The sequence below is a fragment of the Duganella hordei genome (assembly GCF_040369125.1).
In the GTDB taxonomy this organism is placed as follows: Bacteria; Pseudomonadota; Gammaproteobacteria; order Burkholderiales; family Burkholderiaceae_D; genus Rugamonas; species Rugamonas hordei.
This window is the reverse complement of the sequence record NZ_BPWI01000007.1, coordinates 112,104-168,388: the sequence shown is the minus strand read 5'-3', so window position 1 is coordinate 168,388 and position 56,285 is coordinate 112,104. Positions and strand designations below refer to the sequence as shown.

Annotated in this window: 50 protein-coding genes and 5 tRNA genes (1 of these 55 only partly in view); 12 read left to right on the top strand and 43 right to left on the bottom strand. The window is 63.9% G+C overall.

The genetic code is table 11. The features are described 5' to 3' along the window. On the top strand, positions 1 to 1,039 hold the 3' portion of the coding sequence (locus ABWW33_RS18030) for an NADH:flavin oxidoreductase (protein ID WP_353403079.1). 77 nt of this gene lie to the left of the window's left edge; 1,039 of the gene's 1,116 nt are visible here — the last part of the coding sequence; its start codon lies beyond the left edge, outside the window; the stop codon is at positions 1,037 to 1,039. 181 nt (positions 1,040 to 1,220) lie between these two features. Here the strand turns inward: ABWW33_RS18030 and ABWW33_RS18025 are convergent, their stop codons facing one another. Continuing rightward, positions 1,221 to 2,093 carry an NmrA family NAD(P)-binding protein gene (locus tag ABWW33_RS18025; RefSeq protein WP_353403078.1) on the bottom strand — a complete coding sequence of 291 codons (873 nt, stop codon included), beginning with the start codon at positions 2,091 to 2,093 and terminating at the stop codon, positions 1,221 to 1,223. Between the two features lie 93 nt (positions 2,094 to 2,186). After that, the gene (locus ABWW33_RS18020; protein WP_353403077.1) at positions 2,187 to 2,609 is read right to left on the bottom strand and encodes a DoxX family protein; all 423 of its coding nucleotides are present in this window, start codon (positions 2,607 to 2,609) and stop codon (positions 2,187 to 2,189) included. Positions 2,610 to 2,733: 124 nt separating this feature from the next. On the opposite strand from ABWW33_RS18020, the gene ABWW33_RS18015 reads away from it, so the two are divergent. After that, a complete protein-coding gene (locus ABWW33_RS18015) occupies positions 2,734 to 3,639 on the top strand; it encodes a LysR family transcriptional regulator (RefSeq protein ID WP_353403076.1) in 906 nt (301 codons plus the stop codon). Between the two features lie 250 nt (positions 3,640 to 3,889). Here the strand turns inward: ABWW33_RS18015 and ABWW33_RS18010 are convergent. The 28 genes from ABWW33_RS18010 to ABWW33_RS17875 form a co-directional block, all read right to left on the bottom strand. Beyond that, positions 3,890 to 3,965, bottom strand: a tRNA-Gly gene (locus ABWW33_RS18010). Between the two features lie 17 nt (positions 3,966 to 3,982). Beyond that, a tRNA-Cys gene (locus ABWW33_RS18005) sits at positions 3,983 to 4,056 on the bottom strand. Between the two features lie 54 nt (positions 4,057 to 4,110). After that, positions 4,111 to 4,186, bottom strand: a tRNA-Gly gene (locus ABWW33_RS18000). A gap of 44 nt (positions 4,187 to 4,230) precedes the next feature. Next, positions 4,231 to 4,306: transfer RNA gene (locus tag ABWW33_RS17995), tRNA-Gly, on the bottom strand. A 65-nt stretch (positions 4,307 to 4,371) separates the two neighbouring features. Continuing rightward, positions 4,372 to 4,447: transfer RNA gene (locus ABWW33_RS17990), tRNA-Gly, on the bottom strand. 107 nt (positions 4,448 to 4,554) lie between these two features. Beyond that, positions 4,555 to 5,136, bottom strand: a complete 582-nt coding sequence (gene pgsA, locus ABWW33_RS17985; RefSeq protein ID WP_176651594.1) for a CDP-diacylglycerol--glycerol-3-phosphate 3-phosphatidyltransferase — start codon at positions 5,134 to 5,136, stop codon at positions 4,555 to 4,557. Between the two features lie 93 nt (positions 5,137 to 5,229). Continuing rightward, positions 5,230 to 7,092 (bottom strand): excinuclease ABC subunit UvrC, encoded by a 1,863-nt coding sequence (gene uvrC, locus ABWW33_RS17980; protein WP_176651595.1) that lies wholly within the window; start codon positions 7,090 to 7,092, stop codon positions 5,230 to 5,232. Positions 7,093 to 7,113: 21 nt separating this feature from the next. After that, complete coding sequence (acpS, locus tag ABWW33_RS17975; RefSeq protein ID WP_353403075.1) at positions 7,114 to 7,509, bottom strand: holo-ACP synthase; 396 nt, start codon at positions 7,507 to 7,509, stop codon at positions 7,114 to 7,116. Then, positions 7,506 to 8,267: a pyridoxine 5'-phosphate synthase gene (gene pdxJ, locus ABWW33_RS17970; RefSeq protein WP_353403074.1), complete on the bottom strand. Its 762-nt coding sequence runs from the start codon at positions 8,265 to 8,267 to the stop codon at positions 7,506 to 7,508. Before pdxJ ends, acpS begins: the two co-directional genes overlap by 4 nt. Before the next feature lie 45 nt (positions 8,268 to 8,312). Beyond that, on the bottom strand, positions 8,313 to 9,152 hold the full coding sequence (gene recO / locus ABWW33_RS17965; protein ID WP_353403073.1) for a DNA repair protein RecO: 840 nt from the start codon (positions 9,150 to 9,152) through the stop codon (positions 8,313 to 8,315). A gap of 9 nt (positions 9,153 to 9,161) precedes the next feature. Beyond that, a complete protein-coding gene (gene era / locus ABWW33_RS17960; protein ID WP_176651599.1) occupies positions 9,162 to 10,064 on the bottom strand; it encodes a GTPase Era in 903 nt (300 codons plus the stop codon). An 11-nt stretch (positions 10,065 to 10,075) separates the two neighbouring features. Continuing rightward, positions 10,076 to 10,873 carry a ribonuclease III gene (gene rnc, locus ABWW33_RS17955; protein WP_413448666.1) on the bottom strand — a complete coding sequence of 266 codons (798 nt, stop codon included), beginning with the start codon at positions 10,871 to 10,873 and terminating at the stop codon, positions 10,076 to 10,078. Positions 10,874 to 10,923: 50 nt separating this feature from the next. Then, positions 10,924 to 11,310: a DUF4845 domain-containing protein gene (locus ABWW33_RS17950; RefSeq protein WP_176652118.1), complete on the bottom strand. Its 387-nt coding sequence runs from the start codon at positions 11,308 to 11,310 to the stop codon at positions 10,924 to 10,926. A 24-nt stretch (positions 11,311 to 11,334) separates the two neighbouring features. Next, positions 11,335 to 12,252: a signal peptidase I gene (gene lepB, locus ABWW33_RS17945; protein WP_176651601.1), complete on the bottom strand. Its 918-nt coding sequence runs from the start codon at positions 12,250 to 12,252 to the stop codon at positions 11,335 to 11,337. Further along, entirely contained in the window at positions 12,249 to 14,042 is a 1,794-nt protein-coding gene (gene lepA, locus ABWW33_RS17940) for a translation elongation factor 4 (protein ID WP_176651602.1), read from the bottom strand. Before lepA ends, lepB begins: the two co-directional genes overlap by 4 nt. 200 nt (positions 14,043 to 14,242) lie before the next feature. Beyond that, positions 14,243 to 14,485 carry a glutaredoxin family protein gene (locus ABWW33_RS17935; protein ID WP_353403072.1) on the bottom strand — a complete coding sequence of 81 codons (243 nt, stop codon included), beginning with the start codon at positions 14,483 to 14,485 and terminating at the stop codon, positions 14,243 to 14,245. A 111-nt stretch (positions 14,486 to 14,596) separates the two neighbouring features. Then, the gene (locus tag ABWW33_RS17930) at positions 14,597 to 16,051 is read right to left on the bottom strand and encodes a Do family serine endopeptidase (protein ID WP_353403207.1); all 1,455 of its coding nucleotides are present in this window, start codon (positions 16,049 to 16,051) and stop codon (positions 14,597 to 14,599) included. Between the two features lie 212 nt (positions 16,052 to 16,263). Then, complete coding sequence (locus ABWW33_RS17925) at positions 16,264 to 16,599, bottom strand: sigma-E factor negative regulatory protein (RefSeq protein ID WP_353403071.1); 336 nt, start codon at positions 16,597 to 16,599, stop codon at positions 16,264 to 16,266. 87 nt (positions 16,600 to 16,686) lie between these two features. After that, positions 16,687 to 17,289 carry an RNA polymerase sigma factor RpoE gene (rpoE, locus tag ABWW33_RS17920; protein ID WP_176651605.1) on the bottom strand — a complete coding sequence of 201 codons (603 nt, stop codon included), beginning with the start codon at positions 17,287 to 17,289 and terminating at the stop codon, positions 16,687 to 16,689. Positions 17,290 to 17,366: 77 nt separating this feature from the next. Then, on the bottom strand, positions 17,367 to 17,801 hold the full coding sequence (locus tag ABWW33_RS17915) for a protein YgfX (RefSeq protein WP_176651606.1): 435 nt from the start codon (positions 17,799 to 17,801) through the stop codon (positions 17,367 to 17,369). Positions 17,802 to 17,977: 176 nt separating this feature from the next. Next, on the bottom strand, positions 17,978 to 19,225 hold the full coding sequence (gene fabF, locus ABWW33_RS17910; RefSeq protein WP_176651607.1) for a beta-ketoacyl-ACP synthase II: 1,248 nt from the start codon (positions 19,223 to 19,225) through the stop codon (positions 17,978 to 17,980). Between the two features lie 30 nt (positions 19,226 to 19,255). Continuing rightward, a complete protein-coding gene (gene acpP / locus ABWW33_RS17905) occupies positions 19,256 to 19,495 on the bottom strand; it encodes an acyl carrier protein (protein ID WP_008449912.1) in 240 nt (79 codons plus the stop codon). A 155-nt stretch (positions 19,496 to 19,650) separates the two neighbouring features. Next, positions 19,651 to 20,397, bottom strand: coding sequence for a 3-oxoacyl-ACP reductase FabG (gene fabG, locus ABWW33_RS17900; protein ID WP_176651608.1), 747 nt, complete (start codon positions 20,395 to 20,397; stop codon positions 19,651 to 19,653). Positions 20,398 to 20,442: 45 nt separating this feature from the next. Next, complete coding sequence (gene fabD, locus ABWW33_RS17895; protein ID WP_353403070.1) at positions 20,443 to 21,384, bottom strand: ACP S-malonyltransferase; 942 nt, start codon at positions 21,382 to 21,384, stop codon at positions 20,443 to 20,445. Positions 21,385 to 21,493: 109 nt separating this feature from the next. Then, on the bottom strand, positions 21,494 to 22,480 hold the full coding sequence (locus tag ABWW33_RS17890; RefSeq protein WP_353403069.1) for a beta-ketoacyl-ACP synthase III: 987 nt from the start codon (positions 22,478 to 22,480) through the stop codon (positions 21,494 to 21,496). A 16-nt stretch (positions 22,481 to 22,496) separates the two neighbouring features. Beyond that, a complete protein-coding gene (gene plsX, locus ABWW33_RS17885; RefSeq protein ID WP_353403068.1) occupies positions 22,497 to 23,558 on the bottom strand; it encodes a phosphate acyltransferase PlsX in 1,062 nt (353 codons plus the stop codon). A 193-nt stretch (positions 23,559 to 23,751) separates the two neighbouring features. Continuing rightward, entirely contained in the window at positions 23,752 to 23,934 is a 183-nt protein-coding gene (rpmF, locus tag ABWW33_RS17880) for a 50S ribosomal protein L32 (protein ID WP_008449924.1), read from the bottom strand. A gap of 183 nt (positions 23,935 to 24,117) precedes the next feature. Then, positions 24,118 to 24,615 carry a YceD family protein gene (locus tag ABWW33_RS17875; RefSeq protein ID WP_176651611.1) on the bottom strand — a complete coding sequence of 166 codons (498 nt, stop codon included), beginning with the start codon at positions 24,613 to 24,615 and terminating at the stop codon, positions 24,118 to 24,120. 128 nt (positions 24,616 to 24,743) lie between these two features. Between ABWW33_RS17875 and ABWW33_RS17870 the strand changes: the two genes are divergently transcribed. After that, a complete protein-coding gene (locus ABWW33_RS17870) occupies positions 24,744 to 25,334 on the top strand; it encodes a Maf-like protein (RefSeq protein WP_353403067.1) in 591 nt (196 codons plus the stop codon). 8 nt (positions 25,335 to 25,342) lie between these two features. After that, complete coding sequence (locus ABWW33_RS17865; protein WP_353403066.1) at positions 25,343 to 26,068, top strand: SAM-dependent methyltransferase; 726 nt, start codon at positions 25,343 to 25,345, stop codon at positions 26,066 to 26,068. 9 nt (positions 26,069 to 26,077) lie between these two features. On the opposite strand, the gene ABWW33_RS17860 is transcribed toward ABWW33_RS17865, so the two are convergent. Continuing rightward, positions 26,078 to 27,346: an EAL and HDOD domain-containing protein gene (locus ABWW33_RS17860; protein ID WP_353403065.1), complete on the bottom strand. Its 1,269-nt coding sequence runs from the start codon at positions 27,344 to 27,346 to the stop codon at positions 26,078 to 26,080. 105 nt (positions 27,347 to 27,451) lie between these two features. Continuing rightward, positions 27,452 to 28,381: a 23S rRNA (adenine(2030)-N(6))-methyltransferase RlmJ gene (locus tag ABWW33_RS17855; RefSeq protein WP_176651615.1), complete on the bottom strand. Its 930-nt coding sequence runs from the start codon at positions 28,379 to 28,381 to the stop codon at positions 27,452 to 27,454. Positions 28,382 to 28,556: 175 nt separating this feature from the next. Here ABWW33_RS17855 and ABWW33_RS17850 point away from each other — a divergent pair, with 175 nt between their 5' ends. Both ABWW33_RS17850 and ABWW33_RS17845 read left to right on the top strand, forming a co-directional pair. Then, the gene (locus tag ABWW33_RS17850) at positions 28,557 to 28,814 is read left to right on the top strand and encodes a hypothetical protein (protein WP_176651616.1); all 258 of its coding nucleotides are present in this window, start codon (positions 28,557 to 28,559) and stop codon (positions 28,812 to 28,814) included. 2 nt (positions 28,815 to 28,816) lie between these two features. Beyond that, positions 28,817 to 29,035, top strand: coding sequence for a hypothetical protein (locus ABWW33_RS17845; protein ID WP_353403064.1), 219 nt, complete (start codon positions 28,817 to 28,819; stop codon positions 29,033 to 29,035). Positions 29,036 to 29,084: 49 nt separating this feature from the next. Here the strand turns inward: ABWW33_RS17845 and aceA are convergent, their stop codons facing one another. From aceA to ABWW33_RS17825, 4 genes are all read right to left on the bottom strand, one after another. Continuing rightward, positions 29,085 to 30,380: an isocitrate lyase gene (aceA, locus tag ABWW33_RS17840; RefSeq protein WP_353403063.1), complete on the bottom strand. Its 1,296-nt coding sequence runs from the start codon at positions 30,378 to 30,380 to the stop codon at positions 29,085 to 29,087. 302 nt (positions 30,381 to 30,682) lie between these two features. Next, positions 30,683 to 31,177: a ribonuclease E activity regulator RraA gene (gene rraA / locus ABWW33_RS17835; protein ID WP_353403206.1), complete on the bottom strand. Its 495-nt coding sequence runs from the start codon at positions 31,175 to 31,177 to the stop codon at positions 30,683 to 30,685. A gap of 73 nt (positions 31,178 to 31,250) precedes the next feature. Then, a complete protein-coding gene (locus ABWW33_RS17830; protein WP_444551003.1) occupies positions 31,251 to 33,164 on the bottom strand; it encodes a methyl-accepting chemotaxis protein in 1,914 nt (637 codons plus the stop codon). A gap of 164 nt (positions 33,165 to 33,328) precedes the next feature. Further along, a complete protein-coding gene (locus tag ABWW33_RS17825) occupies positions 33,329 to 34,555 on the bottom strand; it encodes an MFS transporter (protein ID WP_353403061.1) in 1,227 nt (408 codons plus the stop codon). 91 nt (positions 34,556 to 34,646) lie between these two features. Here ABWW33_RS17825 and ABWW33_RS17820 point away from each other — a divergent pair, with 91 nt between their 5' ends. From ABWW33_RS17820 to ABWW33_RS17810, 3 genes are all read left to right on the top strand, one after another. Further along, positions 34,647 to 35,435 (top strand): AraC family transcriptional regulator, encoded by a 789-nt coding sequence (locus tag ABWW33_RS17820; protein WP_353403060.1) that lies wholly within the window; start codon positions 34,647 to 34,649, stop codon positions 35,433 to 35,435. A gap of 65 nt (positions 35,436 to 35,500) precedes the next feature. After that, positions 35,501 to 36,451 (top strand): GGDEF domain-containing protein, encoded by a 951-nt coding sequence (locus ABWW33_RS17815; RefSeq protein WP_353403059.1) that lies wholly within the window; start codon positions 35,501 to 35,503, stop codon positions 36,449 to 36,451. Positions 36,452 to 36,473: 22 nt separating this feature from the next. Continuing rightward, a complete protein-coding gene (locus ABWW33_RS17810; RefSeq protein WP_353403058.1) occupies positions 36,474 to 37,166 on the top strand; it encodes a phytanoyl-CoA dioxygenase family protein in 693 nt (230 codons plus the stop codon). On the opposite strand, the gene clpB is transcribed toward ABWW33_RS17810, so the two are convergent. The 7 genes from clpB to ABWW33_RS17775 form a co-directional block, all read right to left on the bottom strand. After that, a complete protein-coding gene (clpB, locus tag ABWW33_RS17805) occupies positions 37,159 to 39,747 on the bottom strand; it encodes an ATP-dependent chaperone ClpB (RefSeq protein ID WP_353403057.1) in 2,589 nt (862 codons plus the stop codon). The genes ABWW33_RS17810 and clpB overlap by 8 nt on opposite strands. Positions 39,748 to 39,848: 101 nt before the next feature. Continuing rightward, entirely contained in the window at positions 39,849 to 40,328 is a 480-nt protein-coding gene (locus ABWW33_RS17800; RefSeq protein WP_353403056.1) for a molybdenum cofactor biosynthesis protein MoaE, read from the bottom strand. Next, the gene (locus tag ABWW33_RS17795; protein ID WP_353403055.1) at positions 40,325 to 42,802 is read right to left on the bottom strand and encodes a DUF349 domain-containing protein; all 2,478 of its coding nucleotides are present in this window, start codon (positions 42,800 to 42,802) and stop codon (positions 40,325 to 40,327) included. Before ABWW33_RS17795 ends, ABWW33_RS17800 begins: the two co-directional genes overlap by 4 nt. A 66-nt stretch (positions 42,803 to 42,868) precedes the next feature. Beyond that, positions 42,869 to 43,468: a hypothetical protein gene (locus ABWW33_RS17790; RefSeq protein WP_353403054.1), complete on the bottom strand. Its 600-nt coding sequence runs from the start codon at positions 43,466 to 43,468 to the stop codon at positions 42,869 to 42,871. Between the two features lie 270 nt (positions 43,469 to 43,738). After that, positions 43,739 to 46,135, bottom strand: coding sequence for a bifunctional acetate--CoA ligase family protein/GNAT family N-acetyltransferase (locus tag ABWW33_RS17785; protein WP_353403053.1), 2,397 nt, complete (start codon positions 46,133 to 46,135; stop codon positions 43,739 to 43,741). 19 nt (positions 46,136 to 46,154) lie between these two features. Beyond that, a complete protein-coding gene (locus tag ABWW33_RS17780; protein ID WP_176651626.1) occupies positions 46,155 to 47,144 on the bottom strand; it encodes a DUF2804 domain-containing protein in 990 nt (329 codons plus the stop codon). Beyond that, a complete protein-coding gene (locus ABWW33_RS17775; protein ID WP_353403052.1) occupies positions 47,144 to 48,382 on the bottom strand; it encodes a winged helix-turn-helix domain-containing protein in 1,239 nt (412 codons plus the stop codon). The genes ABWW33_RS17780 and ABWW33_RS17775 overlap by 1 nt, the downstream gene beginning before the upstream one ends. A gap of 143 nt (positions 48,383 to 48,525) precedes the next feature. Between ABWW33_RS17775 and ABWW33_RS17770 the strand changes: the two genes are divergently transcribed. The 3 genes from ABWW33_RS17770 to ABWW33_RS17760 all read left to right on the top strand — a co-directional run bounded on the left by ABWW33_RS17770 (position 48,526) and on the right by ABWW33_RS17760 (position 56,276). Then, positions 48,526 to 51,180 carry a sensor domain-containing diguanylate cyclase gene (locus ABWW33_RS17770; RefSeq protein WP_353403051.1) on the top strand — a complete coding sequence of 885 codons (2,655 nt, stop codon included), beginning with the start codon at positions 48,526 to 48,528 and terminating at the stop codon, positions 51,178 to 51,180. Between the two features lie 87 nt (positions 51,181 to 51,267). Beyond that, positions 51,268 to 52,503 (top strand): exonuclease SbcCD subunit D C-terminal domain-containing protein, encoded by a 1,236-nt coding sequence (locus ABWW33_RS17765; RefSeq protein ID WP_353403050.1) that lies wholly within the window; start codon positions 51,268 to 51,270, stop codon positions 52,501 to 52,503. After that, positions 52,500 to 56,276 carry an AAA family ATPase gene (locus ABWW33_RS17760; protein ID WP_353403049.1) on the top strand — a complete coding sequence of 1,259 codons (3,777 nt, stop codon included), beginning with the start codon at positions 52,500 to 52,502 and terminating at the stop codon, positions 56,274 to 56,276. Before ABWW33_RS17765 ends, ABWW33_RS17760 begins: the two co-directional genes overlap by 4 nt. Positions 56,277 to 56,285: the final 9 nt, after the last annotated feature.

Here is a 56,285-nt window from a genome sequence, read left to right as displayed (position 1 = left end):
GGCCCCGATGACGCGCACGTTTTCGCCAGGCGGCGTGCCGACGCCCGCCAACGCCGCCTACTACCAGCGCCGCGCGGCCGGCCAGGTGGGCCTGATCCTGTCGGAAGGCACCGTCGTCGACCGGCCCGCCTCCCGCAACGATCCCAACATCCCCTTCTTCCACGGCGAGGCGGCGCTGGCCGGCTGGAAGGGCGTGATCGATGCCGTGCACGGCGCCGGCGGGCGCATGGGGCCGCAACTGTGGCACACCGGTGCCGCCCGGTACAGCGAATGGGAGCCCGAGGCGCCGGTCGAAAGTCCGTCCGGGCTCGACGCGCCCGGCGCAGCGCGCGGCGTCGCCATGAGCGACAGCGCCATCGCCGACACGATCGCCGCCTTCGCCAAGGCGGCCACCGACGCCAAGCGGCTGGGATTCGACACCGTGGAAATCCACGGCGCGCACGGTTACCTGATCGATCAATTCTTCTGGTCCGGCACCAACCTGCGCACCGACCAGTACGGCGGCGCGACCATCCGGCAGCGCTCGCGTTTCGCCAGGGAGATCGTGGCGGCGGTGCGCAAGGCGGTGGGCCCCGACTTCCCGATCATCCTGCGGGTCAGCCAGTGGAAGCAGCAAGACCTCAGCGTGCGGCTGGCCGAGACGCCGGCGGCCATGACGGACTGGCTGCTTCCGCTGGTCGAGGCCGGCGTGGACGTGCTGCATTGCTCGCAGCGCCGTTTCTGGGAACCGGAGTTTCCCGAGATCGACGGCGAGAACGGTCTCAATTGCGCCGGCTGGGCCAAGAAACTGACCGGCGCGACCACCATCAGCGTGGGATCGGTGGGGCTCGACGGCGATGTTCTGAACGCGTTTTCCGGCAAGGGCTCCGGCATCATGAGCCTGGACCGGCTGATCGAACGCATGGCTCGCGATGAGTTTGATCTGATCGCTGTGGGTCGAGCCTTGATCAGTGATCCCAACTGGACTGCGAAGATCCAGAGTAACAATTACGAAAGCCTGAAGGGATTTGACGCCGCCTCACTGGCCGAGCTCGTTTAAGTCTCCTCAAGGGCGGAGCCGGAATACCGCCTCCGCCCTCAGATGACCAGCCTGCCTGGGCGATGAGCGCGTCGGCTTCGAGGTACTGAAAAGACTGAGTTATCAACACAAGGTCGTCCCCGCTCCGAAAGGGAAAAGCCATTGCCTCGGTCTGACGGCGTCCCGCCTTCCACATCGTGGTTCAAGCCGTCTTGGCTTTCTGGGCCGCCGCGAAGACGTCACGTGCGGACGTTGTGCCCGCTACGTGCTCCGTACCCTCGACGCCGAGTTCCATCCATCCTGCATTGACGGCCTCGAACATTTCTTCAGCAGGTCCGGTGCGCCCCTTCGGAATGCCAAATTGCTCGAAAGCTTCCGCCCATCCCACACGCGGGACTGCAAAGGCTTTCACATCAAGATTCAGGACTTCCCCCAATTGCTCCGCCACTTCATCTGCGCTGACCATCGAACCGAGCTCGACGACGCGCTGCCCTGACCACACCGGCCCGGTCAAAAGGTTGGCGACCTCCGCGCCGATATCGTTCGTCGCAACCATGGTCGATTTTCGGTTTGTCGGATTGTAGTAGACCGGTAGCGTTCCGCCTTGGGCGACCTGCAAACCGTAGAGGAAATTCTCATAGAATCCACCGGCGCGCACAAATGCGATTGGTGAAGTCAGGTCGCGAAAACCTTGCTCCAGAAGCGCCAAGGCCGTGATCATCCCAAGTCCACTGATCCTGTTCGCACCCATCGACGAAAGCGCTACCACCCTTGGCGGCGTGGCCTTAGTGAGCGCCTCGACATAGCTCGCAATCACGCCCTTGGCCTCGTTGTAATCGGGCGAGGGAGCCCAGACCGCCGGCAACATGACAAACGCGCCTTCGACGCCTTTGAGCGCCTGCTCGGTGGCTGCCGAATCATTCCAATTACCCTCAACCAGTTCCACGCCCCGGCTCGCCCAGCCTGATGCTTTCTCGCGATCGCGGACCAGTGCGCGTACTTCTTTTCCTTGCGCCAACAGATGTTCCGCTGTTGCGCCGCCTACTTTTCCCGTGATTCCCATTACTAAAAACATGCGTTTCTCCTGATATTGAAGAGGCAGAGCACTGCCCCGGTTGCTAAAAAAAATGCGTTTTCTTCTGAAGGACAGAACATCGTCCCTGTTGATTCAACCTCGGAGCGGCAGAATGGCCCGGATACGGGGATCGCGCGCGTAGAGGCCACCCCATGCCATCGCGCCCAGAAGTAGGGAAATGATTTCCGGCGGTGACCCCAACTCACCAATGCGGACGTGGGCGCAGATAGCACCGCCCAAAAAGCCAGTCAATAGGATTGAGCCGAGGACGGCGGTGGCCGGGATGGCGTAAAGGATGGCGCAAGCAAGTATGATCGGACCCACGACGTGGGTTGAGTTCATCGCGAACCCGGTTTCCTGCAACATACTCGCGATCCGCGCCGGCGCGAAAAGCTGGATAGTGGCGTCTGCCAACAGAGCGATAACGACAACCGCGCTCATTATCCTGCCGGCCCAACGGGCGCGATGCAAAGTCAAGGTTTCAGGCGCCCGATGTAGGTTCATAGTTTCAGCCATTTGTCATTTCTCCGATGGGGAATCTCAATATTCGGAGCATACTGTGTCCCTCAGGCGTGATAAACGCCGATGAAATGAACTCACTGTTCTCTTTATACTGATCAATGCCCTACCGAGGTACGAAATGCAAAATCTCGAACCCATCCTCATTTTCATAACGGTAGCGGAAATGGGGAGCTTCACCCACGCAGCCGATAGTCTGGGCATTCAAAAGGGACGAGCCTCGACGGCGGTCCGAAAGCTGGAGGAAGATATCGGTGTCAGGCTTCTGCACCGGACGACGCGTAGCGTGCAGTTGACAGAAGACGGACGGGTATTTCATGCACGTGCACGCGATCTGCTTGCTGAAGTCGATGATCTGCACTCAATGTTCGCAAGCGATCGAGTTGCGCTTCGCGGGCGCTTACGCGTTGATCTGCCGAGTGAACTGGCGCGCACTACTATCGTGCCGGCCTTGCCGACCTTCATGGAGGCCTATCCCGAGTTGGAGCTGGAGGTATCGAGCACGGATCGCCAAGTTGATCTGGTTCAAGAGGGGTTTGACTGTGTATTGCGACTTGGTCCTATCGGGGACGAGACACTGATTGCCCGCCCGCTGGGCAAGTTACGCATGGTCAACGCCGCCAGTCCTGCCTACCTGGCGCGCCACGGCGTTCCTCGATCACTAGAAGATCTGCAGCTCCAGGAGCATCGGGCAATTCATTTCGCGAGGACGCTCGGCGCGAAACCTTATGGGTGGGAGTACCCGCACGGCGACGGCTATGCAAGGCTTCAGTTGCGGGGTACGCTGCACGTCAACAGCGTGCAGTCCTACGAAGCAGCCGGCATCGCCGGCCTTGGCCTGATTCAGGCACCACTGTTGGCGATCGGCCGGTACTTCGAGAGTGGATCATTGATAGAGCTTCTACCAGATTTTCAGCACAAGCCGCTCGACGTCTCCCTGGTCGTAGCGCATCGGCGCAACTTGTCGCGCCGAGTCCGCGCATTCATGAAATGGATCGAAAACGTGCTCGCACCCTATCTGGAATAGCGAAACGAACCGCTCGCCCTTGCGTCATCTGCGGCAAGGGACGTCCCGCCACCACCAAGCATACGAAAAGGCAGCAAGACTAGCCGCATCAACCAGTATGTCGTCACTTTGGCGTCCATGGCCAACGCATGCGGTTGCACGGACGTTTTCCCACAACCTCGGGCGCAAACGGTCCAAGAAGCCTCCGCTCGCCATCCACCGCCGCCGCAAACGCAAAAAGGGCAGCCACATCGGCTGCCCTTCTACATACTGGAGCGGGAGAAGAGTCTCGAACTCTCGACCTCAACCTTGGCAAGGTTGCGCTCTACCAACTGAGCTACTCCCGCGTGGAGTTCAAATTGTCTGGAGGCGAGGATCGGAGTCGAACCGACCTAGACGGCTTTGCAGGCCGCTGCATAACCGCTTTGCTACCTCGCCAGAGGAAACTGTTGACCAAGATAACAGCGGGTTATGCGCTGCCATCCGAAATTCTGGAGCGGGAGAAGAGTCTCGAACTCTCGACCTCAACCTTGGCAAGGTTGCGCTCTACCAACTGAGCTACTCCCGCATAGGAGTTACATTTTATACTACGCCAGCCGAGTTCCGGGGAACTGGAGCGGGAGAAGAGTCTCGAACTCTCGACCTCAACCTTGGCAAGGTTGCGCTCTACCAACTGAGCTACTCCCGCATTGGAGTCCGACATCATAGCAGCTAGCTGCTGTTATTGCCAGTACTACGTTGTTATCGATTACCTGGAGCGGGAGAAGAGTCTCGAACTCTCGACCTCAACCTTGGCAAGGTTGCGCTCTACCAACTGAGCTACTCCCGCGTCGCCGTCATCAACAACAGGCCAGCATTATAGAGGATCTGAGCAGGCTGTCAATGGCAAAAACTTTGTCGAATAAAAAATATTGTTTATTTAGTTTTGACCCGCGATTAGAGCTGGCCGGATTTTTCCTTGATCAGCGGCCACGCCAGGCGCAGGTAGTAGAACATCGACCAGACCGTCAGCACGGCCGCCACTTCCAGCAGGCGCGAGCCCCAGAACTGGGTGTCGATGGCGCCCCACAGCACGTCGTGGAACAACAGCAGCGGGATCGCCGTCATCTGCGCCGTGGTCTTGATCTTGCCCAGCGAGCTGACCGCCACCGACTTGGAGGCGCCGATCTGCGCCATCCATTCGCGCAGCGCCGAAATGGCGATCTCGCGGCCGATGATGATGAACGACAGCACGGCGTTGGCGCGGTCCAGCTGCACCAGCACCAGCAAGGCGCCGGCCACCATCAGCTTGTCGGCCACCGGGTCGAGGAAGGCGCCGAAGGCCGAGGTCTGGTTCCAGCGCCGGGCCAGGAAACCGTCGAACCAGTCGGTGATCGCGGCGACGATGAACACCAGCGTGGCCGCCAGGTTTTGATCCGCCACGGGCAGGACGGTGGTGGGCAGGTAGTAAACGCCTACCACCAGCGGAATCAGCGCAACGCGCAACCAGGTCAACAGTATCGGTATATTGAAAGGCATAAGCTCGGAAATTAGTGCAGCCGTGAAAATTTGTAATGCGCCGCTAGTCTACCTTGCCGCAGCACATTAAACCAGCGCACTGTTGCCGAACACTCAATGGAGCTGTTTGTAAATTTCCTCGGCCAAGGCGCTGGAGATGCCTTCGACCTGCTTCAAGTCCTCGATGCTGGCGTCGACCACGCCGCGCAGGCCGCCAAAACGCGCCAGCAGGCGCTGGCGGCGCTTGGCGCCTATGCCCTCGATCTCTTCCAGGCGCGAGGTCTGGCGCGTCTTGGCGCGCTTGGCGCGCATGCCGGTGATGGCGAAACGGTGCGCCTCGTCGCGGATCTGCGCCACCAGCATCAGCGCCGCCGATTCCTTGCCCAGTTCCTGCGAGGCCCGGCCGTCGACGAACATCAAGGTCTCCAGGCCCACGCGGCGCCCTTCCCCCTTGGCCACGCCGACGATCAGGCTGATGTCCAGCCCCAGCTCGGCGAACACCTGGCGCGCCATTTCGATCTGGCCCTTGCCGCCGTCGATCAGCACCACGTCCGGCATGACGCCGTCGCCGTTGGCCACCTTTTCGTAGCGGCGCATCAGCACCTGGCGCATCGCCGCGTAATCGTCGCCGGGCGTGATGTCGTTGATGTTGTAGCGGCGGTATTCGCCGTTCTGCATCTGGTGGTGATGGAACACCACGCACGAGGCCTGCGTGGCCTCGCCCTGCGTGTGCGAGATGTCGAAGCACTCCACGCGCAAGGCGTCGATGTCTTCCGGCTCCAGCTGCAGCGCCTCGACCAGCGCGCGCGTGCGCGACTGCTGCGAGCCCTGCTCCTGCAGCAGCCGCGCCAGCGAGATCTCGGCGCCCTTCTGCGCCAGTTCCAGCCATTTACGGCGCTGGTCCTGCGGCTGGAAGATCAGGTTGATGCGGTGGCCGCACTGCTCCTGCAAGGCCTGCATCAGCGCCGGGTGGTCGAATTCGATATTCAGGATCAGCGTGCCGGGGATGAATTTCTCGGTGTAGTGCTGGACCAGGAAGGCGGCCAGCACCTCGACCTCGATCGGTTCCTCGGCGATGGCGGCGGCGTCGCCGATGTGGTTGGGGAAGTAGGCGCGGTCGCCCAGGTGGCGGCCGCCGCGCACCATGGCCAGGTTGACGCAGGCGCGGCCCCCCTGCACCAGCACGGCGATGATGTCGACGTCGGCGTCGCCGGTGGTCTCCATGCTTTGCTGGTGCAGCACGCGCGACAGCGACTGGATCTGGTTGCGCACCGCGGCGGCCTGCTCGAATTTGAGCTCGGCGGCGTAGGCGTGCATTTTCCTTTCCAGGTCTTCCATCACTTCGCTCTGGCGTCCGCGCAGGAAGCGGGCGGCGTTTTCAACGTCGACCTTGTAGTCTTCCTTGCTGATCAAATCGACGCAGGGCCCGCTGCAGCGGCCGATCTGGTGCAGCAGGCAGGGGCGCGTGCGGTTCGAATAGACGCTGTCCTCGCAGGTGCGGATCAGGAACACCTTCTGCAGGATCTGCATCGATTCCTTGACCGCCCACGAGCTGGGGAACGGTCCGAAATACTGGTTCTTCTTGTCGACCGCGCCCCGGTAGTAGACCATGCGCGGCGCGTCGCCGCCGGTGATCTTCAGGTAGGGATACGATTTGTCGTCGCGGAACAGGATGTTGAAGCGCGGGCTGAGCGCCTTGATCAGGTTGTTCTCGAGGATCAGCGCTTCGGCTTCGCTGTGGGTGACGGTGGTTTCCAGCCTGGCGATGCGCTCGACCATCATGGCGATGCGCGGGCTGCTGAGGTTTTTCTGGAAGTAGCTGGACACGCGCTTCTTCAGGTCGCGCGCCTTGCCGACGTAGAGCACCTTGTCCTCGGCGTCGAAATAGCGGTACACGCCCGGCAGGTTGGGCAGCTTGGCCACGGTGGCCAGCACTTGTTCGCGCGGATCGGGCGCGCTTGTTTCCACTTCGCTCATTGCTTGTCTCAGTTGGCCTGCTTATTGTTGCTGTTCCACGATGACGAAAGCGACGGCGTATTCCTCCTCGTCGCTGACCGTCACCTGTGTCGTCAGCTTATTCTTTTCCATGAATTCCTTCAGCACCCCGCTGCAGACGATCATCGGCTTGCCGCTGGGGTGATTGAGCATCTGCGCGGCCGGCCAGGTCATCGGCATGCGGATGCCCAGGCCGATGGCCTTGGCAAACGCCTCCTTGGCGGCGAAGCGCGTGGCCACGAAGCGGATGCCGCGCACCGGGTTCTTGGCCTTGCGCGCCAAATACTTTTCCATCTCCTGCGGGCCCAGTATCTTTTTCGCGAAGCGGTCGCCGTGGCGCGCCAGCGCTTCCTCGATGCGGGGAATCTTGCAGATGTCGGTGCCTATGCCGTAGATCATTTCCGCGCGCCCAGGCGGGTCGACACCATGATGGCCTTCATCTCGCGCACGGCGTTCTCCCAGCCGACGAACACCGAGTGGGCGACGATGGCGTGGCCGATATTGAGCTCGGCGATCTCCGGGATCGCGGCGATCGCCTGCACGTTGGTGTAGTGCAGGCCGTGGCCGGCGTTGACCTTCAGACCCTTCGCCACGCCATACAGCACGCCGCGATGGATGCGTTCCAGTTCGGCGGCCTGCTCGGCGCCCTCGGTGTCGGCGTAGCGGCCGGTGTGCAGCTCGATCACCGGCGCGCCGATGGCGGCGGTGGCGTCCATCTGCTTTTCATCGGCGTCGATGAACAGGCTGACGCGGATGCCTTCGGCCTGCAGCTGCTTGACGGCGGCCTGCACGGCGTTGAAATGGGTGACCACATCGAGGCCGCCTTCGGTGGTGACTTCGGTGCGCTTCTCCGGGACCAGGCAGACGTCGGCCGGCCGGATCTTGCAGGCGAAGTCGATCATCTCCTGGGTGACGGCCGCTTCCAGGTTCATGCGCGTCAGCAGCCGCGGCGCCAGCGCGACGACGTCGGCGTCCTTGATGTGGCGGCGGTCTTCGCGCAGATGCAGCGTGATGCAGTCGGCGCCGGCCTGCTCGGCCAGCAGCGCGGCGCGGATCGGGTCGGGATAGCTGGTGCCGCGCGCGTTGCGCAGGGTGGCGACGTGGTCGATGTTCACGCCGAGGTCGATGATGGTGCCGCTTGGTTGCAGGAAGCTCATTGTTTTATACCGTTTATGTCGTTATAACTGTATTTAAAGCTGAATTCATAGTTGACTGAGATCGATCAGGATCTGCCGGGTGTTCAGCGGCGCGCCGCCCAGGTGGTGCGCCAGCAGGAAGCGCATCAGCTGCTTGCTTTGCGATTGTGTGGCGCTGTCCTGGTAGTCTTCGCGCTCCATATCGAGCAAGGTCTTGCCGGCCACGCGGGGCCAGGGATCGGACGCGCGCTCGGGGCGCGGGCCGCGTTCCGGGTCCACCACGTAGACCACGTCGGCCTGCACGGCGCGGCGGGTTTCGGTGCAGCGGGTCAGGTCGGCGGAGACGCCTGTCTCCTTAAGTAGGGCTCGTTCGAATTTTCTCAAGACGATGGGCGCCGGCTCGTTGTGCGCAAGCTGGTTCAGCGTGGCGACGTAGTGGTCGAACAGGGCCGGGTGCGCGTCGTCGCGGGCCAGCAGCTTGACCAGCAATTCGTTCAGGTAGAAGCCGCACAGCAGCGCGGTTTTCTCCAGCGGCAGCATGCCACCCACCCATTCGGCGTCGGTCAAGGTGCGCAGTTCGGATTTGCCGACCCAGCTGGAGGACAGCGGCTGGAAGGTTTGCAGCACGCCGCGCAGCTGCGAATGCGGGCGCTTGGCGCCCTTGGCGATCAAGGCCACGCGGCCGAAGTCGCGCGTGAACAGGTCGATGATGAGGCTGGTTTCTTTGTAGGGATAGCTGTGCAGCACGAAGGCGGGCTGGCCGGCCACCTTGGTGCCGAAGGTGCGCTCGCGCGGCGGCGCGCGCGGGCGCTTGGGGGCGGGAGCCGCCGCGGCGGGCACCACCTCACGCTCCGCGACTGGTGCGGGTGCCGCTGCGATGTCGGCGTCTAGCGTGGTGGTGGACATCGCCTCTCTTTATTCGTAGCCGTAGGCGCGCAGACCCGCTTCGTTGTCGGCCCAGCCGGATTTGACCTTGACCCAGATTTCCAGGTACACGGGGCCGCCGAACAGCTTTTCCATGTCCAGCCGCGCCTGCGTGGACACTTCCTTCAGGCGCGCGCCCTTGTTACCGATGATCATGGACTTGTGCGTGTCGCGCTCGACCAGGATGGCGGCGAACACGCGGCGCAGGTCGCCCTCCTGCTCGAACTGCTCGATCAGCACGGTGCTGGTGTAAGGCAGCTCGTCGCCGACAAAGCGGAACAGTTTTTCGCGCACGATCTCGGAGGCCAGGAATTTCTCGCTGCGGTCGGTGATGTCGTCCGGTCCGAAGATGGGCTGGTTCTCCGGCAGGAATTTCTTGATCTCTTTTTCCAGGCCGTCCAGCTGGAAGCGCAGCTTGGCCGACACCGGCACGATGGCGGCGAAGTTGAACTTGGCCGCGACCTGCTGGGCGAACGGCAGCAGCACCGCCTTGTCCTTGACCCGGTCGGCCTTGTTGATGACCAGCACCACCGGCACTTCGGTCGGCAGCAGGTCCAGCACCTGCTGGTCGGCCGGGCCGAAGGTGCCCGCCTCGATCACGTACAGGATCAGGTCCGACGAGATCAAGGTGTTGGTGACGGTCTTGTTCAGCGTCTTGTTCAGCGCATTCGCGTGGCGGGTCTGGAAGCCCGGCGTGTCGACGTAGATGAACTGGGCATCGTCATGGGTCTGGATGCCGGTGATGCGGTGGCGCGTGGTTTGCGCCTTGCGCGAGGTGATGCTGACCTTGGCGCCGATGAGCGTATTCATCAGGGTCGATTTGCCCACGTTCGGGCGGCCCACGATGGCGATATAGCCACAACGGAAGTTGGCGGAGGTCGTTTCGGTATTCATTTTATTTCTCTTTACTTGTTTGCTGCTTTGGCAGGCGGTGGCGACGGCTTGGGATCAACCGGCGCCTCGTTCGTCTGCACGGTGGCGATGCCGGCCAGCTTGAGCTGGGCGGCGCGCGGCTTGGTCTTGCGGCCGGCGGCCGGAGTCTTCAGCAACGCTTGTTCGGCCACTTCCAGCGCCAGCTTGGCGGCGGCCTGTTCGCCGGCGCGACGGCTGCCGCCGCGTCCGTAGACCTGGATGCCCAGCTTGGGCACCAGGCATTCGATTTCGAATTCCTGGCTGTGCGCGGCGCCGTGGGTGGCCACCACATTGTACAGCGGCAGCGAAATCTTCTTACTTTGCAGGAATTCCTGCAGCAGCGTCTTGGCGTCCTTGCCCAGCGTTTGCGGATCGACCGTGTCCAGGATGGGGATGTAGAAGGCGCGGATCACGTCGCGCGCGGGGTTGAAGCCGCCATCCAAAAAAATGGCGCCTAACAGCGCCTCAAGCGTGTCGGCCAGGATCGAGGGACGGCGGAAGCCGCCCGATTTCAACTCCCCTTCCCCGAGCCGCAGGAACTGCGACAGCTCCAGCTTCTGGGCGATTTCATACAGCGACTGCTGCTTGACCAGGTTGGCGCGCAGGCGCGACAGGTCGCCCTCGTCGATCGCCACGTAGCGCTCGTACAGGATCGAGGCCACCACGCAGTTCAGGATCGAATCGCCCAGGAATTCGAGTCGTTCGTTATGCAAACTGCTGTGGCTACGGTGCGTCAAGGCCTGCTGCAGCAGGCCAGCATCCTGGAACGTGTAGCCTAAACGGTTTTGCAATAACTGAAGATTCATTGTTCTGTTCGGTTCTGTTTTAGCTGACTAGTGTCTTATTGATCGGTCTTGGCGGGGGCGGCGGCGGTTTTCGACGTCGTGCCCTGGTACTCCAGCAGCAGGCTGGCCGGTCCGACCAGCGGGATTTTCTTTTCGTAGGCGAAGCTGATTTCCATCTCGCCGTTTTCCTTGCCGATGATCAGGTCGCGGCTGGTGATCGAGCTGATGTAACCGGTGGTGGCGCTGGCGTCGAACGATTTCTGGATCTCGATCACCGAGCCGCCGGTGGCCTTGGCGGTGACGATGGCGTTCTGGATCGCCCGGTACTCGGTGTAGGTCGGCACGATCTTCAGGGCCAGCACGCCGATGAAACCCAGCGCCGCCAGCACGATGATCAGTCCGACCAGGGAAATGCCGTTCTGCCGCTTCAAGCCTGCTTGCATCATCATATGCCCTTTCACCGCGGATTAATGGATGCTGCCGATGCGGCGCAGGTTACCCAGGTTCATCCACACGAAAAATGCTTTTCCAACAATATTTTTGTCCGGCACGAAGCCCCAGTAGCGGCTGTCCGCGCTGTTGTCGCGATTATCGCCCATCATGAAGTAGTTGCCTTGCGGAACTACGCAGGTAAAGCCTTCGTACTTGTAGGTGCAGTTTTCGCTGTGCGGGAACTTCTTCACGCCATCCAGGCTCAGCGTGGGCGCCGCCTCGTTGTTGAGGATGCGGTGGTTGACGCCGGTCAGGTTTTCCGTGAATTGCTTGTTATAAACAAGATGCTCGTCGTCCAGGTAATCGTCCAGTGGAGTGTACTTCACTTCCACGCCGTTGACCGTTAAGCGCTTGTTTTCATACGTGATTTTATCACCCGGCACGCCGATGACGCGCTTGATGTAATCCTGGGTCATATCCAGCGGATATTTGAACACCATCACGTCGCCGCGCTGCGGATCGTTGATCTGCACGATCTTCTGGTTGATCACCGGCAGGCGGATGCCGTAGGTGAACTTGTTCACCAGGATCAGGTCGCCCACCAGCAGGGTCGGCACCATCGACGACGACGGGATCTTGAACGGCTCGTACAGGAACGAGCGCAGGAAGAACACCAGCGCGATCACCGGGAAGAAGCTGCCCGAGTATTCGATCCAGGTCGGCTGGCGCAGCAGGTTGGCCTCGATCGCCGCGCGGTTGCCGGCGTTGTCGACCTTGATGCCGTCGGCGGTCAGCTTGGCGTTGCGGGCGTCGTAGTCGGCCAGCGCGCGGTCGGCGGCGGCACGGCGCTGCTTGGCCAGGTAGAACACATCGAGGAACCAGATCACCCCGGTGATCACCATCAGTACGAACAGAATTAAAGCAAAATTACCCAAGATCACTTGCAGGTTCATTTGTCGTCCACTTGTAAGATTGCCAGGAATGCTTCTTGTGGAATCTCCACCGAGCCCACTTGCTTCATGCGTTTTTTACCGGCCTTCTGCTTCTCCAGCAGTTTCTTCTTGCGGCTGATGTCGCCGCCGTAGCACTTGGCCAGCACGTTCTTGCGCAGCGCCTTGACGTTTTCACGCGAGATCACGTTGACGCCGATGGCGGCCTGGATCGCCACGTCGAACATCTGGCGCGGGATCAGCTCGCGCATCTTGGCCGCCACCTGGCGGCCGCGATACGCGCTGTTGGAGCGGTGCACGATGATGGCCAGCGCATCGACCTTCTCGCCGTTGATCAGCATGTCCACCTTGACCACGTCGGAGGCGCGGTATTCCTTGAACTCGTAGTCCATCGAGGCGTAGCCGCGCGAAGTCGACTTGAGCTTGTCGAAGAAGTCCAGCACGATCTCGCCCATCGGCATTTCGTACACCAGCTTGACCTGGCGGCCGTGGTAGGCCATGTCCATCTGCACGCCGCGCTTGCCGATGCACAGCGTGATCACCGAGCCGACGTACTCTTGCGGCATGTACAGGTTGACGGTGACGATGGGCTCGCGGATCTCGTTGATCTTGGTCGGCTCCGGCATCTTCGACGGATTGTCGACCTTGACGATGCTGTTGTCGCGCATGACCACTTCGTACACCACGGTCGGCGCCGTGGTGATCAGGTCCATGTCGAATTCGCGCTCCAGGCGCTCCTGGACGATTTCCATGTGCAGCAGGCCGAGGAAGCCGCAGCGGAAGCCGAAGCCCAGCGCCTGCGACACTTCCGGCTCGTACATCAGCGCGGCGTCGTTCAGCTTGAGTTTTTCCAGCGAGTCGCGCAGCGCGTCGTACTGGTTGGCCTCGACCGGGAACAGGCCGGCGAACACCTGCGGCTGCACTTCCTTGAAGCCCGGCAGCGGCGCCGCCGCCGGACGGTTGGCCAGGGTGACGGTGTCGCCCACCTTGGCGGCCTTCAATTCCTTGATGCCGGCGATGATGAAGCCCACCTGGCCGGCCGACAGCTGCGGCAGCGAGACCGAGCGCGGCGCGAAGATGCCGACGTCTTCCACCAGCTGCAGCGAGTCGGTGGCCATCAGCTTGATCTTGTCCTTCGGCTTCAGCGTGCCGTTCATCACGCGCACCAGCATGACCACGCCGACGTAGGCGTCGTACCACGAGTCGACGATCAGCGCCTGCAGCGGCGCGTCCGGGTCGCCCTTAGGCGGCGGCACCTTGGCGATGATCGATTCCAGCACGTCTTCGACGCCCAGGCCGGTCTTGGCCGAGCAGTGCACGGCGTCGCCCGCTTCGATGCCGATCACGTCTTCGATCTCGGCAATGGCGGTCGGCGGGTCGGCGTTCGGCAGGTCGATCTTGTTCAGCACCGGCACCACTTCCACGCCCAGGTCGAGCGCGGTGTAGCAGTTGGCCACGGTCTGGGCTTCCACGCCTTGCGAGGCGTCGACCACCAGCAGCGCGCCTTCGCAGGCCGACAGCGAGCGCGACACTTCATACGAGAAGTCGACGTGGCCGGGCGTGTCGATCAGATTCAGGTTGTACATCTGGCCGTCGCGGGCCTTGTATTGCAGGGCGGCCGTTTGCGCCTTGATCGTGATGCCGCGTTCGCGCTCCAGATCCATCGAATCGAGCACTTGCGACTCCATCTCGCGTTCGGACAAACCGCCGCACAATTGAATAATGCGGTCCGCCAGGGTCGATTTGCCGTGGTCGATGTGGGCGATGATGGAAAAATTGCGTATGTTGTTCATTAACAAATATTCAAAAACGGGTTTGAAACGACAGGGCGCGACCGGTACACGATACCTTGCGCAATACAAAAAAAGCGCTCCGTGCGGGGCGGTAATGCCCTGGCGAGCGCCTTGATGACAGCTAACCCCGCATTTTACCGGATTTCAGAGGGGAAAGGCCGACTTATGCAACGTGAAATGCATTTTCGCCCTCGGGGCGCTTATTTGTTGAGCACTTCCAGGACTTTGGCCTCGTCCAGGAAGTAGTGGCACAGTTCCGGAGCGGCCAGGTCGGCGTACAGCACGGGCACCAGCTCGTCGAAACGGGCCACCAGCGCGTCGTCCCCATCGACGTCGATGACATCGACGGTGATCGGGCGTTCCGGGCTCTGCAGGCGCATCAGCGCGTCCAGCATGTCCTGGCACAGGTGGCAGTAGCTGCGGGAATAGAGGGTGAAATGCATGATTAACCAGCGCCACCTCCACCGTCACTCCCGCGCAGGCGGGAGTCCATGCTGAATATGCTCAGCATGGATCCCCGCCTGCGCGGGGATGACGGCGCGAGGCCGGCGACCTTACTTAACGCTCGGGCGAACCGAGATGTACTGCGTCACCTCGCCGCGGCGCACCAGCAGCACCGAGGCCTTCTTCGGATCGAGCTTGGCCACGGCCGCGTTGAACTGCTTGGCGTCCTTGATCTCGATGTTGTTCACCTGCAGCAGCACGTCGCCCTCGGCCACGCCGGCGCGGCCGGCCACGCCCTCGGCCGAGTCCACCATCACGCCGCCGTCGACGCCCAGCTCCTTCTTCTGCTCGGCCGTCAGGTCGCTGACCTTCAAGCCCAGCGCATTGGCCTTGACCGTTGCCTCCGGCTCGGCCTTGCCACCCTTGCCCTTGCCCGCCTTGGCGGTCTTTTCCGCCTCCAGCTCGGCCACGGTCACCGGCAGGTCCAGCTGCTGACCCTTGCGCCACACCGTCACGATGGCCTTGCTGGCCAGCGCGGTGCCGCCCACCAGGCGCGGCAGGTCGGACGAGCGGTTCACCGGCACGCCGTTGAACTTCAGGATGATGTCGCCCGCCTTGATGCCGGCCTTGTCGGCGGGACCGCCCGGCTCCACCAGCGACACTTCCGCGCCCTGCGCGCTCTTCAAGCCCAGCGATTCCGCCACTTCCTTGCTGACTTCGCCGATCTGCACGCCGATGCGGCCGCGCGTGACCTTGCCGCTCTTCTTCAGCTGCTCCGATACGCGGATCGCCTCGTCGATCGGCACCGCGAAGGAAATGCCGTTGTAGCCGCCGGACAGCGTGGCGATCTGCGAGTTGATGCCGATGACTTCGCCGCGCATATTGATCAGCGGGCCGCCCGAGTTGCCCGGGTTGACCGCGACGTCGCTCTGGATCAGCGCCAGGTAGTCGCCGGTGTCGCGCTGCTTGGCCGAGATGATGCCGGCGGTGACCGTGTTTTCCAGGTTGAACGGCGAGCCGATCGCGATCACCCATTCGCCGACGCGGATCTTGTCCGAATCGCCCATGACCAGGAACGGCAGCTTGTCGCCCTCGATCTTCAGCACGGCGACGTCGGTGCGCGCATCGGCGCCCAGCACCTTGGCCTTGAATTCGCGCTTGTCGGTCAGCGTGACGAACACCTCGTCGGCGCCGTCGACCACGTGGGCATTGGTCATCACATAGCCGTCGGCCGACAGGATGAAGCCGGAACCGACGCCGCGCTGCACCGGCTCGTCGGACGGCGCCTGGCGGCGGCCGCGCGGCGCGCCCTTGCCGCCCGGGACGCCCGGTTGCGGCAGCGCGCCGCCAAAGAAGCGGCGCAGGAATTCCTGCATTTCCTCGTCGCCCGGCTGGCCCTCGGCGCCGTTGCGGCCGCCCAGCTTCAGACGTTCGGTGGTGCGGATATTGACCACGGCCGGACCGACGCGGTCGACCAGGTCGGCAAAGTCGGGCAGGCCGATGACGGCGCCGGTCACCGGCGCGGCGGCCGTGGCGGCAGCCAGGCCGAGCACGGCGGGCGACATCCATACGCTTGCGCCGACCAGCAGCGCCAACAGGGTTTTACTACAAGGAGTTTTACCACCAACGGAGATATTATTTTTCATGGAAAGTATCAATCTTTGTAAAGTTCCGGAACGCAAAGGCCCCTCGGCGGGGTCGCACGACGCGAGGCTAGCGTATGGTAAGCGAAAAGTCGCCGTAAAGCGCGCTCAAAGATTTTATAAGAGTATGCGGTTCAGGGCAAAATGACGTCCGCCCGAGACTTGGACTGGCCCGCCGGCGGCGCGGCGGAGTCGGCGGAGGAGTCGGCAGCGGCGCGCCCGGCGGGCGCAGGCGATGGCGTCAGGGGGGCTTCAGCCGCGAGGCGGGTCGCCAGGCTGGCGCTGAAGCCGTTGCTGAGCGCGCCGCTGGCCTGGTCGCGCAGCACGTCTCCGATCAGATGGTAAGCATTCCACGCGGCCTGCCCTTCCGCAGTGCCGAGCGCGGCCATCGCCAGTTCGCGCTCGCCGTCCGGCAGCTCACCATCGGCCAGCGCCGAGATGTTTTCGTGCAGTCTTTTCTGGGTATCCATCGCGTTTCCCGCCATGTCAAAACAAATCCGCTGCGCCGTTTGCACGCGCATTGCCAAAAACCAATGACAATTGCCATCATTCCATCCTTACCAGCGCTTGTCAATCGGCATATCCAGCAAGGGTTTCAGTTTTTCAGCGATGACTTCGCGGGCGCGAAAAATGCGGCTGCGCACGGTGCCGATGGGACAGGCCATGATGTCGGAAATTTCCTCATAGCTCAGCCCCTCGATCTCGCGCAAGGCGATCGCGGTACGCAAATCCACGGGCAAGGCATCCATCGCCGCATTGACGGTTTGGGCGATCTGCTTGCTCGCCAGCATGGATTCCGGCGTGTTGATGTCGCGCAAATGCTCGCCATCGGTAAATGCTTCAGCATGTTCGGCGTCGGCTTCGGTCGACGTAGGCGTACGCCTCCCCTGCGTCGCCAGAAAATTCTTGGCGGTATTGATGCCGATACGATACAGCCAGGTATAAAAGGCGGAGTCGCCGCGGAAATGCCGCAACGCGCGATACGCCTTGATAAAAGTCTCCTGCACCACATCCTCGGCTTCGACCGGATCGTGCACTATACGCGACAGCAGACGCATCAGGCGGCGTTGGTATTTCGCCACCAGCATGTCGAACGCCTGCTTGTCACCGGCACGGACCCGGTCGACCAGTACCTGGTCACACTCACGTTCTGTCGTCACTCCTGCATTCCTCGATGGCCTGCAGCGTAGCCGATACTTATAGCCATATGCTATAGAGTTAGCTCGCTGCAAGAAGTTCACAGTGTTTGCGGTTTTATTTCAGCCCGTGCGGCAATCGCCCGGCACGCCAGCGACAGGACGCGCCAATCGGCTCGCGTCACACTATCGGGCAGCACCAGCAGCAGCCGCACATCGCCGTCATCCCCGCCCAGCCGCAATAGCAGCAGGCCCGGCCATAAGGTCGAACCCTCCAGCAGGCGCAATGGCGCCCCGTTCTCTTGGTATACCGTCAGCCGCAACTGCCCGACACCGGATATATCAAGCCGGCGCACAATACGCCGCGAGCGGCCCGCCAGCAGGCCGGCCAACCCGGCCAACCCGCACAGCAATGGCGCAGCCCAGCCCGCGTCCAGGCAGAGGACGGACGAGGCCATCACGCAACAGCACAAGCCGGCATGCAGCGCGCGCAGGCCGGACGAGGGGCGAACGATGACAGAGACCGCAATCGACATGGCAGACGAGGCCTGGCAAACAACAGTCAATCAAACAGGGGGATTACATTCGGAAGCGCCGGCCGCGAAGGCCGGGCAATTCTGGCGCCGGCGAATGCCGGCGCCGAATCCACGCTCACCCTGTTTAGACAGGGATTGCGGGGATTAGTTCAACGCGGGGTCGAACTTTTTGAAGCTTAGATCTTGCCGAACACCAGGCTGCCGTTGGTGCCGCCGAAGCCGAACGAGTTCTTGACTGCATACTCGATCTTCATCGGACGGGCCACGTTGGCGCAGAAGTCCAGGTCGCACGCCGGGTCCTGGTTGAACAGGTTGATGGTCGGAGGCGACACCTGATGGTGGATCGCCAGCACCGTAAACACTGCTTCCAGGCCGCCGGCGCCGCCCAGCAGGTGGCCGGTCATCGACTTGGTCGAATTGACCACCAGCTTCTTGGCGTGGTCGCCGAAGGTGCGCTTGATGCCCTGCACTTCAGCCACGTCGCCCTGCGGCGTCGAGGTGCCGTGCGCGTTCACGTACTGCACCTGGTCCGGGTTGATGCCGGCGTTGGCCAGCGCGGCTTGCGCCGACTTGCTGCCGCCGCTGCCATCTTCCAAAGGCGAGGTCATGTGGTAAGCATCGGCGCTCATGCCGAAGCCGACCAGTTCCGCATAGATCTTGGCGCCGCGTGCCTTGGCGCGTTCGTACTCTTCGAGCACCATCACGCCGGCGCCTTCGCCCAGCACGAAGCCGTCGCGGTCCGTATCCCATGGACGGGATGCGGTCGCCGGATCGTCGTTGCGGGACGACAGCGCCTTGGCCGAGGCGAAACCGCCCAGGCCCAGCGGCGACACGGTCGATTCCGCACCGCCGGCCACCATGACGTCGGCATCGCCGTACTCGATCATGCGGGCGGCCGCGCCGATGCAGTGCAGGCCGGTGGTGCAAGCCGTCACGATCGACAGGTTAGGACCACGCATGCCGTACTTGATCGACAGGTTGCCCGAGATCATGTTGATGATCGAGGCAGGCACGAAGAACGGCGAGATACGGCGCGGACCGCGCTTGTCGTAGTCTTCCTTCTGTTCTTCGATCATCGGCAGGCCGCCGATACCGGAACCGATGATGACGCCGATGCGATCGGCATTCTCTTCGGTGACGACCACGCCGGAGTCCTGCACAGCCTGGATGCCGGCCGCCATGCCGTAATGGATGAAGGTATCCATGTGGCGGGCTTCCTTGGCCGAGATATAGTCCTCGATGTTGAAGCCTTTGACTTCGCCGGCAAAGCGGGTGCTGAAAGCTGTTGCGTCAAACTTGGTGATGGTGGCGATACCGGACTTGCCCTCGACAGCCGCGGCCCAGGTCTCAGCAATGTTATTGCCGATCGGGGTCACGGCGCCCAGGCCGGTAACGACAACACGACGGTTTTTAGAACCTCTCAAGCGATTCTCCTAAAGTCGATCGGGCAGAAATTACGCCTTGACGTGAGCGGTAGCGTAGTCGATCGCTTGCTGCACGGTGGTGATTTTTTCTGCTTGTTCGTCAGGGATTTCCATTTCGAATTCATCTTCCAGGGCCATCACCAGTTCCACGGTGTCCAGGGAGTCTGCGCCGAGGTCGTCGACGAACGAGGATTCGATCTTGATGTCTGCTTCGGCGACGCCCAGTTGCTCAGCGACGATTTTCTTAACGCGTTGTTCGATATCCGACATGTTATGGCTCCATTTTGTTTGTTACGGAAAGCGCGCATTTTATCAGGTTTGCGCACTGAAAAACTAATTTCGGTGAGTGCTGCGATTTTGTCGACAACTATTCCGAAATCACTGCTAAAAGACAAGAATCGGCTTCAATCCGAAGCCGCAACCCGTCAATTCATGTACATACCGCCGTTCACGTGAAGGGTGGTACCGGTAATATAGGCCGCTTGCGGCGACGCCAGGAAGGCGACGGCCGCAGCGATATCCTCAGGCTTGCCCAGGCGCGCCAGAGGAATTTGCGTCAGCAGGGCGGCATGCTGCTCTTCGCCCAGCGCTTTGGTCATGTCGGTGTCGATGAAGCCCGGCGCCACGCTGTTGACGGTGATGTTGCGGCTGCCGATTTCGCGCGCCAGCGCGCGGCCCATGCCTTCCACGCCGGCCTTGGCGGCGGCGTAATTCATCTGGCCAGGATTGCCGGAGGACGCCACCACCGAAGTGATGTTAATGATACGCCCAGTCTTAGCTTTCATCATGCCGCGCAAGACGGCGCGCGACAGGCGGCCGACCGAGCTCAGGTTGGTGGCGATGACGTTGTCCCACTCCTCGTCCTTCATGCGCATGGCCAGCTGGTCCTGCGTAATGCCGGCGTTGTTGACCAGGATGCCGACGGCGCCGAAGGTCTTGCCGATCTCGTCGATGACGGCGGCGCAGCGCTCGGCGTCGGTGACGTTCAAGACCATGCCCTTGCCCGCTTCGGCGCCGATCTCGGCCAGGTAGGCGCTGATCGCTTCCGCGCCCGCTTCGGTGGTGGCGGTGCCGATCACCTTGGCGCCCTGGCGCGCCAGTTCCTGGGCAATGGCCTTGCCGATGCCGCGCGATGCGCCGGTGACCAGCGCTACTTGATTTGCTAAATTCATGGATGTCCTTCTGTGTTGATGGAGTCTGCCTGAAGTCGCCGCTGCTTACTTGAGCAAGCTCAAGACGCGCTCCAACGAGGCTTGATCGGTAATCGCGTCGCCCACCAGCGTGGCATCGATGCGCTTGGTCAAGCCCATCAGCACTTTGCCCGGGCCGCATTCGACCACTTGCGTGATGCCTTCGGCGGCGACTTTCTGCATGGTTTCGACCCAGCGCACCGGCGAGGCGGCCTGGCGCACCAGCGCGTCCTTGATCGAGGCCGGATCGCTCAGCACGGCGACGTCGACGTTGTTGATCAGCGTGATTTGCGGCGCCGAGAAGGTCAGGCCGGCCATGTAGTCGCGCAGGCGGTCCGAGGCCGGCTTCAGCAGCGACGAGTGGAACGGCGCCGACACCGGCAGCTTCATGGCGCGCTTGGCGCCCTTGGCCTTGGCGATTTCGCAGGCGCGCTCGACGGCGGCGGTGTCGCCGGCGATGACCACTTGCGCGGGCGCGTTGAAGTTGACGGCCTCGACCACGGAACCCGCGGCGGCGGCAGCCGCTTCGGCGCAGGCGGCGCGGACGTCTTCGTCCGACAGGCCCAGCACCACGGCCATCGTGCCCTGCCCGACCGGCACGGCTTCCTGCATCGCCTGCGCGCGGAAGCGCACCAGCGGCACGGCATCCTTGAAGGCAATCACGCCGGCCGCCACCAGCGCCGAATATTCACCCAGACTGTGGCCGGCAACGACGGACGGCAGCGGACCGCCGGCGGCGATCCACGCGCGATAGACGGCCACGGCGGCGGTCAGCATGACCGGCTGCGTGTTGGTGGTCAGGTCCAGCTCTTCCTTCGGCCCTTCGGCCATCAGCTTGCCCAGGTCGAACTGCAGCGCGTCGGACGCTTCGGCGATGGTTTGCGCCACCACCGGATTGCCGGCGAAGCCGTCCATCATCGCAATCGCTTGCGAACCCTGGCCCGGGAATACAAAAGCAAATTTAGTCATACTTGGTCCGTCTGATAATAATTGTGAGCACGCTAGCATGCCATCGTGACAGCATTACTACCGCCGAGCTCGTTAGAACTCTAATTCTAATCCAGGCTTAAAAAGGGGCTCAGAAACGCGCCAGGACAGCGCCCCAGGTGAAGCCGCCACCAACACCTTCCATCATGATGTTCTGGCCCTTCTGGATGCGGCCGTCGCGCACGGCGACGTCCAGCGCCAGCGGGATCGACGCGGCCGAGGTATTGCCATGCTGGTCCACGGTGACCACCATTTTTTCAGCCGGCAGGCCCAGCTTCTTGGCCGTGCTGTTCATGATGCGCAGATTGGCCTGGTGCGGGATCAGCCAGTCGATCTGGTCGGCCGTCATATTGGCCTTGTCCAGCGCCTCGTGGGCGACCTTCTCCAGCACCGACACGGCCAGCTTGAACACCGCCGGGCCGTCCATGTACAGGAAGGCGCTGCCGGCAACGGCGCCGCCGTCGACCGAGCCTGGAATGCTGAGGATGTCCGAATGGCGACCGTCCGCGTGCAGCTTGGTGGCCAGGATGCCCGGCTCTTCCGACGCGCTCAGCACGATGGCGCCGGCGCCGTCGCCGAACAGCACGCAGGTGGTGCGGTCGTCGAAATTGAGGATGCGCGAAAACACTTCGGAGCCGATGACCAGCACGTTCTTGTGCACGCCGGCGCGGATGAAGGCGTCCGCGGTGGAGACGGCGTAGACGAAGCCGCTGCACACGGCTTGCACGTCGACCGCCGCGCTGTTGTTGGTCATGCCCAGTTTTTTCTGCACGATGCAGGCGGTGCTGGGGAAGCTGCCGAAGAAGTCCGGCGTCGAGCTGGCCAGCACGATCAGGTCGATGTCGTTCGGCTGCAGGCCGGCCATCTCCAGCGCCTTCTTGGCGGCGTTGACCGCCAGGTCCGACGATTTCTGTTCCGGCTCGGCGAAGTGACGCGCCGATATGCCGCTGCGGCTGACGATCCATTCGTCAGAGGTCTCGATGCCTTTGGCGGCGAGTTGATCAGCCAGTTCCTGGTTGGTCACGCGCTTCTCCGGCAGATAGCTGCCGGTGCCGATAATTTTGCTGTACAAAGTCATGCCGTTCTACCGTCCACTAAATAGTTGAGCTAGGTACTTCCGGAGTTTCGGTGTTACGCGGCATGAGCTCGGCGATCAACGTCGAAATATGCGGCAACACATCATTTTTTGCAGCATCATACGCCCGCTTGATCGCCCATTCAAAGGAATATGCGTCGGCGCCGCCATGGCTCTTGAACACCAGGCCGCGCAAACCCAGCAGGCTGGCACCGTTATAACGCGACGGCGACAGGCGCTTCTTGATCGAATTCAAGGCGCCGCGGCCGATCAGGGCGCTCAGCATCGTCAGCGGATTGCGGGTGAATTCGGACTTGACCGTGTCGGCAAAGAAGCGGGCCACGCCCTCGACCGCCTTCAGCGTGACATTGCCGACGAAACCGTCGCAGACGACGATGTCGGTGGTACCCTTGAAGATGTCGTTGCCCTCGACGTTGCCATAGAAGTTCAGCGCGCCTCGCTCATGGTCGGTCTGCAGCAGCTTGCTGGTGGCCTTGACCACGTCGTTGCCCTTGATGTCCTCGGTGCCCACGTTCAGCAGGCCCAGGGTCGGGCGAGGAATGTTTTCCATCGCCGACACCAGCACCGAACCCATGATGGCGAACTGGTGCAGGTGATGCGGTTCGCAGTCGACGTTGGCGCCCAGGTCCAGCATGTAGGTCGGGCCGCCCTTCTGGTTCGGCATGATGCTGCAGATGGCCGGACGGTCGACGCCGGTCATGGTCTTGAGCACGTAGCGGGCCACGGCCATCAGCGCGCCGGTGTTGCCGGCCGAGACCGACGCCTGCGCCTTGCCGTCCTTGACCTGCTCGATGGCCACGCGCATCGACGAATCCTTCTTGCGGCGCAGGGCCACTTCGAGCGGATCGTCCATGGTGACCTGCTCGGAGGCGTGCACCACGCTCAGGCGCGGATGGGCGTCGGCGTGATGCTTCTTCAATTCGGCGCGGATGACGTCTTCCAAACCGACTAGTATCAGTTCAGCATCTGGTTCGCGTTTGACGAAGGAAATAGCTGCGGGGATAGTGACCGACGGGCCGTGATCTCCGCCCATGCAGTCGATAGAAATTTTGATTGTCATTTGTTTTGATTCAGTACCACGCTCCAGCCCTTGCGGGGCAAGCTGCGGCAAGCTGCGGACCTACACTGTCCAGGTCTACGCGTTTCAAAATGACGGTGTGCAAAAGAGGATTGCAGCCGAAGAAAAAGAAAAAGCGATGCATGCGAGTCAACCACGCAGCACCGCCTATTTCCGAGTCCAGCAAAAGCGTCGATTACTCGTCGTTTTTGGTTTTCAGGACTTTACGACCACGGTAGAAGCCGTTAGGGCTGATGTGGTGACGCAGGTGGGTTTCACCGGTGGTTGGCTCGATGCCCAGTTGTGGAGCAACCAGGAAATCGTGCGAACGGTGCATACCGCGCTTCGATGGGGACTTCTTGTTCTGTTGAACTGCCATGTTAATGACTCCTAATACATAAGTTCTAAAATTTTAACACATTCGACCAGCAAATACATGCGAATCGAGTATCCTGCCGGCAAAACTGAACCGGCATAGTTAAACTGAGATTTACTACATTTCACTGCTGACTTGCCATACTCGATTTACTACACGCGTTTGACACGTTCTTTACAACACTACTTATTCGGATTTGAGGCCCTTGAGGGCGTCGAACGGCGACAACTTCTCGCTTTTTGCCTTGTCCAGCAGGGCGGAATCGGGGCAGACATCGTGTTTCGGCGTATGCGGCAGGGCCAGCAGCGCTTCGTCTTCCACCAGATCCATCAGCTCCATACTGCGGCTGCCGACGATGACATCGATCGTCTCGTCGTCGATCATTTCTTCAATTTCATCCGCCTGCTCATCATCCTTACCAAGCATCAACAGCGTCGAGGCGTCGATGGTGTGAGCATAAGGCGTCAGGCAGCGCTGGCAGACCAGTTGCACGGTGCCGGATACCGACAGCGTCATCTGCGGGAAGCCCATCTTGCTGGTGCCCCCTACTACCTTCCAGGAAATCGTGCCGGAAGTATCGGCGCAATCCTTGGTCAAACGGGTCATTTCGGCAACGGGCGTCACGCCCTCTCTGCTGCCGTTGCTCCGACAAAAATCAAAGGCGTCGATCACAATAGCATTCATTACAGAAAATTTCCCCGGAAAACCTGCGATAATAGCAGGGTTTTCGTCATCAAGTCAAAGCCTTAGCGTTTTTTTTCGTTCTTTTTGCCGCTGGCGTTACCGGCGACAGAGCATATAACATTCCCCTCATGACATCAAGTTTACTCGTACTCGCCTCCAGTTCGGCCTATCGCAAGGAATTGTTATCACGGCTGCAACTGCCGTTCGAGGTCGCGGTGCCGGACATCGACGAAACGCCGCTGGCCGGGGAATCGCCCAGCGCCACCGCGCTGCGGCTGGCGCGCGAGAAGGCCGCCGCCGTGGCCGCCAAGATGCCGGGCTACATCGTCATCGGCTCCGACCAGGTCGCCACTTTGGACGGCGAGCAGATCGGCAAGCCCGGCAACCACGCCAACGCGCTGGCCCAGCTGCGGAAGATGCGCGGCCGCGAAGTGATCTTCCACACCGCGCTGTGCGTGTTTGACGGGCGGAACGGCCAGGCGCAGGTCGAGGATATCCGGACCGCCGTCACCTTCCGCGACCTGCCGGACGCCGAGCTGGACGCCTACCTGCGCATCGAACAGCCGTACGACTGCGCCGGCAGCGCCAAGAACGAGGCGCTGGGCATCGCCATCCTCGAGCGCATCGACAGCGGCGACCCGACCGCCCTCACCGGCTTGCCTTTGATCGCGCTGACAGGCATGCTGCGCAGGATTGGCGTCTCCTTTTTCAATACCTAAAGATTTTTATGCCCGGCACCCTCTTCTTAATACCGAACACCCTGGGCGAGACCGAAGCGCTCGCCAACGTGCTGCCCGAACAGGTGCAGCGCATCACCTCGCAGCTCGACTACTTCGTCGCCGAAAACGCCAAGACGGCGCGCGCGTTTTTAAAACTGGTGAACGCCCGGCATCCGCTGGCCAAGCCGCTGCAAGAGATCAAGATTTCCGAACTCAACGTCAACACCCCGGCCGCCGCGCTGGCGGGCCTGCTGGCGCCGCTGCTGGCGGGACAGGATGGCGGCCTGGTGTCGGAAGCCGGCGTGCCGGCGGTGGCCGACCCCGGCGCCGACCTGGTGCGGCTGGCGCACCAGCACAACATCCCGGTGCGGCCGCTGGTCGGGCCGTCGTCGCTGCTGCTGGCGGTGATGGCAAGCGGCCTGAACGGACAGAGCTTCGCCTTCAACGGCTACCTGCCGACCGACGCCGCGCAGCGCGCCGTCCGCATCAAGGAGTTGGAGCAGCGCTCGCGCAAGGAAAAGCAGACGCAGCTGTTCATCGAAACGCCGTACCGCAACGCCGCCATGCTGGAAGCGCTGGTGACGGCCTGCGCGCCGGGCACGCTGGTCTGCGTGGCGACCGACCTCAGCCTGCCGTCGGAAACCATCCGCACGATGACCGCGGCCCAATGGAAAACCGCCAAGGCGCCCGACTTCCACAAGAAGCCCACAGTCTTCCTGCTGCTGGGCCAATAAAATCCGGGGTCAGATGTGGCGGGCGTACTCGGTCACCCATTCGATGGCGGCCAGCTGGATCGCGTACAGCTCGGACGGCTTCAGCGCCAGCTGGTGCAGCAGTGGCGCCAGCGTCTTGCCGTCGCCGGCTTTTTCTATGTGCTCGATCAGGTTCAGCATGCTGCCATAGTCGCCGCTGCGATGCAGTAGCGCGGCGCGCACCTCGTCCAGCACGTTGACGCTGTCGAGCACGTCGCGCATGTGGATAGAGAACAGCGTGTCCATCAGCGACATCACCCCCACCGTGAAGCCGATGTCGGCGCTGACGCGCTGCCCCGGCCGCAGGTGCTCGACCATCAGCTCCATCGTCTTGCCGCGCGTGGTGGCCAGTTGCAGCAGCGGCGACGTGAATTCCTGCGTGCCGCCGTTCTTCACGTACAGCAGGATCTGCAGCCAGCGCTGCAGCTGGCGCCGGCCCAGCACCATCAGCGCATGGCCGACCGAGTTGATGCGGTAGCGGGCGCCTACCGCCGGCGTGTTCACCAGCCGCAGCAGGTTCAGCGTGATGAGCGCATCGTGCTTGACGCTGCGCTCGATCTCCTGGCTGGTGGCGTCCGTGTTGAGCAAATCCAGCAGGTGCAACACGCTGCGCTGCGACGGCGAGATCTTCTTGCCGCTCAGGATCACCGGCCGCGCGAAATAATAGCCCTGGAAATATTCGAAGCCCAGCTCCATGCATTGCTGGAACTCCTCGATGGTCTCGACTTTCTCGGCCAGCAGCTTTTGCTTGGGGTTCTTCAGCACCCGCGCCAGCGCCTGCAAGGTGCCCGGCTGCATGTCCTTGATGTCGACCTTGATCACGTCGCACAAGGGCTGCAGCTTTTGCACGTCCTCGGAATGGCCGATCACGTCGTCCAGCGCGAACTTGAAGCCGGCCTGCTTGAGCTCGCGCACGCGGTCCATCACTTCCGGCGTGGCCTTCACCGTTTCAAGGATTTCAAGGATGACTTTGTCGTTCGGCAGGAAGCGGATGAAGTCGCTCATCAGCCCGACGGCGTCGACGTTGACGAAGGCCATCTGGTCGCCGACCACCTGCCCCATGCCCAGCTCGGAGGCATGCGCGATGACGGTGGCGGTCGCTTCCGCATCGTCGGTGACGTCGGCTTCGTTGCGCTGCCGCGCGTCGCGGAACAGCAATTCGTAGGCCACCAGCCGCTGTCCCCGATTGAGGATGGGCTGGCGCGCCAAAAAGAAATTGTCAGCAAAGTGGGACGGTACCGGCGTAGTCGTCATCATCATGGGAAGCTCCCAATCTGCAATCTGCTTGATTACCGGGCGGCTGTCTCCTGCAGCGGCCCGCTATCCACCAGACTAACCGTACTATACCGTCCTGACAACATTTTTCTATCGTGTAACGGGGCGGCGCACGGCGTTGTTGCGCGTAGCCGTCGGTGTGCCGCTCTCGAGCGTGAAGCGCGCGCCGGAGTCCTTGCCCAGCACCTTGACCAGGTAGGGCATGGCTTCCTTCAGCATCGGCTCCAGCGTGTACGGCGGATTGAGGATGAACATGCCGCTGCTGTGCAGGCCGAAGCCGTCCGGCATCGGCGTGTTGGTGGTCAGCACGACGTTGAGCCAGCTCGACGCCTGCAGCTGCTTGAGCTTGTCGGCGAACTGGCGCGACTCCATGCGCTGCAGCAGCGGGTACCAGACGGCATAGGTGCCGGTCGGGAAACGCACCAGCGCGTCGGCCAGCGTGTCCTTGACCTTCTTATAGTCCATCTTGTCTTCATACGGCGGATCGATCAGCACCAGCGCGCGGCGCGACGGCGGCGGCAGCAGCGCCTTCAGCGCCTGGAAGCCGTCGCCACGGGTGATCAGCACGCGCTTGCCGCGCGTGGTCGGACGGATGCCCTGCTGCGCGGCGTGCTCTTCGAGCTTGCGGAAGTTATCGGCCAGCAGTTTCGAATCGGCCGGATGCAACTCGAACAGGCGCAGGCGGTCCTGCTCGCGCGCGACCTGGTCGGCGATGTACGGCGAACCGGGGTAGTAGCGCATCTTGCCGCTCGGGTTCATGGCGCGCACCAGGTCGACATATTCCTTGACCGCCGCAGGCATGTCGGTGCGCTCCCACAGCGGGCCGATGCCGGTATCGTACTCCGCGTTCTTGGAGGCGAACGTGCCGTCGAGCGCGTACACGCCGGCGCCGGAGTGGGTGTCGATGTAGCTGTATGCGGTATCTTTTTGATTCAGATACTGCAGCAACTGGATGGTCACGAAATGCTTCAACACATCGGCGTGATTACCCGCGTGAAAGGCGTGGCGGTAACTCAACATAAGCTTGGTATTTCCTAAATGGGTGGTGCGGAACAATCCCGCATTATCCACTAGAAAGGCGATCCAGCCAAAAAAGCGCACACATCGTTTGCATCAAAGCGTGCGCCAGTGTGGGGGCTAGCATGGAACTGCCGCGCTGCATTTGCATGCGCGGAGACTTTTCAAGGAGGAGATCATGTCTTTCAATAACGTAGGTCCGCTGACCTTCCTGGCGCCCGGCCAAACGGCGTTCTGGAGCTACAGCTACGGCAGCGATCACGGCACGCAGTTTGCCTCGGCCGATGTCAAGGCGCCCAACCAGGGCGCCGTGCACATGGCGGACCAGCAAAGCAAGCGCAAGGAAAACGACGGCAACGCCACCTATTTCGTGCAGATCCACAACCAGGGCGTGGGTGGCGCCTTCCACAACCTGCAAGGCGGAGGCATGTCATGAAGATGACCATCGTAACGGATGCGCACGGCAACGTGCTGGGCGCCGTCCAGGGACATTCCCTGTCGGAGAAAAAGGGCGATGTGGAAGCCAGCGTGTCGTTCGCTCCCGGCCACAGCACCCACATGATCGATGTGGACGACGACCTGGCCACGGTTGACGATATCGACGAGTTCCAGCGGCGCCTACGTCACCACTTGCAGCAGCATCAACAGCAACCTTGAAGTAAAACAGCCGCAGCGCCGGCAAGTCCCTCTACGCTGCGGCCTTCCCTCAGGCCACCTTCTTGTCGAAGAATTGCTCGTCTTCAGTCGAACCGTGCAACGCGGTGGTCGACGACTGGCCGTTCTGGATGGTCTGGGTCACCGCATCGAAGTAGCCGGTGCCGACTTCGCGCTGGTGCTTGACCGCGGTGAAGCCCTTCTCGGCGGCGGCGAACTCGGCTTCCTGCAGCTCCACGAAGGCCGACATCTGGCGGCGCGCGTAACCGTGCGCCAGGTTGAACATGCCGTAGTTCAGCGCGTGGAAACCGGCCAGCGTGATGAACTGGAACTTGTAGCCCATGGCGCCCAGTTCTTTCTGGAACTTGGCGATGGTGGCGTCGTCCAGGTTTTTCTTCCAGTTGAACGACGGCGAGCAGTTGTAGGCAAGCATCTTGCCCGGGAATTTGGCGTGCACGGCATCGGCGAACTGCTTGGCGAAGGCCAGGTCGGGCTTGCCGGTTTCGCACCAGACCAGATCGGCGTACGGCGCGTAAGCCAGCGCGCGGGAAATCGCCTGGTCGATGCCCGGCCTGACTTTGTAGAAGCCCTCGACGGTGCGCTCGCCGGTGCAGAACGGGCGGTCGTTGTCGTCCACGTCCGAGGTCAGCAGGTCGGCCGCCTCGGCGTCGGTACGGGCGATCACCAGCGTCGAGGTGCCCATGACGTCGGCCGCCAGCCGGGCCGCCGTCAGTTTTTCCACGGCTTCGCGCGACGGCACCAGCACCTTGCCGCCCATGTGGCCGCATTTCTTGACCGAAGCGAGCTGGTCTTCGAAGTGCACGCCGGCGGCGCCGGCGTCGATCATCGACTTCATCAACTCGTAGGCGTTCAGCACGCCGCCGAAGCCGGCTTCCGCATCGGCCACGATGGGCGCGAAGAAGTCGATGTCATCCTTGCCTTCGGACCATTGGATCTGGTCGGCGCGCTGGAAGGTGTTGTTGATGCGCTTGACGACCATCGGCACCGAATTGGCCGGATACAGCGACTGGTCCGGGTACATCTCGCCGGCCAGGTTGGCGTCGCCCGCAACCTGCCAGCCGGACAGGTAGATCGCCTTCAGGCCGGCCTTGACTTGCTGCATGGCCTGGTTGCCGGTCAGCGCGCCCAGCGCGTTGACGAAGGGCTCGTTGTTGACCAGGTCCCACAGCTTTTCCGCACCGCGCTTGGCCAGCGTGTGCTCGATCTGCAGGGAACCGCGCAGGCGTACCACATCCTCGGCCGTGTAGGCGCGGGTGACGCCCTTCCAGCGCGGGTTGCTATCCCAGTCTTTCTGCAGGGCTGCGATTTGCTGTTCACGAGTTGCCATGGTGTTCTCCTTAGTTAAATGCGACATCTGTTAAACAAATGGTAGACCTTTTTGTGCTAGGCACCAATAGTCTTATATAAGACATATAACTAAATTAAAACCCATACAAATCAACTAGTTAATTATTATTTTCCACGATACGGAAAGAAATTTCTCTCCATGGAAGAAAATCATGCTGCGCTCACACATCAAATTTCGCGATGTGGAACGGCATTTTCGTCAGATGAAAAACCGGGAGGGATTGATGGTAGCGCCCAACAGATCGCTCGAATTTGTTGGGCGGCAAGAAAAGAGGCAGGGAGTCAGAACAGTTTTTGCTGCGCCACCAGGATGCCGTCGGCGTCGGCGTAGATCCAGTCGCCCGGGTTGACCGGCACGCCGGCGATGTGCACCCGCAGGTTGCGCTCGCCGGCGCCCTTCTTGCTGCTCTTTTGCGGATGGGCGCCCAGCGCGCGCACGCCGATTTCGCAGGCGTTGAGTTCGTCGGTGTCGCGGATGCAGCCGTCGACCACGATGCCGGACCAGCCGTTGTCCTGGGCCAGCAGGCCGAGCTGGCCGCCGACCAGCGCGCGGCGCATGCTGCCGCCGCCGTCGATCACCAGCACGTTGCCGTCCCCCGGCGTTTCCAGCATCGCGCGCACGATCGCATTGTCCTCATGCACCTTCAGCGTGGTGACGCGGCCGAAGAACTGCACGTACTTGCCGAAGTGGCGGAAGACCGGCGGCAGCACGGCCAGCCGGCCGTCGTCCAGCAGCTTGCTGTTGTCGTCGCATAAATCGGTGGTGGCGAAATTCATCATGGTCCTCGGCGTTATAAAGATGGCACCGATTCTATGCTGAAAGACCGCGACTGTTCAACCCGCACAAAAGTTAATACCGCACGAAGTCCGCTTCGTCCGGCTCCAGCATGCTTTGGCCGCTGGCCAGCGTGCGCAGGCTCGACGCCTGCCGCGGCCGCATCAGCCTGACGCTGCCGCCGCGCTGCGGCGCCGGCGTCCGCGCGCCGCCGCCGATCGAGAAGAAGCCCATGGTCTGCTGCAATTCCTCGGCCTGGCTGCTCATTTGTTCGGCCGTCGAGGCCAGCTCTTCCGATCCGGACGCGTTCTGCTGGGTGGTCTGGCTCAGCTGGCTGATGGCCGAGTTGATTTGGGTGAGGCCGGCGGACTGTTCTTCCGAGGCGGCCGTGATTTCCTGCACCAGGTCCGAGGTCTTCTTAATGTTGGGCACCATCGCGCCCAACATCTGCCCGGCCCGCTCGGCCAGCTCGACGCTGCCGCTGGCCACCTGGCCGATTTCCTGCGCCGCCACCTGGCTGCGCTCGGCCAGCTTGCGCACCTCGGCCGCCACCACGGCAAAGCCCTTGCCGTGCTCGCCGGCGCGGGCCGCCTCGATCGCGGCGTTCAGCGCCAGCAGATTGGTCTGATAGGCGATGTCGTCGATGATCAAGACCTTGGCCGCGATCTGCTTCATCGCCGCCACGGTCGAACGCACCGCCTCGCCGCCCTCGCTCGCTTCGCCGGAGGCCTTGCTGGCCATGGCGTCGGTGACCTTGGCGTTCTCGGTGTTCTGCGCCACCGAGGCCGTCATCTGCTCCACCGAGGCCGACGTTTCCTCGACGTTGGCGGCCTGCTCGGAGGCCGCCTGCGCCAGCGCCTGCGCGGTGGCGCTGACTTGCTCGGACGCCGCCGCCAGCGCTTCGGCGTTGTTGTTGACTTCGCTAACCACCTGAGCCAGCTTGGCGACCGTGTTGTTGGCGTATTCCTTCAGCTCGGCGAACGCGCCTTCATAAGGCTTGTCGATGGTCTTGGTCAGGTCGCCTTCGGACATGGCGCCCATCACCCGCACCACGTCGGCGATGCTGGCGCCGGTGGTGGTGGCCAGCTGGTTCAAGCCTTCGCCCATTTCGCGCTGGAAGCCTTGCAAGCCGTTGAGGTCGACCCGTGCCTCGAAATTGCCGCGGTTGGCGGCCGTCACCACGCTGCGCTGGCCGTCCACCACCTGGCGCAGCTTGCCCATCATTTCCTTGACGGCATACAGCATGCTGCCGCTGTCACCCGGCCGCGTCACCACCTCGGCATTCAGATCGCCTTGCGAGATGCGCGCCATCAGGTCCGCCGCATAGCCCGGCTCGCCCCCCAGGCGCCGCACCAGGTCGCGCGTGATCAGCCAGGCGATCGCCACCGCCGCCAGCACAGCGGCCGCCGACAGCAGTATCACCAGCTGGCGCGTGGCGGCGTAGACCTCATCGGCCCCCTGCGTCTCCTTATCCATCTGTTCGCTTTCGTACTTGGCGATGGTTTCCAACGCGCCCCAATAGGCGTTGTTGGCTTCGACAAAGTCGCCCTTCATGTATTCCACCGCGCGCTTCGGGTCGGACTTGGCCAGCGCATACAACTGGTCGTATTTGGGGGTCAGCAGATTGCCCTTGTCGACGATGTCGCGATACATCTGGCGGCCTTTTTCGGTGGTGATCAGCTTGTCCAACTTGGACAGCTCGTCGGCAATCTTGCCCCGGTTGGCGGCCACGATACCCTTGAATTTTTCACGCTCCTCATCGCTGTTGGCCAGCAGCATGCTGCGCAGCTGGCGGCCGTTGTCGATGGTTTGCTTGATCATTTCATTCGAAAGTATGACCTTGGGATAGCGGTCCTCGGTAATGCGGCGAACGCCGTCGTTGAGCACCGCCAGGCGCATCAGGCTGACGACCGACAGCACCAGCAGCAGGATGATGACGACGCCAAAGCCAAGCCCGAGCCGGGTTGCGACCTTCATGTTTGCAAGCATCATGTCTCTCCAAAAAAAACCGCACATCGCCGCGTGTGTCGCTTCTATTTTGCAAGACAATCCGATGTGCCTGTGCAAAAAAATCGATAGACAATCATGGCACGCTGGCTTGAATATTGATACGTTTTTCCGAGAACTGTGAACCCTGCGCGACGCTGTCGAAACTATATCGCCTCGGGAATCCCGGCCATGCGGCGCCTGCCGCCGACGCCTATCGTGGTCAATATCACCAGCGCCTGGAACACGCCGATGCCGATGAACACGCCAGCCGGATGGTTGGCGTCCATCAGCGCGCCGAACAGCAGCGGGCCGAGCGCCAGGCCGCTGTCGAGCCCGGAATAGACAACGCCGAACACGCGACCGGTGGCGTTGGCCGGCGCCGCGCCGCGTATCATCAAATCACGCGACGGACCGGAGATGCCGGTCACCAAACCGATCAGCGCCATCAGCATGACGGCCGCCCAGGCGGGCACCACGGCGGCGGCCAGTATCAATGCCAGCACGGCGGCAGTGCCGAAGGCGGCGATAATGATGCGGTCGTGATGGCGGCTGCCGGCGCCGAGGAAACCACCGTACAGCATGCCGAACGCCGAGGCCACCATGTACGAGGTATAGGCTGCGGTGGCCCAGGCCAGCGACATGCCGTACAGGCTCACCAGGCTGGTGGCGGCAAAGGTCTGGATGCCGGCCAGCGCCACGGCGGAGATCAGGAAGAAGGCAAAGCACATCCATACGACACGCAGCCGCAGGAAACCCAGCGTGCCGGACGTTTTACCGGATGCTGCACGTGATGCGGCAACTTCGGCGGCAGCTTCGGGACGCAGCGCATGGCGATTCCATACCAGCAGCGCCAGCACGCTCAGCGGCAGCAACGCCGCGCACAGCAGCGCGGTGCGCCAGTCTGTGCGGGCGGCAACGTAGGTCAGGAACAGCGGCGACACAGCCCAGCCTATATTGCCGCTGATGCCGTGCACCGAGAAACCATGCGCCAGCCGCGCCCTGGACACGCGCTGGTTCAGCAGCGTGTAGTCGGCCGGATGGAACACGCTGTTGCCGCAGCCGGCCAGCAAGGCGCCCAGCATCAGCTGCGCATAGCTGTGTGCGCTCGACAGCAGCACCGCCGACAAGCCCAGCAGCGAGATGCCGCCGAACAGCACGGCCCGGGCGCTGAAGCGGTCCACCACAAATCCCGCCAGCGCCTGGCCGATGCCCGAGACCACGAAAAACACGGTCATCAGCAAGCCCAGCTCGGAATAACTCAGGTGGAATTCCGGTTTCAGCCAGGGAATCAGCGCCGCCATGATCACGTGATAAAAGTGCGACGTGCCATGCGCCAGCCCGACCAGGCCGATGACCCTGGCGTCCTGCCGCAGCAACGATTTGTCGTCCATACCGCTCCCCTGCTGAAAAAGAAAACACAGTGTAAGCATTTCCGCCCCGGCTGATTTAAGATAGAGAGTCAACATTTATCGAATTTCCGCCATGCCCATCCCTGTCGTCACGCACACGCAGTTCAACTGGGATTGCGACTATCCCACCCCGGCCCGGCCGCTGACCATGTCCGGCCGCGACCTGCCGGCCGACGCCGTGCTGCTGCCGCACCATCACCCATGGGGCCAGTTCACCTATGCGCTGCAAGGCGTGATGCGGGTGACCGCCAACAACAGCAGCTGGATCGTGCCGCCGCAGCGCGCCGTCTGGATCGCGCCGGACGTGGTGCACGCGGTCACCGTGCTGGAGCCGACCCGCCTGCGGCCGCTGTGCGTGCACGCCAGCCGCTCGCCCTTTGCCGACGACTGCAAGGTGGTCGAAGTGTCCGGCCTGCTGCGTGAACTGATGGCCGCGTTCGAACAGCACGACCAGCACGAGCAATCGAGCCGCGAACAGCTGTTGGCCGACATGATCCTCGACGAACTGCCGCGCTGCGCCGAGCGCCCGCTGCGCGTGCCGCTGCCGCAGGACAAGCGCCTGAAAACCCTGTGCAACGCGCTGATCGACGAGCCCGGCGCCGAGCTGACGCTGGAAGCGTGGTCGGCCCGCGTCGGCGCCTCCGAGCGCACGCTGACGCGCCTGTTCGAGCGCGAACTGGGCATGAGCTTCAGCCAGTGGCGCCAGCAGGTCCGGCTGGCGCACGCCGCCCCGCTGATCACGCGCGGCGTGCCGCTGTCGCAGGTGGCCGCGCAACTGGGCTACGCCAGCCAGTCGGCGTTCTCGGCGATGTTCAAGAAGACCTTCGGCAGCACGCCGACCGCTTTTTTCGGACAAAAATAGATATTTGGTCAAGTTTTGCAGAAATGTACCGTTAACGTTGTCTTGGACGAAAGTACGGTATATAAGTGAAAACTCAACAACTGGAACAGCGGGACCGCATGACGGATTTGTCGCAACTCTCGACCGGGCAGATCGCCGCGCTGCTGGCCGCGCTGCCGGATCCGGCATTCATCATCACGCGCAGCGGCCGCTACGCGGCGCTGTTTGGCGGCACCGACGCCCGCTACTATCACGACGGCAGCAGCCTGGTCGGCAAAAGCATCCCGGAGGTGCTGAACCGCGACAAGGCCGGCTGGTTCATCGAGCAGATCGCCCATGCCCTGGACAGCCCCGGTTTGCACGCGGTCGAGTATCAACTCGCCCGCGCCGACGTCAAGGGCCTGGACAGCGACGGCCCGGAAGACACGGTATGGTTCGAGGGGCGCGTGCAGGCGCTGGGTCACCTGGTGCAGGGAGAAGAAGCGGTGCTGTGGGTCGCCAGCAATATCACCGCCAGCAAGAAGCTGGAGGCGCTGCTGCGCATGCAGAGCGAAACCGATTCGCTGACGGGACTGTCGAACCGGCGCAAGCTGATGGCCGCGCTGACCGAGCACTACGAGCTGTACGCCCGCTACGAGACGCCGACTTCGGTGCTGATCTTCGACATCGACCAATTCAAAGGCATCAACGACGAATACGGCCACCTGAGCGGCGACAAGGCGATCGTCACCACGGCCGAGGTGTGCCGGCATGAACTGCGCAGCACCGACTTCGCCGCGCGGCTGGGCGGCGACGAATTTGTGATCGTGATGCCGCACACTCGCTGGCAGCAGGCGATGCCGATCGCCGAGCGGCTGCGGCTAAAAGTGGCGGAGTCCCTGCGCGAACTGGGCACGCTGGGGCGCGGCGCCACCATCAGCGGCGGCTTGAGCGAACTGCTGCCCGGCGACAGTTCCTACGAAGATGTGCTGAAACGGGCGGACGACGCGCTGTACCGCGCCAAACGCGACGGCCGCAACCGCATCGTCCACCACTAGCAATTCGCCAGGCAGATCAGCCATGCAAGCAGACATATTTCGCCAATCGGGATACCTGACTTTCCCTGCGATGTTCGATTCGAGTCACTTGCATATCATCGACGCGGCCTTGAACGGCATGGAGAACGGTGTTGCGGGCGCTCGCCAGATGCTGCGGTTCGACTGGTGCGCGCAACTGGCGAACGAGATTCGGGATACGCTGATCTCGGCCCGTCTGGTCCAGCCCGATTTTGTATGCTTTCAATGCACGTATTTTGAGAAGTCGGTAGCGCACAACTGGCTCGTGGCGCTGCATCAGGACCTCAGCATTCCAGTCAGGAACCGTATCGACAACGCGGCGCTGAGCGGCTGGTCGGAAAAGGACGGCGCCATATTTGTGCAGCCGCCATCGACAGTTCTTGAAAATCTGGTGGCACTGCGGTTTCATATCGATGAGTGTGGTGCGGAAGACGGAGCCCTGAAACTCGTCCCAGGTTCGCACCGCCTGGGACGCATCAGCGATGCCGACAAGGCACGGTTGCGCGATAAACTTGGCGAGGTGGTCTGCACCGTGGAAAAAGGCGGTGGAATGGCAATGAGTCCGCTGTTGCTGCACGCATCGTCAAAGGCGACCGGCGGCAGCCGCCGCCGGGTGCTGCATTTCCTGTTTGGTCCGCCGGCATTGCCATACGGGCTGGAATGGCCCGTGGCGCCGCCGGCGGCCGCTCTCAGGTAAAGGCCAGCTCGCCGCTGACCGGATCGGCGTCGATGTGGATGGTGTCCTTCGGACCGAAGCGGCCCTGCAGGATCATCTTCGACAGCGGATTTTCGATCTGCTGCTGGATCGCCCGCTTCAGCGGCCGCGCGCCGTACACCGGATCGTAGCCCGCTTCCGCGATCTTGTGCAGCCCCGCCTCGGTGATCGTCAAGGTCATCTCCATCTTGGCCAGGCGCTGCTCCAGGATCGCCAGCTGGATCTTGGCGATGGCGCCGATGTTCTTCTCATCGAGGCCGTGGAACACGACGATTTCATCGATACGGTTGATGAACTCTGGGCGGAAATGCGAGCGCACCTCGGCCATCACCGCCAGCTTCACCACGCCCGGGTCGGATTCCTCCATCGCCTGGATCTTGTGCGAGCCCAGGTTGGACGTCATGATGATGACGGTGTTCTTGAAGTCCACCGTGCGCCCCTGGCCGTCGGTCATGCGGCCGTCGTCCAGCGCCTGCAGCAGCACGTTGAACACGTCCGGATGCGCCTTCTCCACCTCGTCGAGCAGGATCACGCTGTACGGCTTGCGGCGTACGGCCTCGGTCAGGTAGCCGCCCTCGTCGTAGCCCACATAGCCCGGCGGCGCGCCGATCAGGCGGGCCACCGAGTGCTTCTCCATGAATTCGCTCATGTCGATGCGTATCATCGATTCCTCGGTGTCGAACAGGAAGCCGGCCAGCGCCTTCGACAGCTCGGTCTTGCCGACGCCCGTCGGCCCCAGGAACATGAAGGAACCATACGGACGGTTCGGATCGGACAACCCGGCGCGCGAACGGCGGATCGCGTCGGACACGGCGTCGATCGCCTCGTCCTGCCCCACCACGCGCTCGTGCAGCTTCTCTTCGATGTGCAGCAGCTTGTCGCGCTCGCCCTGCATCATGCGCGACACCGGAATGCCGGTCGCGCGCGACACCACCTCGGCGATCTCCTCGGCGCCGACTTCGGTGCGCAGCAGTTTCGGCTTGGCCGCCTCGCCTTCCTTCGCGCTCACGCTCTCGGCTTGCTTGAGCTGCGCTTCCAGCTCCGGCAGGCGGCCGTACTGCAGTTCCGACACGCGCTGCCAGTTGCTCTCGCGCGTGGCCTGCTCCATCTGCAGCTTGATGCGGTCGATCTCTTCCTTGATGTGGGTGCTGCCCTGCACCACCGCCTTCTCGGCCTTGAGGATTTCCTCGTAGTCGTTCAGTTCGCGCCCCAGCTTGACGATCTCCTCGTCGATCAGGTCCTGGCGGCGGCGCGAGGCCTCGTCCTTTTCCTTCTTGACGGCTTCCTTCTCGATCTTCAGCTGGATCAGGCGGCGTTCCAGCTTGTCCATCACCTCCGGCTTGGAATCGATCTCGATCTTGATCTTGGACGCGGCCTCGTCGATCAGGTCGATCGCCTTGTCGGGCAGGAAGCGGTCGGTGATGTAGCGGTGCGACAGTTCCGCCGCCGCGATGATGGCGGCGTCCGAAATGGCGACCTTGTGGTGCAGCTCATACTTGTCCTGCAAGCCGCGCAGGATGGCGATGGTGGCTTCCACCGACGGCTCGTCGACCAGGATCTTCTGGAAGCGGCGCTCCAGCGCGGCATCCTTCTCGATGTATTTGCGGTACTCGTCCAGGGTGGTCGCGCCGACGCAGTGCAGCTCGCCGCGCGCCAGCGCAGGCTTGAGCATATTGCCCGCGTCCATGGCGCCGTCGGCCTTGCCGGCGCCGACCATCGTGTGCATCTCGTCGATGAAGACGATGGTCTGGCCCTCGTCCATCGCCAGTTCCTTCAGCACGGCCTTCAATCGTTCCTCGAACTCGCCGCGATACTTGGCGCCGGCCACCAGCGCCGCCATGTCCAGCGACAGCACGCGCTTGCCCTTGAGCGAATCGGGCACCTCGTTGTTGACGATGCGCTGCGCCAGTCCTTCTACGATGGCGGTCTTGCCGACGCCGGGTTCGCCGATCAGCACGGGATTGTTCTTGGTCCGGCGCTGCAGCACCTGGATCGCGCGGCGGATCTCGTCGTCGCGGCCGATCACCGGATCGAGCTTGCCGGCGCGGGCGCGCTCGGTCAGGTCCAGCGTGTATTTTTTCAGCGCCTCGCGCTGGCCTTCGGCCTCCTGCGTATCGACCTTGGCGCCGCCGCGCACGGTGTCGATGGCCGCTTCCAGCGACTTGCGGGTCAGGCCGTTTTCGCGCGCCAGCGTGCCGGCGTCCGATTTGTCGTCGGTCAGCGCCAGCAGCACCATCTCGCTGGAGATGAACTGGTCGACGCGCTTCTGCGCTTCCCTGTCCGCCAGGTTCAGCACCGAGACCAGCTCGCGGCTGGCCTGGACGTCGCCGCCGGTGCCGGACACCTTGGGCAGGCGCTCGAGCGAGGAGCCCAGCGCCTTGGTCAGGCCGCCAACGTTGACGCCGGCGCGCTGCAGCAGCGAACGCGCGCTGCCGTCGCTCTGGTTCAGCAGCGCCGTCAGCAGGTGGACCGGTTCGATATATTGATTGTCGTTGCCCACGGCCAGACTCTGCGAGTCCGACAGGGCTTCCTGGAGTTTGGTGGTGAGTTTGTCTTGCCGCATGGAATTGCTCCGATATATTTAACTTATCGCATACATAGGGATGTGCGATCAGTTTTCAAGGAGACACCTATTTATTCAACAAATCCATGACTTACATCAAATCAGCTCGGTGCGCTCCATTTTTCCAGCGCCGCGTCATCGCTGACACGGGCGTCGACCCAGCGCGCGCCGTCCGGCGTCTGCTCTTTTTTCCAGAACGGCGCTTCGGTCTTCAGGTAGTCGATGATGAATTCGCAGGCGGCGAAGGCCTCGCCGCGATGCGCCGACGTCACCGCCACCAGCACGATCTGCTCCATCGGCTTGAGCGGCCCGACCCGATGTATCACCAGCGCGCCGAACAGCGGCCAGCGCCGGGAGGCCTGCTCGATGATGGCCTGGATGGACTGCTCGGTCATGCCGGCATAGTGTTCCAGCTCCATCTCCGCCACGCTGGCGCCGTCGTTCAGGTCGCGCACGGTGCCGACAAACGTCACGATAGCGCCAATCTTGGGGTTGGCGGCGCGCAGTTGCGCCAACTCGGTGGAGAGGTCGAAATCCTCGGTCTGGATGCGTACCTGGACCTGGTTACCGGTCGCGGTCATGCACGCTCCGAGGCGCCGATGCGGCGGAACAGCTGCTCGATGCGGCTGGCGGTGCGATCGTCGGCCAGCGCCGGCATGGCGCACAGCTGCAGGTAAGCGGCGCCCGCGCTCTGCGGTTTCTGTCCGGATTTCAGCGACGATTGCAGCACCTCGACCTGCATCTTCAGGCGTTCGCGCGCGAATTCGGCGCCGCTGTCGACGCCGGCCACGATCTCCAGCCGCAGCACTTCGTCCAGCAGCTTGGCGCGGTTGCGCTCCAGCTGCTCGGCATAGGCGCCAAGCTTGCCATCCAGCGCGCCCAGGGCGGCGCTGAGCCGGCCATGCAGCGCGCGTTCGTAATCGGCGGCCAGCGGCGGCAACGCGGCCCAGCGTGCTTGCCAGTCGGCGCCGTCGATGGCGGTCTCGCCCGCGCCGATGGCGCTTTCCAGCGCCTGGCACAGCCGCAGCTTGTCGCGCAGCGCGTTGGCCTGGGCGGCGCCGGCGCGACGCTTGATGGCGTCTGCCTGGCCCTGCACCGACGTCACGGCGGCCTGGTAACGCTGGGTGATGCGGGCTTCCGCCGAACGCGGCACGCTGCCGGTCCCGCTCCAGGCCGAGGCGGCATCGCGCAGCGCCTTGGCGATGGCCGCCAGTTGCGCCTTGTCGTCGCCGGTGAAGGTGGCGCTTTCCAGTTCCTTGCAAATCGCCTCGCGTGCGTGCAGGTGCGCCTTGCGCTCGTGATCGGCGGCGTGCGCCGTCTCCTTGCGCTTGGCGAAGATCGCGTCGCAGGCGGCGCGGAAACGCTGCCACAGCGCCTGCTCGGCCTTGCGTTCCAGCGGCAGCGCCTTGGCCTGCTCCTGCCAGCGTTCCTGCAGGCGGCGCAGGTTGTCCAGCGTGTGGCGGTCCGTGGCCTGCATCTGCTCCGCTTCGGCGATCAGCTGCTCGCGCTTGGCGGTCTCGACCTTGCGCTGCTCGGCCAGCGGCGCCAGCATCTGTGCCAGCGCCTTGTCGAAGGCCTGGTCGAGCTTGCGTTTTTCCTTGCGGTCGATGGTGCCGAGGCGGCCCCACACCTGGCGCAGGCGCTGGCCGGCGGCGGCGACGTTTTTCAGGTCGGCGCCTTCGCCGGCGGCGCTGGCGGCCATGGCGCGGGTCTCATCGATCAGCGCCTGGGCCTTGGCGGCGTTGGCGTGGCGCTCTTCGGCCAGCTGCTTGAAGTGGGCGGCGGCCGGCGCGTAGGCGGTGGTGCAGGCGTTGTCGAAACGCTCCCACAAGCTCTTGGGCGCGTGGCCGGAGACGGCGTCCAGCGCCTTCCAGCGGTCGCGCATGCTGCCGACCTTCTTGGCCAGCTCGCTCATCGCCAGGCCCAGCGCCGGCAGGTCTTCCACCGCCTTGACCAGTTCCTCGCGCGAGACGTTGCCGCCCCAGCGCGCCCAGTCGCCCAGGCGTTTGAGCTCGGCGCGAACGTGGTTCAGGCGGTCGGTCTGGGCCGGCGACAAGCGGGTCTTGTGCTCCTTGAGCCATTTGTCGTGGTCGGCGGCGGCGTGCAGATGGCCCTGCTCCAGCGCGGCTTCCATCGCGTCCAGCGTTTCCAGGAATTTTTTGTCGGTTTCCTTCGGCGCTGCGGCCTTGGCCGGATTGCGCGGGCCATCCTTTTTCGGCTCGCGCGCGGCCGGTGGCGTATTGCCGGCTGTGGGAGAAGCGGCGGCGGCACCGTCGGCGGCTTCCGGCGTTGCCGGGGCTTCCGCCGCGGCGGCGCGTGGGGCCGGCGCCGCCAAGGCGGCGCGGCTTTGCTCGACCGCCTGCGCGTAGTCGCTCAGCAAGTGCTTGGGCAGCGCATTGTGTTCGGGCGCGGCCTGGTAGTCGGCCAGGGCGACGGTGTGAAGTTCCAGCGCCTGCAGGGCCTCGTCCTGCGGCAGTCCGGCCGACGGCAACTGACGCACGGCGGCCATCGCATCGATAATGGTCCGCTGCAGATTGACCTGCGCTTCCAGCCGGGCGGCCAGCGCGGCGCGCGCGACGGCGTACGGCTCGGCCAGCGACGGCACCGGCGCCGTGATCTTCCACTGCCGGTCCAGCTCGGCCACCTGATTCGGTGTCAACTTTTCGTCCTGCAACAATTTATTCGCCAGATCCAGGCAGGCCTGCGCCTTCTGCTGCTCGGCCTGCTGATAGCGGATCGCCTCCAGCCGGCCCTGCATCAGCTTGGCGACGCGGCGGTCGGTATTGCGCATCGCCTGCTGCACCTGCTCGAGGAATTGTTGCGACCGCACATGTTCGGCCGCCGCCAGCCGCACGCCGGCGAATTCGCTGTGCAGGATCAGCGCTACGGCCGCAGCCTCGTCACCGGCCAGCGTGGCGGCAAGCTGCGCCTGCTCGTCGCGGCGGCTCGCCGATGCGGCGGACGCGGCCTCGCCGGCGCCCTGCCCGGATGCTGCGCCGTCAGCCTGCGGATCGGCCGTCTGGTCGTTAGTGCGCTTGAAGATGAATTCGAACATGGTGCGCTATGAAATGGCTAAAACCACCATCATAGCAAAGCAATGGGAATTTGCCCGAAGCGTGTGCTATTTGGCGGTAACCGGCTGCGGCCGGAGATGGTCCGGGCTGGGCTCCAGGCTTATAGTCGGCAATACTTGCAGGCCAGGAATACTGATCTGGCCATCCTTATCGGTGCGCAAGCCGCTGGACAGCGTGCGCACGGCGGCCACCCTGGCCTTCGGTTTGGCGGCCTCGGCCGGCGGTACGCCGGTGCGCTTCATTTCTTCCAGGTGCTTGTCATGCATCATCAACTGATTGGCGATCGAGAACCAGGTTTCGCCGGCGATCGCGCTGCGGGCGATGGAAAACAGTTCCTGCTCTTCCTTCTCCAGCCGCTTCAGCAGCGAAGTGCAAAACGTTTCGATGCTTTCGCAAATCTGGTTGACGTGCTCGTCGCGCACGTCGGCCAGCGTGCCCAGTTTTTCCTGCAGCGTGCGGATGGCCGCCAGCGCCGACTGGTTCAGCCGGTTCAGTTCGTCCAGCAAATGATCGGCGCGCTCGGTCGCCTCGCGCAGTGCGGGGATCAGGTACATCTCGGTCTTGCGCCAATGGCAGGCCTGGTACAGCGTGTTCAAATTCTCGCAGGCATACTCCAGTTGCGACAAAGAGATGCTGTTCTGATGCATCAATGTCGAACGCACATATTTTTGAAAAGACTGCAGACTGAGGCGAACACTCGAGTGTTCGACCGACAGTGCTACCAGTGTATATGTGGCGGTTAACATTCTGACTCCCAAAGCTGAAGTTACGCACATCCCCTGATTGGGCGGCACAAGCGGAAGTGAAAGTGTAAATAAACCCGACAGGTGCGCTTTGACCTAAAACAAACTTGGCCTGCGCTTATATGATTTGTGTATGGCCGACATGCCCAATATATATCAAGCTCGGCAGGAATGCTATCGTAAAGGCAATTGGAGCCGCACCATTCCCGCTTCGGGGTGCGGTAAAACCACGCCGCCGAAATGCCGCACCAGTTTTTGCACGCCCAGGTTCTCCGACAAGGCGTCGCCAACGATCTCCGCGGTACCCTGGCTGCGGAAGTAATCCACCAGTTTCTGGAACAAGATATAGCCCAGTCCCTGCCCCTTCAGATCGGAACGCACGATGATGGCGAATTCGGCCGACTGGTTGTCGGCGTCGGCGATGGCGCGCACCACGCCCAGCGTTTCCGGCTTGTTGTCGGCGCCGGTGCGGGTGGCGATGAAGGCCATCGCGCGGTCGTAGTCGATCTGCGTCAGCCGCGCCAGCTGGGCCGGCGGCAGCTCGCGCATCGCCGAGAAAAAGCGCAGCCGCACGTCGTCCGCGTCGAGCGCGTTGAAGAACACCTGGTGCTGCGGCGCGTCCTCGGGCCGGATCGGGCGCAGCAGGATGCGGCTGCCGCGCCAGTCCAGCGGCTGCTCCAGCGCCTGCGGATACGGGCGGATCGCCAGCGTCTTTTCCGCGCGCGCCGGCGCCAGGCGCACCCGCGCGGCCAGCGCCACCACGCCGCCGCCCAGCGCCAGCAAGGGATTCAGGTCCAGTTCCGCCAGCTGCGGCAGGTCGGCCACCATGTCGGCCACCTGCACCAGCGTGCGGCACAGCGCCTCGGCGTCGGCGGCGGTCTGGCCCTGCGCCAGCAGGCGCGCCACGCGCGTGCGGCCGACCATGTCGCGCGCCAGCACCATGTTCAGCGGCGGCAGCCCGGCGGCGCGGTCGGCCGCCACTTCCGCCGCGATGCCGCCCTGGCCGAAAAATACCGCCGGCCCGAACACCGGATCGGCGACGATCTGGATGCGCGCCACCGCCAGCGTCTGGCCGGCCAGCGCGGCCTGCTGCGGCGTGGCCAGCGCGATGCCGTACGCCGACAGCAGCGCGCGCGCATCGTTGTCGGACAACTCGCTGCGGCCGGCCGCCAGTTGCGACGCTACCAGCGCCTGCGCCGCCGCGCGTTCCGGCGCGCCGGTGGCGGCCGACGCGGCCGGCACCTCCATCAGCAGCTCCTGGTTGCGGCGGTACTGGGCGATCTGCAGGAAGCCGTGCACCGCCTTTTCCGGCGTGTCGTAGGTGGCCAGGCCGGCATCGGCGAAGATCTTGCGCGCCGCCGCCACCGAGCGCCCGCCCAGCCAGCAGGACAGCACGTTCTTGCGCGCCGCCAGCATCAGCGGCGCCACCGCCTCGGCGATCAAAGTGCTCGACACCATGGCGGTGGGCGCGTGCAGGAACAGCAGCGCGTCGGCCTGCGTTTCGCGCAGCAGCGCCTCGACCGCGCCGGTGTAGCGCTCGACCGGCACGTCGGCCAGCAGGTCGACCGGATTGACTGGCGGCGCCTCGGCCAGCTTCAGGCGCTTGAGGGTGTCGTCCGACAACGGCGCCAGCTGCGCGCCGCCGCACGCCAGCGCATCGGCGGCGATCAGGCCCAGGCCGCCGCCGTTGGTCAGCACCGCCAGCCGCTCGCCGCGCTGCGGCCGCTGGCGCGCCAGCGTCTCGACGGCGTCGAACAAGTCCTCGGTGGAGTACACGCGCAGCATGCCGGCGCGGCGGATCGCGGCGTCGAACACCAGGTCGGCGCCGGGCGCGGCGTCGCGTCCCACTTTCAGCACGATCACCGGCTTGCCGCGCGCCGCCAGCCGGCCGGCCGACATGAACTTGCGCGCGCAGCTGACATGCTCGATGCACAGCAGGATCGCCTCGGTGCCGGCGTCGCCCGCCAGGTAGTCGAGCAGGTCGCCGAAATCGACGTCGGCGCCATCGCCCATGGCGACGAAGCGCGAGAAGCCGATGCCGCGCAGGCTGGCCCAGTCCAGCACCGCCGTGCCCAGCGCGCCCGATTGCGACACGAAGGCCAGCTTGCCGCTGTCGGCGGCGATGTGGGTGAAGCTGGCGTTGAGCCCCAGCGCCGGCGATTGCAGGCCCACGCTGCCGGGACCGAGAATGCGCAGCAGGTGCGGCCTGGCAGCGTCCAGCATGGCCTGCTCGATGGTGCGGCTGCCGGCCTTGATCTGGTCCAGCCCCGCCGTCATGACGATGGCGGCCCTGGTGCCGCGCGCGCCCAGTTCGGCGATCAGGCCGGGAATGGTGGCCGGCGGCGTGCACAGGATCGCCAGGTCGGGTGCCGACGGCAGCGCCGCCACCCTGGCGTAGCAAGGCATGCCGTGCAGCGACTGGTGCTTGGGATTGACCGGCCAGACCGTGCCGAAGCCGGCATCCACCAGGTTGGCCAGTACTTTGGTGCCGATGCGCTGCGGATTATCGGACGCGCCGATCACCGCCACCGAAGCGGGTTGGAACAAACGGTCGAGATTCCTGATGCTCATGGCTGGCGCCTCCGGCAGTCTACCAACGTGAGGTATGGTCCTCGGTCACGCCCATCATCTGCGTGACCACGCGCTTGGGCTGGTCCGGCGCGCTGCGCACCCAGCCGGTGAAGGTGCCGATGGGCTGCAGGTACTTGCTGGCCGCCACCACCAGGTTCTTGTTGTCGCGGCGCGCGCCTTCGGGCGTGAAGTACAGCTCCAGCAAGTCGTCCTCGGTGAAGATGTGCCATTGCGACAGCGCGTCGCTCTTATCATAGATGAAATGGGCCGGCGCCAGCGCATGCACCTGGCCGTCCAGCCACAACGCGTTTTCGTGGCCGCCGAAATAGCCGGCCTGCAGGTTGAAACCCATCTCCAGATTATGCGCCGAGGCCCAGCGCCAGTCGGTGTTGCGCGCCAGCAGGCCGTTCGAGTAGTCGAAGCTGGCCACGCCGCCGGCCAGGTCGTAGTCGTCGCGGAAGGTGCGCACTTCGCCGCTCAGCGGCAGGCCGGACGACTTCTGCGTCGCATGCACCGAGCCGCGGGCGATCGGCCCGGAAGCCAGCAGCAGCGGCGAAGCGCCGGGGCCGAAGCTGGCGTCGATCTCCAGGTATTCGCAGCGCAGTTCGAGGTTGAAGCTGCCGTCGCCGTTGCTGTCGATGGCGATGCGGCTCTTGCGTGTCCTGAACAAACTCGACTCGCCGGCGTGGTTGGCCAGCCGCGCCGACAAGCCAGGCAAGCCGTCCTGCGAGAAATTGGCCAGCATGTCGCCGTCGTCGCGGTCGAAGGCGTAGGCGAAGGCGGTGCTGGTCCAGCCCAGGTCGACGATGGCGACCGCGCAGAAGATCCGCTCGGTGCACAGCGCGACGTAGTGCCAGCGCTTGTGATGGAAGCGGCGCCACAGGCGGCTGCGGGCGAACGGCGCGGCCAGTTCGCTCCAGTCGATGCGGCCGACCTGTCCGGCGTAGCGGCCGAAGCGCGGCTGGCCGTCGGGGCCGAGCAGGCTGGCGGGCGCGGTGGGCAAAGTCATTATGCGGCTTCCTTGTCATTTTCATTATTGAGCGCGGCCCGCAGCAGCGGCGCGAAGCTGTCCGGCGTGGCCTGCGCGATCCGCACCTCCGGGCACTCGTGCCAGTTGGCCAGCCGCTGCAGCGCGCCGGCGACGTCGCGCACGAAGCGGTCGCTCACGCGCACTCCAGGCTCCAGCACCAGCGACTTCAGTTCAAACACGCCGTTGCGCCGGTGCGCCTTGGCGTCGACCCGGCCGACCAGCGCTCCGCGCCGCAGTATCGGCAGCGTGAAGTAGCCGTAGCGCCGCTTCTCGGCCGGCGTATAGCATTCGAGCCGGTAGTCGAAATCGAACAGCTCCTGCGCGCGGCGGCGGTCCCACACCACCGGATCGAACGGCGACAGGATGGTGGTCAGGGTCGGCGCCAGCGTGCCGGCGGCGGCGGCTTGCAGCAGCCCGGCGTGATCGGGATGGACGTAGATCGGATCGTCCCAGTCGTCGACCCAGGCGCGCAGCAGGGCGCCCTCCTCGACCAGGGTTTCCGGATCGAGGCGCGGCGGCCTGGTGCGGAAGTAGTCGCTGATCCACGGCGCGCGGGCGCAGCCCAGCGCCTTGACCGCCTTCAGCACCAGCGCGCGGCGCGTGTCGTCCAGCGCCGGCAGCTGGCCGTCGTCCCAGTGCGGCAGCACACGCTCGGCCAGGTCGTAGATGCGCTGGAAGTTGTGGCGCGCGGCGATCATCAGCGCGCCGGTGGTGAACAGCACCTCGAGCGAGCGTTTTTCCGGCTTCCAGCTCCACCAGCCGCCGCTTTCGCCATCGGTGCGCTCGAAATCGGACGAACGGGTCGGGCCGTTGGCGCGGATATGCTCGAGCACCTTGTCGACGTCGGCGCGGCGCTCCTTCATCCAGGTGGCCGAGTACTTCCAGCCCATCGCCTCCGGATCGAGCATGCGGTGGCGGTACAGGCCATAGTCCTCGATCGGCACGAAGCAGGCCTCGTGCGCCCAGTATTCAAATAATTCACCTTCGGCCAGCGACTGTTCCAGCCACGGCTGAGGATATTCGCCCAGCCGGCTCCACAGCACCAGGTAGGGACTGCGCGCAACCACATGAATGGTATCGATCTGCAGCACGCCCATCTGGCGTATCGTTTCCAACACGTCGGCCTTGCGCGCCTTGCGGCGGCGCGGCTGCAGCATGCCCTGCGCCGCCAGATGCAACGCCCGCGCGGCGGCCAGGCTGATTATCAATTCTGTCATGAGCGCTATTCTAATAAAGAAATCAACATTGCCTGTGAACGGAAGACGATTTTTTTTGACTGGCGGGCCACAAACCTGATATTTCCGTGCAGAATATCCACACATGGCGTTCATGCTCCCCTCGCAAGGAAAACAAGCCAGAGATGAATCGCACTTCCGCACGCCCGACGCTGGTCTTATTACGCAAACTGTATCGCGCGATACTGCTGCCGGTGTTTGCGCTGGCGCTGCTGGCGACGATGTGGACGGCGGTGGACTACCAGCTCGGCCAGGAACTGCAAACCGCCCGCTACGAGGCCGGCCTGCACAGCCAGTCGCTGGCGCGCACGCTGGCCGAGCACACCAACCACCTGCTGCGCCAGACCGACCACGCCACCCAGCTGTTCAAGCTCAAGTTCGAGGAGACCGGCGGCGCGCTGCGGCTGGCCGAGTTCACCCGCAAGAACGGCCTGCTCGATTCGCTGCTGCCGTCCAAGCTGGAGCTGCCGCTGGCGCTGCTGGGGTCCGACGGCCGCCTGCTCGACAGCCGCAACGCCTACTTCCCGCCGAACATGGCCGACCAGCCGTTCTTCCGCAAGCATGCCGACAATCCGGCCGATACGCCGCAGGTGGCCACGCCGGTGGTCGAGCCGCGGACCAAGAAATGGCAGATCCAGATCTCGCGCCGGCTCAACGACCGCAACGGCGCGTTCGCCGGCGTGATCCTGGTGATGATGGACCCGGCCAATTTCGTCGAGGACTACGACCGCCTGAACGTCGATCCCGGCGGCGCGGTGATGCTGATCAGTCGCGACAACGGCATGTCCACCGCCCGCGTCGACGAGCAGCTCATCATCAGCGACGCCATCGATTTCACCGTGCGGCAAGGCAGCCACGCGCAGGAAGAGCTGGTGCCGACCCGGCCCTTCGACAACGTCGACCGCATCTACGGCTACACCGACATGCCGCGCTACCTGCTGATGGCGGTGGTCGGCAATCCGGTGCGCTCGGCGTTGACGCGCTTCGAACACCACCGCGACATGTACTACGCCGCCGTCACGGTGGCCTCGCTGCTGGTGCTGCTGTTTTGCGGCCTGCTGATGCAGCAGGCGCGCCGGCTGCGCCGCAGCACCCGCATGATCAGCGAGGCGCAGACCATGCTGCGCGCGGCGGCCGACGCCAGCATGGACGCGGTCTACCTGTTCAAGGCCTGCCACGTGCGCGGCCCGGGCAAGGAAATCGTCGATTTCACCATCACCGACCTGAACGAGCGCGGCGCCGTCCTGCTGGGCAGCACCAGCGAAGAGCTCAAGGGCAAGCGGCTGCTCGAGGTGCTGCCGGCGCTGCACAGCCACGGCTTCGTGGAGAAATTCAAGAAGGTGCTGGCCAGCGGCCGGCCGCTGGAAGAGGAGTTCGAGGCGGACTTCCTGCCGGCGGCGGGCCACCACTGGCTGCACCACCAGATCGTCGCCATCGACGACGGCGTCGCCGTGACCACGCGCGACATCACGCCGCGCAAGGAGGCCGAGCTGGCGATGCGCAAAAACCAGGCGGAGCTGGCCGCCGTCAACGACGCCTCGCCGCTGGGACTGATGCGCGCCGACGCCGCCGGCCGCTGCACCTATGTCAACCGCACCTTCGAATTCATCACCGGCCTGACGCGCCAGGAAGCGCTGGGCGATTCCTGGATGCGCGCCATCCATCCCAACGACCGCGCGGTGCTGAAGGCGGCGCTGAACCACATGGCGCAGACCCGCGTGCCCTACCAGGATACGGTGCGCTGCGTACACCCGGACGGCATGATCATCTGGGTCTCGTTCAAGATCGCCGCCATGGTGGTCGACGGCAAGGTCTATGGCTACGTCGGCACGGTGGACGACATCACCCACGTACGCAAGTCGGTCATGGCGCTGCGCGAAAGCGAGTCGCGCCTGCGCACCATCGCCGACACGCTGCCGGCGATGGTGGCGTATATCGATTCCGAGGAAATCTACCGCTTCCACAACCTGGCCTACGAGCGTGAATTCAACCGCACCGGCGTCGCCGTGCTGGGCAAGACCGTCGAGCAGACCATGGGCGCCGAGCGCTACGCCTTCCTGGAGCCCTACGTCAAGCGCGCGCTGGCCGGCGAGACGCTGACGTTCGAGGAGGACGACATCAGCGGCATCACCGAACGCACCTTCGAAGTGGTCTACATCCCGCAGATGGACGAGGAAGGCCTCAGCGTGATCGGTTTCCACGTCATGCGCCAGGACGTCACGGCGCAAAAGCGCGAGAAACAGCGCCTGCTCAAGCTGTCGCAGGTCGACGCGCTGACCGGTCTGACCAACCGCGCCGGCTTCCTGCAAAAACTGCACGATGCGATGAACGCCAGCCGCGAACACGGCGGCCTGATGGCGGTCATGTACATGGATATCGACCGCTTCAAGCCGGTCAACGACACCTATGGCCACAGCGTCGGCGACGCCCTGCTGAAGGCATTCTCGGCGCGGCTGACGCACACCATGCGCGCCAGCGACACCATCGCCCGCCTCGGCGGCGACGAGTTCACCATCATCATGGAGCGCATCGGGCGGGTCGACGACGCGGCCGCGCTGGCCGCCAAGATCGTCAGCGCGATGCAGGCGCCGTTCGACCTCGATGGCAAGGTGGTATCGGTGTCGGCCAGCATCGGCCTGACCTACTACCGCGACGAGGAAGTGTCGCCGGCCGAGCTGCTGAACCGCGCCGACATGCTGCTGTACGAGGCCAAACAGGCCGGCCGCAACACCTATCGCGCCGGCGCGGTGATGCCGCCGCCGGCCACCAATGCGGCATAGATGGCGGGTAGTCCATCTTTATCAACTCATCCGGACCCGTCTTGCGCTATATTGTGCGCTTCCCGGCTGTTTTGATTACACATTTTCATGCGTCTGCTGCACACCTCCGACTGGCATCTTGGCCAATCCCTGCATAATTTCGAGCGTCATTACGAGCACCAGCGCTTCCTCGACTGGCTGCTGGACACGCTCGTCGCCGAACAGGCGGACGCGCTGCTGATCGCCGGTGACATCTTCGACAACGCCAATCCGTCGTCCGCGTCGCAAAAGCAGCTGTACCGTTTCCTGCAGCAGGCCAGGGAGCGGGTGCCGCACCTGAACCTGATCGTCATCGCCGGCAACCACGATTCGCCGAGCCGGCTGGAGGCGCCGGGACCGCTGCTGGAAGCGCACGGCACGCGCGTGGTTGGCACCGTGCAGCGCGACGCCGACGGCGATATCGACCTGGAACAGCTGGTGCTGCCGCTGACCGGCCGCAGCGGCGCGGTCGAGGCCTGGTGCCTGGCCGTGCCCTTCCTGCGTCCCGGCGACGTGCCGCGCATCGAGGATACCGCCGCCGATCCCTACCTGGCCGGCATCGCCCTGCTCTACCGTCAGGCGCTGGAACTGGCGCTGGCCAGGCGCCAGGACGGCCAGGCGATACTGGCCATGGGCCACTGTCATATGATCGACGGCCAGATGTCCAACGATTCCGAGCGCCGCATCGTCATCGGCGGCACCGAGATGCTGCCGGCCGGGATCTTCGATCCGGCCATCGTCTACGCGGCGCTGGGCCATTTGCACCTGGCGCAAAGCGTCGGCAAGCAGCAGCACATCCGCTACTGCGGCAGCCCGATTCCGCTGTCGTTCGCCGAGGTGGGCTACCAGCACCAGGTCCTGCGCATCGATATCGACGGCGCCGCCGTGCGCGAGATCGTGCCGCTGCCGGTGCCGCGCGCGGTCGAGCTGCTGCGGATTCCTGCCAAGCCGGCATTGCTGCCGCAGGTGCTGGAAGAACTGGCGGCGCTGGCCGTCGACGAAGCGCCGCCGGAGCGCCAGCCCTTCCTGGAAGTGCGCGTGCTGCTCGATGCGCCGGAACCAGGCCTGCGTTCGCGCATCGAGGCGGCGCTGGACGGCAAGCCGGTGCGGCTGGCCAAGATCGAAACGTCCAGCGCGGCGCGCGGCTCGTCCATCGACGACGACGTGATGACGCTGGACCAGCTGGAGCAGCTCAAGCCGGACGACATTTTCCGCCAGCTCTACCGGCAGCGTTTCGACAACGACGCGCCGCCCGATCAACTGAGCGCGTTCGCGGAGCTCATGCTGTCACCGAGGCTGCCATGAGAATCCTGAAAATCGGCGGCAAGAACCTGGCCTCGCTGGCGGGCGAATTCAGTGTGGACTTCGAGCAGGAGCCGCTGGCATCGACCGGCCTGTTCGCCATCAGCGGCCCGACCGGCGCCGGCAAGAGCACCTTGCTCGACGCGCTGTGCCTGGCCTTGTACGATGCCACGCCGCGTCTGTTGAAGGTCGCAGGCCGCAGCATGCTGACCGACGTCGGCGCGGAAACCGTGTCGACGCAGGACACCCGCACGCTGCTGCGCCGGGGCACGGCGGAAGGCCATGCCGAAGTGGACTTCGTCGGCAACGACGGCGCCTCCTACCGCGCGCGCTGGAGCGTGCGGCGCTCGCGCACCAAGGCCGAAGGCGCGCTGCAGCCCACCGCCATGACGCTGCACCTGCTGCCCGCGCTGCAGCCGATCGGCGGCACCAAGACCGAAGTAAAAGCGGAAATCGAAAAACGCATCGGCTTGTCGTTCGAACAGTTCACGCGCGCGGTGCTGCTGGCGCAGAATGAATTCTCGGCCTTCCTCAAGTCCGAGGACAACGAGCGCGGCGAACTGCTGGAAACGCTGACCGGCAGCACCGTCTACACCGAGATTTCGATGCGCGCGTTCGAGCGCGCCAAGCTGGAACAGGCGGCCCTGCTGCGGCTCAACGTGCGGTTGGCCGACCAGAAACCGATGAGCACCGACGAGCGCACCGAACTGGAGGCGCAAGGCGCGGCCGCCACTGCGGCGCTGCAGGCACTGGATCAGCGCAAGACGGAGCTGGAACAGGAACTGCGCTGGCACAAGCAGGCCGGCCAACTGGCGGAAGACGAGCAGCTTGCTCAACAAGCCAGCCAGACGGCTATCGCCGATGTCGATGCGGCCGCGCCACGGCGCGCGGCGCTGGCCCGCATCGCCGCCGTGCAGCCGGCGCGCCCGCTGGCTGACGATAGCCGCCGCATCGACGCCGAGATCGCCGGCACGCAAGGCGCCATCGACGCCGGCACCCGGGATGCGGCAACAGCGGCGCAGGCATTGGAGCACGCCGCCGCGGCGCAGACTCAGGCCGCCGCGCGGCTGCAGGAAGCCGAAACGGCACAACGCGCCGCAGCGCCGCAGCTGGACCGCGCCAAGGCGCTGGATGCCCGCATCGAAGCGATGCTGCCGGCCTGGCGCCAGGCGGCGGCAGCCGGCGAAGCGGCCGATCATGCCGACACCGCCGCGCGGGCCGCGCTGCAATCCCGCCAGGATGAACGCGACCGCCTGTCGGCGCAGCACGACGCCGGACTCGCCTGGCTTGCGCAGCACAAGCAATGGCAAACGCTGGCGCAGTCGTGGGAGCGCTGGGATGTGCTGTTCACGCAGGCCGGCCAAGCCACATCGCAGGCAGAGAAGCTGGCCGCCGCGCTGGCCCGCATGCAGCGCAACGCCAAGGCGCATCATGACGACGCGACCGAGGCCGGCGCCAAACTGGCGGTTTCGGCCGCCACCCTGCAGACGCTGGAAGCACAGCGCCAGGAAGCAGTGCGCGCGCTGGCCGCGTTCTCCACCGAGCAATTGCAGGCATCGCGCCACAACATGGAACAGCGCCGCGACCTGCTGGCCGGCGCGGAGAAGATCTGGATCGAGCTGGACGCGCGGCAGACGCGCAGCGCCCACATCGAATCGCAGTCCGCACAACTGCGGGAAGCGATGGCGGCGGCCGAGGTTCAGCTCACGACGGCGGAACAGGAAGGGGTCGCCATCCTCGCCACGTTCTCCCAGGCTGAACGCTCACTGAAGCTGGCGGAAGCCGCATGCGGCGAGACGGTCGAAACGCTGCGCGCGGCGCTGGAAGACGATACGCCCTGCCCCGTGTGCGGCGCGCACGAGCATCCATACCGGCACGACGACGGCGGCCTGCACGCGATGCTGGCCGAACTGCAGGCGGAAGTCACACGCTGCCGCCGGCGGATGGAAGCCAACGTCAACCAGCAGGCGGCCCAGCGGGCGACCAAACAAGCCTGCCTGGAGCAGCTGAACGTGCTGGCCGCCGAGAGCCGCACCGTGGGACAGGCGCTGGAGCGCGTCGCCGCCGCGTGGCAGGCCCACGCAATGTCGACGACGGCGTTGCCGCCCGAGCCTGAGCGTACCGGCTGGTTTGTCGCGCAACTTGAACTGGTGCGCGACGAACTGCAAGCCATCGAACGGCAAGAGCACGCGCTGCACGCAGCCCGCATTGCCCGCGACCAGGCGCAAGCCGCCTGCGATACGGCGGCGGCGGAACACGCGCGCCTGCAAGGCGTGGCGTCGAACGCACAGACCGCGCTGGCGCTCGCGAACACCGAGCACAAGGCCCTGGACGAACAGCGCATCGAGGTGGCGCTCACACTAAGCGGTTTGCTGTCCGACCTGGACGCGGCCTTCAGCGGGAGCGACCTCCCCAGCGAAGACTGGAAGGACGAATGGAAAGCCGGCCCCGCCCGATTCCATGAGGCGCGCCGGGCCGAGAGCAAACAATGGCTGGGCCAACGCGCCGCGCACGACGAACGCGCCGTTATCCTCGCCAACCTCGACATCGAATTGAAGGCGCTGAAAGACGCACAGGCCAAGGCCGGGCATGATGCCCTGGCCGCTCGCGGCGCCTATAAAACCGCCGACGATGCACTCAAGGACATGCAGCAGCAGCGCATGGCGCTTTGGGGCGGCAAGGAAGTGCGCGACGTCGAAGCCGCGCTCAACGCCGCCATCGATGCCGCAAAGTCGCAGCTGGCCGATCTGCAAACGGCCGCGCAGCAAGCGGCGCAGGCCCGCACCCGCGCCGACGAAGCGTTGGCGCAAGCCGCCAACCGCCTGACGACGCTGCATGCGGGCGCCGCTGCCGCTGCGGCCAGACTGTCCGACTGGCTCGACGCATTCCAGCAGCGCCAGCCAGATGCCGACCTGCGCGACCTCGCCCATCTGCACGAACTGCTGTCGCATACGACCGCCGACATCGAAGCCGAACGCACCGCATTGCAGGCCATAGAGCGCAACGCCGACAACGCCGCCACCATCCTCAAGGAGCGTCAGCGCCAGCGCGAACAGCACCAGCTCTCCGCACCGCCGGCCCCGCAGTTGGACGCCGAACAAAACCCCATCGCCGCGCTGGCCGATGCGCTCAACCAGCTGGCGGCGGAACGCAAGACCGCCCACGACAGCGCCGCCGCCCTGCAGCTCGCGCTGGCGCAGGACGACGCCAAGCGCCGGCAATCGCAAGCGATGTTGGCCGACATCGCGCAACAGGAAGCGATCGAACAGCGCTGGTCGCGCATGAATGAGCTGATAGGCTCGGCCGACGGCAAGAAGTTCCGCAACTACGCGCAGCAGTTCACGCTGGACGTGCTGCTCGGCTATGCCAACGCGCACCTGAACCATCTGGCGCGCCGCTACCAGCTGGAGCGCATCCAGAATGCCGCCGCCCCGTCCCTCGCGCTGCTGGTGCGTGACCAGGACATGGGCGGCGAAATGCGTTCGGTGCATTCGCTGTCCGGCGGCGAATCGTTCCTGGTCTCGCTGGCGCTGGCGCTGGGACTGGCGTCGCTGTCGTCGAACCGCGTGCGCGTCGAGTCGCTGTTCATCGACGAAGGCTTCGGCAGCCTGGACGCCGAGACGCTGCGCGTCGCCATGGATGCGCTGGACGGACTGCAGGCGATGGGCCGCAAGGTCGGCGTGATCTCGCACGTGCAGGAAATGACTGAGCGTATTTCCACAAAAATATTGGTACAACCGTCCGCGGGCGGCAAAAGTTCAGTCACCGTGCAGTAGAATAGTGCT

What these genes read in the sequence shown, in the direction of transcription:
- ABWW33_RS17915 (WP_176651606.1), bottom strand. Translation starts at nt 17,801, where the DNA reads ATGTCGATTGCGGTCTCTGTCATCGTTCGCCCCTCGTCCGGCCTGCGC.
- ABWW33_RS17950 (WP_176652118.1), bottom strand. Translation starts at nt 11,310, where the DNA reads ATGCAAGCAGGCTTGAAGCGGCAGAACGGCATTTCCCTGGTCGGACTG.
- ABWW33_RS17865 (WP_353403066.1), top strand. Translation starts at nt 25,343, where the DNA reads ATGCCCGGCACCCTCTTCTTAATACCGAACACCCTGGGCGAGACCGAA.
- ABWW33_RS17855 (WP_176651615.1), bottom strand. Translation starts at nt 28,381, where the DNA reads ATGTTGAGTTACCGCCACGCCTTTCACGCGGGTAATCACGCCGATGTG.
- rraA (WP_353403206.1), bottom strand. Translation starts at nt 31,177, where the DNA reads ATGAATTTCGCCACCACCGATTTATGCGACGACAACAGCAAGCTGCTG.
- ABWW33_RS17760 (WP_353403049.1), top strand. Translation starts at nt 52,500, where the DNA reads ATGAGAATCCTGAAAATCGGCGGCAAGAACCTGGCCTCGCTGGCGGGC.
- acpS (WP_353403075.1), bottom strand. Translation starts at nt 7,509, where the DNA reads ATGATCTACGGCATAGGCACCGACATCTGCAAGATTCCCCGCATCGAG.
- ABWW33_RS17765 (WP_353403050.1), top strand. Translation starts at nt 51,268, where the DNA reads ATGCGTCTGCTGCACACCTCCGACTGGCATCTTGGCCAATCCCTGCAT.
- ABWW33_RS17830 (WP_444551003.1), bottom strand. Translation starts at nt 33,164, where the DNA reads ATGCTTGCAAACATGAAGGTCGCAACCCGGCTCGGGCTTGGCTTTGGC.
- rpmF (WP_008449924.1), bottom strand. Translation starts at nt 23,934, where the DNA reads ATGGCAGTTCAACAGAACAAGAAGTCCCCATCGAAGCGCGGTATGCAC.
- ABWW33_RS17925 (WP_353403071.1), bottom strand. Translation starts at nt 16,599, where the DNA reads ATGGATACCCAGAAAAGACTGCACGAAAACATCTCGGCGCTGGCCGAT.
- ABWW33_RS17875 (WP_176651611.1), bottom strand. Translation starts at nt 24,615, where the DNA reads ATGAATGCTATTGTGATCGACGCCTTTGATTTTTGTCGGAGCAACGGC.
- ABWW33_RS17825 (WP_353403061.1), bottom strand. Translation starts at nt 34,555, where the DNA reads ATGGACGACAAATCGTTGCTGCGGCAGGACGCCAGGGTCATCGGCCTG.
- pgsA (WP_176651594.1), bottom strand. Translation starts at nt 5,136, where the DNA reads ATGCCTTTCAATATACCGATACTGTTGACCTGGTTGCGCGTTGCGCTG.
- ABWW33_RS17800 (WP_353403056.1), bottom strand. Translation starts at nt 40,328, where the DNA reads ATGACCGCGACCGGTAACCAGGTCCAGGTACGCATCCAGACCGAGGAT.
- ABWW33_RS17845 (WP_353403064.1), top strand. Translation starts at nt 28,817, where the DNA reads ATGACCATCGTAACGGATGCGCACGGCAACGTGCTGGGCGCCGTCCAG.
- ABWW33_RS17785 (WP_353403053.1), bottom strand. Translation starts at nt 46,135, where the DNA reads ATGAGCATCAGGAATCTCGACCGTTTGTTCCAACCCGCTTCGGTGGCG.
- ABWW33_RS17850 (WP_176651616.1), top strand. Translation starts at nt 28,557, where the DNA reads ATGTCTTTCAATAACGTAGGTCCGCTGACCTTCCTGGCGCCCGGCCAA.
- aceA (WP_353403063.1), bottom strand. Translation starts at nt 30,380, where the DNA reads ATGGCAACTCGTGAACAGCAAATCGCAGCCCTGCAGAAAGACTGGGAT.
- ABWW33_RS18015 (WP_353403076.1), top strand. Translation starts at nt 2,734, where the DNA reads ATGCAAAATCTCGAACCCATCCTCATTTTCATAACGGTAGCGGAAATG.
- ABWW33_RS17790 (WP_353403054.1), bottom strand. Translation starts at nt 43,468, where the DNA reads ATGCATCAGAACAGCATCTCTTTGTCGCAACTGGAGTATGCCTGCGAG.
- recO (WP_353403073.1), bottom strand. Translation starts at nt 9,152, where the DNA reads ATGTCCACCACCACGCTAGACGCCGACATCGCAGCGGCACCCGCACCA.
- fabD (WP_353403070.1), bottom strand. Translation starts at nt 21,384, where the DNA reads ATGACTAAATTTGCTTTTGTATTCCCGGGCCAGGGTTCGCAAGCGATT.
- fabG (WP_176651608.1), bottom strand. Translation starts at nt 20,397, where the DNA reads ATGAATTTAGCAAATCAAGTAGCGCTGGTCACCGGCGCATCGCGCGGC.
- acpP (WP_008449912.1), bottom strand. Translation starts at nt 19,495, where the DNA reads ATGTCGGATATCGAACAACGCGTTAAGAAAATCGTCGCTGAGCAACTG.
- pdxJ (WP_353403074.1), bottom strand. Translation starts at nt 8,267, where the DNA reads ATGAGCTTCCTGCAACCAAGCGGCACCATCATCGACCTCGGCGTGAAC.
- era (WP_176651599.1), bottom strand. Translation starts at nt 10,064, where the DNA reads ATGAATACCGAAACGACCTCCGCCAACTTCCGTTGTGGCTATATCGCC.
- ABWW33_RS18020 (WP_353403077.1), bottom strand. Translation starts at nt 2,609, where the DNA reads ATGGCTGAAACTATGAACCTACATCGGGCGCCTGAAACCTTGACTTTG.
- plsX (WP_353403068.1), bottom strand. Translation starts at nt 23,558, where the DNA reads ATGACAATCAAAATTTCTATCGACTGCATGGGCGGAGATCACGGCCCG.
- ABWW33_RS17810 (WP_353403058.1), top strand. Translation starts at nt 36,474, where the DNA reads ATGCAAGCAGACATATTTCGCCAATCGGGATACCTGACTTTCCCTGCG.
- clpB (WP_353403057.1), bottom strand. Translation starts at nt 39,747, where the DNA reads ATGCGGCAAGACAAACTCACCACCAAACTCCAGGAAGCCCTGTCGGAC.
- ABWW33_RS17820 (WP_353403060.1), top strand. Translation starts at nt 34,647, where the DNA reads ATGCCCATCCCTGTCGTCACGCACACGCAGTTCAACTGGGATTGCGAC.
- ABWW33_RS17775 (WP_353403052.1), bottom strand. Translation starts at nt 48,382, where the DNA reads ATGACAGAATTGATAATCAGCCTGGCCGCCGCGCGGGCGTTGCATCTG.
- ABWW33_RS17780 (WP_176651626.1), bottom strand. Translation starts at nt 47,144, where the DNA reads ATGACTTTGCCCACCGCGCCCGCCAGCCTGCTCGGCCCCGACGGCCAG.
- ABWW33_RS17930 (WP_353403207.1), bottom strand. Translation starts at nt 16,051, where the DNA reads ATGTCGCCCGCCGTGCTCGGCCTGGCTGCCGCCACGGCCGCCGCGCCG.
- ABWW33_RS17870 (WP_353403067.1), top strand. Translation starts at nt 24,744, where the DNA reads ATGACATCAAGTTTACTCGTACTCGCCTCCAGTTCGGCCTATCGCAAG.
- ABWW33_RS17770 (WP_353403051.1), top strand. Translation starts at nt 48,526, where the DNA reads ATGAATCGCACTTCCGCACGCCCGACGCTGGTCTTATTACGCAAACTG.
- lepA (WP_176651602.1), bottom strand. Translation starts at nt 14,042, where the DNA reads ATGAACAACATACGCAATTTTTCCATCATCGCCCACATCGACCACGGC.
- ABWW33_RS17890 (WP_353403069.1), bottom strand. Translation starts at nt 22,480, where the DNA reads ATGACTTTGTACAGCAAAATTATCGGCACCGGCAGCTATCTGCCGGAG.
- uvrC (WP_176651595.1), bottom strand. Translation starts at nt 7,092, where the DNA reads ATGAGCGAAGTGGAAACAAGCGCGCCCGATCCGCGCGAACAAGTGCTG.
- ABWW33_RS17860 (WP_353403065.1), bottom strand. Translation starts at nt 27,346, where the DNA reads ATGATGATGACGACTACGCCGGTACCGTCCCACTTTGCTGACAATTTC.
- ABWW33_RS17795 (WP_353403055.1), bottom strand. Translation starts at nt 42,802, where the DNA reads ATGTTCGAATTCATCTTCAAGCGCACTAACGACCAGACGGCCGATCCG.
- lepB (WP_176651601.1), bottom strand. Translation starts at nt 12,252, where the DNA reads ATGAACCTGCAAGTGATCTTGGGTAATTTTGCTTTAATTCTGTTCGTA.
- ABWW33_RS17935 (WP_353403072.1), bottom strand. Translation starts at nt 14,485, where the DNA reads ATGCATTTCACCCTCTATTCCCGCAGCTACTGCCACCTGTGCCAGGAC.
- ABWW33_RS18025 (WP_353403078.1), bottom strand. Translation starts at nt 2,093, where the DNA reads ATGTTTTTAGTAATGGGAATCACGGGAAAAGTAGGCGGCGCAACAGCG.